This is a genomic window from Ensifer sp. (genome assembly GCF_035999135.1).
Classification (GTDB): Bacteria; Pseudomonadota; Alphaproteobacteria; order Rhizobiales; family Rhizobiaceae; genus Ensifer.
Genome location: NZ_DASYGZ010000175.1, coordinates 1 through 56,433 on the forward strand (window position 1 = coordinate 1; position 56,433 = coordinate 56,433).

Sequence of the window (56,433 nt, forward strand, 5' to 3'; positions counted from 1 at the left end):
GCGCCGCTTGCCTTATGAGACGAAGCACAGGGCGGAATGCCCGTACAGAAGTTTTGAACGGTTCTAAACTAGGTTTTAGAAAAGCTGACTGCTTTCGTCAAGACTGATCGCGATCTGAAGCCAAGATTCGAACCAGGAACACCCCCGGAGAGCCAATGCCCGAAATCATCTTCAACGGACCCGCCGGCCGCCTCGAAGGCCGTTATCAGCCTTCGAAGCAGAAGAGCGCGCCGATCGCCATCATCCTGCACCCGCATCCGCAGTTCGGTGGCACGATGAACAACCAGATCGTCTACCAGCTCTTCTACATGTTCCAGAAGCGCGGCTTTACGACGCTGCGGTTCAATTTCCGAGGCATCGGCCGCAGCCAGGGCGAGTTCGACCATGGTGCCGGCGAGCTCTCCGACGCAGCCTCCGCACTCGACTGGGTGCAGAGCCTGCATCCGGATTCGAAGAGCTGCTGGGTCGCCGGCTATTCCTTCGGCGCCTGGATCGGCATGCAGCTCTTGATGCGCCGCCCCGAGATCGAAGGCTTCATGGCCGTCGCGCCGCAGCCGAACATCTATGATTTCTCCTTCCTGGCGCCCTGCCCGTCCTCGGGCCTGATCATCAATGGCGATTCCGACAAGGTCGCGCCGGAAAAGGACGTCAACGGCCTCGTCGAAAAGTTGAAAGCCCAGAAGGGCATTCTGATCACCCACAAGACCGTGCCGGGCGCCAACCATTTCTTCAACGGCCAGGTCGAAGGCCTGATGGGCGAATGCGAGGACTATCTCGACCGTCGCCTCAATGGCGAACTGACGCCGGAGCCGGCTGCCAAGCGCATTCGCTGACAAGCCGCGCCGACAATCCCGACGCCGCGCATCCGAAAGGGTGCGCGGCGTTTTTTATGGCGCGCGCGGCGCGGTGCCCCCTTTTGCTCTCGCCCGATATGATGAGTTCCCGCACGGTGTGATCGGCGTATAGTGCAAGCCTAGGCTGTTTGGGGACAGGACAGTCCTGCTGACACTGACGGGCTGACACTGGCGGGAGGGAGCGATGATGGAGCGATCAAGCGTGTCGGCGGCCGAGCGGAAGTGGCTCACCCTTCCTGACACGCCCTGCCTTCCGGACGGCGGCAAAGAGGGTGCTTTCGATATTTCGGGTGCCAGGATCTGGTACAGGGATTACGGCTCGGGGCCGCCGGTCATCTTCCTGCATGGCGGGCTCGGCAATTCCGACTACTGGGGGCGTCAGGTGGCCGCACTCTTAGAGACCTGGCGGGTGATCGTGATGGACAGCCGTGGCCAAGGGCGCAGCAGCCGCGGCGACGACGCCATGAGCTATGCGCTGATGGCCGGAGACGTCCTGGGGCTGATTGACCATCTGAAATTGCCCAAGGCGGCCATCGTCGGCTGGAGCGATGGTGCGATTATCGGGCTCCTGCTCGCCATGTCGCACGCCGATCGCATCACCGGAGTCTTTGCCTTCGGCGCCAACAGTGGCCCCAATGGAACCTATGACCTGACCGACAATGTGATGTTCAACAAATACATCGAGCGAACCCGCAACGAGTATGCCCAGTTGTTGCCTGGACGAGGCAGCTTTGACGCCTTCCTTGGCGAGATGGGTGCGATGTGGGACACCCAGCCGGACATGACGGTCGCCGGCCTCAAGAAGATCGCGGTTCCCGTCTGGATCGCGGACGGCGACCACGAGGAGGTCATCCGGCGCGAGGATACGCTGTTTCTCGCTGACCACATCCCGGACGCCGGGTTGCTGATCCAGCCGGACGTCAGTCATTTCTCCGTGCTTCAGGACCCGGATCAGTTCACTACGGACGTGGCGCGTTTCCTCCGCTCGAAAGGCATTGTGTAGAGCATCCTGCCTTCAACTGGGATAGCCTCTCCGAGGGCGAAGCTCTGGAATTGAAGTGCTGGAGAATCAAAGCACTGGAGCGTCCCTGATGCGTTCATGCGAACGCACGGCGCGCTAGGCGTCCTGCGCCGACGTGCGGGCGATCCAATGCGGCACCGACGGATTGACGACGGTCTTCGGCGTCTCCGCACACTCCACCCGATTGCGGCCGTTGGCCTTGGCCATGTAGAGCGCTTCGTCGGCGCGCTGCATCACCGGGTCGAGGGCCTCGCCGCGGCCGACGACTGCGACGCCGAAACTGGACGTGACGCGCGCTGTCTCCGGCAGGCCTGAGATCTGTTGTGACATGATAGCGGCACGCATTCCGTGCGCCACCACGCGTGCTTCCTCCAGTTCCGTGCACGGCAGGTATACGGCAAATTCCTCACCACCGAGACGACCGGCAACGGCACGGTTCGGCATGACGTCCATCAGCACGCGGGCAAACCTCCGGATGACTTCATCGCCAGTGAGGTGACCGTAGGTGTCGTTGACCAGCTTGAAGCGGTCGAGATCGGCGAGAATCAGCGTGCCGGGCGTCTCGCTGGCGCGGGCGTGCAACAGCGGCATGACGCGCTCCATGAAGCCGCGACGGTTGTAGAGCCCCGAGAGCAGGTCGATTTCGGACTGGGCCTGTGCGTCGTCGACGATGTCCTTGACCATGACGCCGAGCATCGCGAGACCCGCACCGACGATCAGCATCGCCCCAAGCGCCTGCGAAACAAGGGCGAAATTGCTCGAAACGTAGTCCTGGGCGGTGGCGCCTGCTCCGACCGCGACAGCCGCGTAGATCTTCGCGAAATAGTAAGCTGATGATAGCGCCAGCAGTCCGAAGAGCAGCCAGTCGTAAAATGAGCGGCGCGTCGAGCGAATCACGACCGATGCGGTCCAGGCGAGGATCAGCACGAAAGGCATCTGATAGAAGAAGGAATGCTGCCAGGTTCCTCGCGGCAGATCGAAGATTGCGACGTCGAGCGCAACGCCGGCAACGAAACAGGCAACGAGCACCGGCGCACGTACGGGCACCTGGTAGAACAGGCCGAGGCCGAAGCGCAAAAGACAGAAGCCACCGAGAACGCAGGCAAAGGCCGCAATCGCAAACAGCCGTGGCGTTGCGGAAAACGGAACGATCGCTTCGCAGACCGCCGACAGCGAGGCGATGGAAAATCCCGCCGCGCACCACAGCGCCGAGCGGCGCTGACGGCTCTTTGCGGCAATGGTGAGGAATGCGGCCGTGAAAATCTGCGAGATGATAAAGTTCACAGCCAGCAGAGAAATCGCACCACCCATCGACGAACCTGAAACTTTCGGACTGCGGACACTTGCCTTGCGCCACCCCTGGTGGCAACCGGCGCCGATCCTAGTTGGCCGATGCGAAGATTTGATTAATCCCGCAAGCCCCTACAGGCCCCTACAGTGCCGCGCCTCCTTTCAGACGCGCAAAGGTCGCTGTAGATCTTCGATTTTCTGCATGGTTTTATCCTTTAAGCGGCTACGATTAAAGGAAACATGCAGTAAGCCGCCGGTGACCTCGCCTCGGGCCGTCCGTTTCAAACTTGAGGCTTGATGGCGTGCTTGCCGCCGCTCACCGGCTGGCGCACACCGGTTGTCCCCGGATAGGTCAGCGGCAGGCCGCGAAGCGAGCGGACTGCGAGATAGGCCCAGGCCTCGGCTTCCATGGAATCGCCGTTGAACCCCACATCCTCGGCCTTGAGCACGCCCGCCCCCTCTTCTGCGGCCAGCGTCGAAAGGTCACGCATGATCACCGGGTTGAGCCGCCCGCCACCGCAGATCACATAGGTCCGCGGCTGTTGCGGCAGATGCCCTGCCGACTTGAGGATCGCGGCCGCCGTGACATGGGCAAGCGTGCGCGCACCGTCGGCAAGGCTCGCCTGGCTGCCTTCCGGCGGGGCGAAATCGTTCCGATCAAGCGAACGGCGCTGCTTGTCGGTGAAGAACGCATGAGAAAGATAGCGCGCGGCAAGATCGGGCAGCACGCTTCCTTCGCTCGCGATCATGCCGCCCTGGTCATAGGGAATGCCCGCGTGGGCTTCGACCCACTGGTCGATCAGCGTATTGCCGGGGCCGCTGTCATAGGCGACCAGCGCTTCGCTGTCGCCGATGAAGGTCAGATTGGAAATGCCGCCGATGTTGACGAAAACGACGGGGGCGATGAGACGGCTGGTGTCGCTTGCCCCGCGCGCAAGGGCGGCGTGGTAGGCGGGGATCAGTGGCGCGCCCTGCCCGCCGTGTTTCATGTCGTTGGCGCGCATGTCGTAGACGACGTCTATCCCGATCTCGCGCGCCAGCAAGGCTCCGTCGCCGATCTGTACGGTCAGCGCCTCGTCGGGCCGATGCAGCACCGTCTGTCCGTGAAAGCCGACGACATCGATGTCGGCCGGCGACAGGGCGTTCTGCTGCAGGAAGATTTTCACCGCTTCGGCATGCCGAACGGTCAGGTCGTGCTCAAGCGCACCAAGTGCTCCCGGTCGTTGATCGCGCTGCGTCATCGTTTTCGCATCTGCAAGCCCCTGTTTCAGCCGGTCGCGGAAGCGCGCGTCATAGGCAAAGCCGGCTGCGGGGCCGCGTTCGACGACAGTATCGCCATCGGTCCGCACAAGCGCGACGTCGATGCCGTCCATGCTCGTGCCACTCATCAGGCCGATTGCCGTTCTTGTCTGTTCCATTGCGCCAACGTTTCCAGAATCACTTTTGAAGTGATTATGCGCAAAAACAGTGCTAAACGCCCGTTCGTTCAAAAACTCCCCCCGCAAGAGAGACAGATCATGTCCGGTTTCAAGTCCGATTTCCTTCACACCCTCAGCGAGCGTGGCTTCATCCACCAGATCTCCGACGAGACTGGCCTGGACGAACTGTTCCGCAAGGAGACCGTGACGGCCTATATCGGCTTCGACCCGACCGCGCCGAGCCTGCATGCCGGCGGTCTCATCCAGATCATGATGCTGCACTGGATGCAGGCGACCGGCCACCGGCCGATCTCGCTGATGGGCGGCGGCACCGGCATGGTCGGCGACCCGTCGTTCAAGGACGAGGCGCGCCAGCTGATGACGCCGGCAACGATCGACGCCAACATCGCCAGCATCAAGACGGTGTTCTCCAACTACCTGAACTATGGCGAAGGCTCGAAGGACGCGTTGATGATCAACAACGCCGACTGGCTGCTCGGCATCAACTACCTTGAATTCCTGCGCGATGTCGGCCGCCATTTCTCCGTCAACCGCATGCTCTCTTTCGACAGCGTCAAGACGCGGCTCGATCGCGAGCAGTCGCTGTCGTTCCTCGAGTTCAACTACATGATCCTGCAGGCCTACGACTTCGTCGAACTGCACAAGCGCACCGGTTGCCGCCTGCAGATGGGCGGCTCGGACCAGTGGGGCAACATCATCAACGGCATTGACCTCGGCCACCGCATGGGTACGCAGCAGCTCTACGCGCTCACCTCGCCGCTTCTGACGACCTCGTCCGGCGCCAAGATGGGCAAGTCGGTCAACGGCGCCATCTGGCTCAACCCGGACATGCTGTCGGCCTATGACTTCTGGCAGTACTGGCGCAACACCGAGGATGCCGACGTCACCCGCTTCCTGAAGCTCTACACGACCCTGCCGATGGCCGAGATCGAACGGCTTTCCAACCTTGGCGGCTCGGAGATCAACGAGGTCAAGAAGATCCTGGCGACCGAGATCACCGCCATGCTGCACGGCCGCCCGGCGGCCGAGCAGGCTGCGGAGACGGCGCGCAAGACCTTCGAGGAAGGTGCGCTTGCAGACAACCTTCCCTCGGTCGACATTCCGACGGCAGAACTGGAAGCCGGCCTCGGCCTGCTGAGCCTGATCGTGCGTGCCGGCCTTGCCGCATCCAACGGCGAAGCGCGTCGTCACGTTCAGGGCGGCGCCATCAAGATCAACGACGAGGCGGTCAGCGACGAGCGCCGCGTGATCGGCACCGGCGACGTGACCGGCGACAATGTCGTCAAGCTGTCCCTCGGCAAGAAGAAGCACATTCTGGTACGCCCGGCCTAAGCAGGCCTGTTGCGATCAAATACAGGGGCCGGCCATTGCGCCGGCCTTTTTCATTGGAACTCGAAGATGCTGCGGAAGACGCCGGGGGCGATGATCGACAGCGGATTGATCGTCAGCTTCGGTTGATTGAAGGGACCATTCATCTTGAAGGTGATGCCAAGCAGGCCGCGGTCGCGACCGTTGCCGAGCAGCACCCCGATGAGAGGGAGCTCGCCGAAGATGCGGTTGAGGCCGTAGGCCGGCATGAAGGTGCCGGTCATGTCCATGATGCCGTTCTTGTCGCGCACCGTACCCTGGAAGGTGGCCCCGACATCGGTTCCGCGCAACACGCCGCCGTCGACGCGGATTGCGCCGCTGTCGAGCGCAAGTTGGGCAAACCCGCGCTCGAAACGGGCAGAGCTCACGTCGATATCGCGGCGGACGGCCTGGTTGAGGCTGCGGCCGTCCGAACCCGTCGGTGTCGATACCATCGATTGCAGCCGCTGCTCGCCGACCAGTTGGAACTTGCGGATATCGACGCTGCCCCTCCAGGAGCGGCCACCGCGGTCACGCAGTTTCAGGTTGAGCAGGCCGCCGCGCATGTTCTGGTAGATGTCGGCAAATCGCGCCAGCGATCCGGCGTCGCCCGTGGTCAGCTCCAGGGTATTGTCGGCACCGGCCTTGGCAAGCTTGGCAACCAGCGCTTGGCCGCTGCTGGTGACGGCCGAGAGGTTCACGTCCTCGATCTGGCGGCCGCGCTCGCCATAGACGAGATTGACGTTTGACAGCGCTTCGCCGTTGAAGCCGGTCACGCGGGCAAGCTGGGCCTTGATGGTGACGTCGTCGCCGTCGCCCTGGTTCTGGTCGCCGCCAGCCTTCAATTGAGCGAGGATCGGCCTGATATCGACCGCCGCGCCGGTGAGCGTTGCCGCATAACCTCCCTTTTTGCGGTCGATGGCGACTTCGAAATCGTCGCCCTGCCCGAGGCGGACGTTGTCGAGATCGGCCGAGAGGAGCCCGTTTTCGTCCACCTGCAACGCGCCGCGTGCGCCGAAGCCGTCGCCGGCAACCGCAAAATCGGTGATTTTGGAGACGTCGCCGTCGACGCTCGACGTGAGCTGGACCTCGGCCGGGATGCCCACACCCTTGCTCCAGCCGATCCAGGGAAGCGACAATTGCGCCTTGGTCAGTCCGATCTTTGCCTTCTGCCGGCCCGCCTCGTCGATCGTCACGTCGATGGTGATCGGTCCGGAGACGATTTTCGACAGGCCCTTGACGAATTTCTGCCAGACACCGTCATCGAGCGTGCCGGAGATCTGTCGCGAACGTTTGACCGCCGAACCGCTGTCGACCGGCTCCGTCAGTGCCACCTTGACCTTGGCGCCTTCGATCCGGGCGTCGGCATCGAGAACCGCCTGCTGATTGTCGACGCGGAACGTGCCGACGAGATCTTCGACCGGCCGCCCGAACATGGCCTTGTTCACCGTCACCTTGTCGAGCTGCATTTCCACCTGATAGAGCGGTTTGGGCGGATGCTGGTCCGAGATCAGGCCAAAGCGCGCCCCCACGACAGCCGTCAGCGGACCACTGAAATCCTCCGCCTGGAGCGGCGTTTTCTGCAGGGCCTGGATCGGTTTGTAGCTGACGAGTTCGGCAATCGCGTCCGCATTGCCGCCGACCTCGATCTTCATCTCGGCCATCAGCGGCTTGGTGTAGACGTCGGGGAGAATGAAGTCGCCGCCGTTGAGCGCGACCGAGCGTCCGGACGGAAAGAACGCGGTGCCCTTCTCGATTTCGGCCGTCATGCGCTGGCCGCTCAGCTTGAAGCGCCCCGACGTGTCGCGCAGCGGCGGAATTTCACCGGTGATGTTGATGCGGGTGTCGTCGATGTCGAAGTTGATGTTGAGCTCCTCATCGCCGAGCTTCAGCTCACCCTCGTTGTTGGCGATGCGGCCTTCTGCGACCGACACCTCGATCCTTGCATTGGTGACGGTGCCGCCAAACAGGTTGGCGATGGCCCAGCGGCGCGCACCCTTGGCCAGCCACCACGGCCACAGCTGCTTGACCGCCGTTGCATCCAACCGGTCGCTGACCGAGGCAAAGCTGATTCGTGGTGACGTCTTGCCGAAGGCGACAGACAGCGAACCAAACATAGAACCGAGCGGGCTCGATACCGCGAGCTGGTCGAAGATCAGTTGCCGCGTGCCGGAAACAAAACGGCCATTGGCCTTGGCATCGAACATCAGCGGTGGTTCGGCAATGTCTTCGGGTGCCGAGCTTGCGTTCTTCAGCAACAGGTCGATTGCAAAGCCTTTTTCGGTCGCGCCGGCAATCTTGTCGAGGTCGATGACCGCGCCTGTGAACGGAAAGTTCGACCGGCCGATCTTGATGGCGGACGGCAGGATCTCGACTGAGGAGCGCTCGAAGTCATAGGCGATATCCATCTGCGACGGATTGAGGGTCGAGACCAGCCCACCGGCATGGAAGGCGCCCTTGGTCGTACGCACGGCGACGCGCAGGTCCGGCTTCGCGGCGCCGGCTGCGCGCGTGGCCTTCAGGGTCAGCCCGGCCATCGCATCGATGCCGAAGGCGGGCTCGGTGCCCAACTTGCCGTGATAGAGGAATGGGGCGAGCGGCAGGTTGGTGATAGCCGCCTCGAAGCCGGTCACATGCCCGCTTTGCCCGAGCGCATTGGCGCTGAGGTCAACGGCGGTTCCGTCAACCGTCGCACTGCCCGTAACGCTCATCGAGCCGCCGGCATCGCGCTTGAATTCAAGCGCCGTCGCAACGACCGGAACCACGCGGTCACGCGCGCCAACGACGGAGAAGTTGAAATCCGACAGCGTGACCGTCTGGCTTCCGCGCCCGGCCGCCATCTGCGACATACGATCGACGTGGGAAAAAATCGCCTCCAGCGCATCGCCGACATCCGCGATCCGGATCCTGGTCAGATCAAGCGGTTCGCCCCTGGGAAGCAGTCCGGTGTCGAAGTCGCCGCCTTCCGCTTCAAGGCTGGATACGGCGATACGACCGGTGATCAGCGCCAGCGGGTCGAGCGCAATCGAAATGGAACGCAGCTTTGCCACCGGCTGGCCGGATGCAGCCTCGTTCAGCGACACCTCGCGGGCCTTGAGCGCGAGCGCGCCGCCGCCGGTCATGCGCACCACCGTGCTGCCGACCTCGGCCTTGTAGTCGTCGCCGAGTGCTGCATTGAGCGCGGTTCGGGCGCGCGCGTTCAGCATGCTGTCCATCATCCCGCTCTCAATCGCGGTGACGAGGATCGCGCCGATGGAAAAGAACAAAAGAAAGGTCAGCAGCGCAATCTTGGCGCAAAATCGCGGAACCGTGCTCTTGCGTGGAGCGTGCACGATAAGGGGATCGTGAGCCTGCGCCGAGGGCAACGCATGCAACGCGACGATGTCTTTCTTGCGAAAGCCGACTTTTTCGCCGCGGATCTCACTCATCAGCGCGGACGTCCTCCGTTCAATACGTGTTTGTCGCCGTCCCTTCCCGGTCGCGCCGGACGGCCATTTCTCGCCCCATGTAGACCACATGTCGTCGTGCAAAGTCACCACAGGCGCGGGACCATGCTGTGGACAGCCACCACCTGCAGCGGGAATCGCGCGCGCAGGCGAAAGTAATGTTTCGTAGCGGCGGATGCCGTCGGAAACCTGTCGAATCTAGCACAAATGCGCTGGACGGCGGTCGACGATTTTCGCTATGCCCGAAGCGCCGTCCACCTTGCGAGACACGCAAAAGTCGCTGTTGCACGTTGAGCCGCCGCGTGTTTTGCCCTTTCACAGGTGACGAGCAAGGCAAACACGCAAGTAGCGCGCTATTGTCTGTAAAACTTGGCGGAAGGAAGGTTTCATCATGGCAAGACCCGTTCCAGGAGATGTCGCTCCCGACTTCACACTGCCGCGCGACGGTGGTGGCACGGTTTCGTTATCCGCGATGCGGGGCCAGCCGGTCGTGCTCTTCTTTTACCCGAAGGACGACACGCAGGCGTGCACGCTTGAGGCGATCTCGTTTTCAGCACTTGCGAACGACTTCGCCAGCGCCGGTATAGCGCTGATCGGGCTCTCGCCCGATTCGGTGAAGAAGCACGAGCGCTTTGCCAAGAAGCACAATCTCACGGTTCCGCTCGCCGCCGACGAGGAGAAGGCCGTCGTCGAAGCCTATGGCGTCTGGGTCGAAAAAATGATGTACGGCCGCAAGTACATGGGCGTCGAACGTTGCACCTTCCTGATCGGCGCCGATGGCGTCGTCAAGAGAGTGTGGGAGAAGGTGAAGGTCGACGGCCACGCTGAGGATGTCCTTGAAGCCGCAAAGGCTCTCTGAGGCCGATGACTGAATTGCCCGCGTTCCACAGCCTGCGCGGCGGTGCGGTCGAGGCGATCCGTGCCGCGGACCTCGACATCAAGACCGCGCTCGCCCAGGAAGCGGCCAGGCGCTGGCAGCGCCGCTCGCTGTCGCTGCGTTCGCCGCTCGACAGACCCGTGCCCGCCCGCCCTGGCCGTCCGGAAAAGCCCGAGCTGACACCGCCGACGCAGGTCAAGCGGCGGTCGCTCGGCTCGCTGAAGGGCCGCATCGCGCTCCTGCACTCGATTGCGCATATCGAATTGAATGCCGTTGACCTGGCGCTCGATATCGTCGCCCGTTTCGCGACCGAAGCGGTGCCCAATTCCTTCTTCGACGGCTGGATGCGGGTCGCCTTCGAAGAGGCCAAGCACTTCCGGATGGTCCGGCAGCGCCTCAACGATCTCGGCGCGGACTATGGTGACCTGCCCGCCCATGACGGGCTGTGGCAGGCGGCGCACGATACCCGCAACGACCTGACCGCGCGGCTTGCCGTGGTGCCTCTCATTCTGGAGGCGCGCGGCCTCGACGTCACCCCTGCCCTGCAGGCCAAGATGCGCGAAACCGGCGATTTCGAAAGCGCCGCCGTGCTCGACGTCATCTACGAGGACGAAAAGGGCCACGTCGCCGTCGGCGCCAAGTGGTTCCGCTTCCTCTGCGCCCGGGAGAAAAAGGACCCGGCCGCGACCTTCCAGGCGCTGGTGCGTGCAAACTTTCGTGGACCGCTGAAGGCGCCGTTCAACGACATTGCCCGCGCCGAGGCCGGGCTGACGCCGTCGTTCTACCGTTCGATGACCGCTTCGACCAATCGCTAGCGGCGTCACCTCCATGCAATCATGCTTACCGATTGTTAACCCTAACGAAGTGTAATGATCCGCAGGTGATGCGAGGCAACGCGCACATGCGGGAGAGAACGGGTGTCTGGACATCAGGCAAATCGTGCCTTTGGAAAACGCAGGCAGAATCACGTTCTGATCCTGGCGAGCGGCGACAAGGTCCGCCACATGACGGTGCGTCCCTGGATGGCGGCGCTGGCCGTCTCCTTGGCCGGTGTCTGCAGCATCGGCTACCTCGCGGCCACGTCCTATCTGGTTCTGCGTGACGACCTCATCGGCGGCACGATCGCGCGTCAGGCGCGCATGCAGCATGAATACGAAGACCGAATCACTGCGCTCAGGGCACAGGTCGACCGGGTCACCAGCCGGCAATTGCTCGATCAGCAGGTTGTCGAAGACAAGGTGGAGAAATTGCTGCGCCAGCAGATGGCGCTGACATCGCGCAACGGCAAGCTCGGGGCCCTGGTCGAAAGGGCCGAGAACTCCGGCCTGTCGACCGAGACCGAGCAGCCGCCGGCAGTCGAACCCCTCGCCTATGGCGAGCGAGCCGACGCGGGCGGCGGCGTCAAGGCGATCGAGAAGCTGATGGGGCTGAATACGGCTTCGGTGGGCAGCGGAACCGGCGTTGTGCCGCTTGCCTATGCAGCGCCCAACGCCGCCGAATCAACATCCGACCGGGCCGACCGCATTTTTTCGAAGGTCACGCTTTCCTTGAAGGACGTTGAACGTGACCAGATGCAGCGTGTCAGGCAACTGACCGATGGCGCGGCAAAGACTTCGGATGCAATCCGAAACATCGTGGTGCGGACGGGCGTGGCCCTTCCGGTTGGCGATGTCGCAGAGGCAAGCCCGGGCGAAACGCCGGCATCCTCCAACACGGCGATCGGCGGGCCGTTCGTCGAGCCGATCGAGGATGACAGTTTCGGCCGTTCGCTTGCCGCACTCGATACGGCACTCGTGGAGCTCGAGCGCACACGCGCGCAGGTTCGCCAATTGCCCTTCGGCAACCCCTCGCCGGCGAGCGACATCACCAGCGACTTCGGCAACCGGCTCGATCCGTTTCTCGGACGCCTAGCGCTCCATGCTGGTATTGATTTTCGCGCCACGGTCGGCACGCGGATTCGCGCGGCTGCTCCCGGTACAGTGACGAACGCCGGTCTGACCGGCGGTTACGGCAACATGGTCGAGATCGACCATGGAAATGGTGTTTCGACCCGCTATGCACATCTGTCGGCGGTGCTGGTAAGGGCCGGCGATCGCGTGAATGCGGATGACGTCATCGCGAAATCCGGCAATACGGGGCGTTCCACCGGGCCGCACCTGCATTATGAGGTCCGGTTGAACGGCGAGGCCGTGGATCCGATGCGGTTCCTCGATGCCAGCAGGAAGCTTGCCAGCTACATGAATTGAAGGCCTCCCGACGCCTCTTCCGTCGCGTCTCGACTTGACAAGAAATGCGACAGATTCGCCGCCTTTCACCTTTTGCTGCTTCAACGTGCTGGATTTCTTGACTTTCAGCCGCGTTCAGCTTAAGAGCGCGGCCACGTGCTCGTGCGTTTTCCATCGATCGATCAGTGTTCTATTGAACCGGAACGGAAACAGATTTCCCTTTGACCAATTTTGCTGACCTTGGCCTGAGCCAAAAAGTTCTCTCCGCTGTCACCGATGCGGGCTACACAATCCCGACCCCGATCCAGGCTGGCGCTATCCCGCCGGCGCTGCAGCGTCGTGATATTCTGGGGATCGCCCAGACGGGCACGGGCAAGACCGCTTCGTTCGTGCTGCCGATGCTGACGCTGCTCGAAAAGGGCCGTGCGCGCGCCCGCATGCCGCGCACGCTCATCCTTGAGCCGACGCGCGAGCTTGCTGCCCAGGTCGCAGAGAACTTCGACAAGTATGGCAAGAACCACAAGCTCAACATCGCGCTTCTGATCGGCGGCGTGTCCTTCGACGAGCAGGATCGCAAGCTAGAGCGCGGCGCCGACGTGCTGATCTGCACGCCCGGCCGTCTGCTTGACCATTTCGAGCGCGGCAAGCTGCTCATGAGCGGTGTTGAGATCCTCGTCATCGACGAAGCCGACCGCATGCTCGACATGGGCTTCATTCCGGACATCGAGCGCATCGCCAAGATGATTCCGTTCACGCGGCAGACGCTGTTCTTCTCGGCGACCATGCCGCCGGAAATCCAGAAGCTCGCCGATCGCTTCCTGCAGAACCCGGAACGTGTCGAAGTGGCGCGCCCGGCCTCGACGGCCCAGACCGTGACGCAGCGGTTCGTTGCAGCGCACGCCAAGGACTACGAAAAGCGCGCCGTTCTGCGCGATCTGATTCGCGCCCAGGACGAACTCAAGAACGCGATCATCTTCTGCAACCGCAAGAAGGACGTCGCCGACCTCTTCCGTTCGCTCGACCGTCACGGCTTCTCCGTCGGCGCCCTCCATGGCGACATGGACCAGCGTTCGCGCATGACGATGCTTGCCAACTTCAAGGACGGCAACATCAAGCTGCTCGTCGCCTCCGACGTCGCAGCCCGCGGTCTCGACATCCCCGATGTCAGCCACGTCTTCAATTTCGACGTTCCGATCCACGCGGAAGACTACGTTCACCGCATCGGCCGCACCGGACGTGCCGGCCGTTCGGGCGCGTCGTTCACGCTGGTGACGAAGCGTGACACGAAGTTCTCCGACGCGATCGAAAAGCTGATCGGCCAGAAGGTCGAATGGCTGAACGGCGATCTGAACAATCTGCCCGAGCCGATGGAAAGCCACGACACCGGTCGCCGCGAGCGCGGCCGTGACGGCCGCAAGGATCGGAAAAAAGATGGGGATCGCGGCCCGAAGGGTCGTTCCGATCATAAATCGGATACCGTGCGCGTCGATAGTGACGCCGAAATCGAAACAGTCGCGGAAAGGGCGGAATCGGTGAAACCGGCACGCAACGCAGAAAACAAGCAGGGACAGAACAACCGTGGCGATCGTCCGGTGCGTGCATCGAACCCGGCTAATGACGACAATCGCGACCGCCGTAACCGTCACCGCCGCGACTATGACGACGGCCCGACCCCTGTTGGATTCGGCGACGAGATCCCCGCCTTCATGCTGATCGCCGGCAAGGCCTGATCACCCCCATGGGCCTGCCGGGCATTGATTTCCCGGGCTTCGGCTGCGGGCTGGTGATCGTGCGCGATGGCAAGATCCTGCTCTACAGGCGCGTCAATGCGCCTGAAGCCGGGCACTGGAACATCGTCGGCGGCAAAGTCGACCACATGGAGCGTTCGCAGGCCGCAGCCTGCCGGGAGGCCGAAGAAGAATCCGGCCTCAAGATTGGCTCGACCGAATTCCTCTGCCTGAGCGAACAGGTGATCGAGGCTGATCGTCAGCACTGGATCTCGATGATCTATGTGACCCGGGATTTCTCAGGCGAACCTCGACTTACCGAGCCGGACAAGCTTTCCGCCTTCGGGTGGTTCGATCTCGACGCCCTGCCCCAGCCGTTGTCCCGCTTTACCGCCGACGCGGCCGAAGCCTTGCGCAAACGGGAGCGGAGCGTTGCGGCGTAACTTCGCCCCAAGCGCGCCTCGCTAGGCCTGTTGCAATCGCGTTACTTCGCTCGACCGACCGGATTGCCTTGGCAGGCGCGCCCTATTTTCTTGAACGCAGCGCCGCTTCATAGGCAAGCCGCACCCAGCGCGCCATCTCATCCGGATCATCGAAGGCGTCGTCGGGAATGCTCCAATAGGGCATTTTCACCGGCTTTCCCTTGCCGTCATAGGCCCACTGTCTTGACCCCGCTCGCTCAAGGGCGGACGCCGTCGCCTCGTCGCCCTTGAGCAGAATTTCGCCATCGACCTCCAGAGCGAAGATCACGCCCTCGAAATAGATCCCCTTGCCGCCAAACATCCGTTTGATGGTCACTGGCCCGAGCGTTTCGAACATCTCTTCGATGGCAGCATTGTCCACGTGTCATTCCTCCAGTGTGCCGCCGGCAGCAAGGATCTGTTCCGGTGTGTCGAGATCGAGCCTTGCGGCCGAGCCGAGCTCGACGTCGATGACCGGCAGGGCGCTCTTCTCGATGATATGCCTTGCGCCAACGTCACCGACGAGACGCCTGATGTCGGCAAAGGTCTGGCGCGGCAGGATCACCGGATTGCCGCGCTGGCCGTCCGACGTCGCGCGCACGATCGCGCGCCCGTCTTCGGACTGAAAACGTGCGGTTAGCCGCGCGAGGTCCTCGCAGCCGATGCCTGGCATGTCGGCAAGCATCACCAGCATCCCGGAGGCGCGCGAACCAATGGCCGCAAGCCCCGCGGTGAGCGACGACGCCATGCCGGACAGGTAGTCGGGGTTCGAGACGAAACGGACGGCCAGTCCTTCAAGGGCTGCGCGGATATCGGCTTCGCGGTGGCCGGTGACGACGGTCACCCGGCCGGGCGCTGCCGCAATTGCCGCTTCGACGCTGCGGCGGACCAGTGGCACGCCTCCAAAGGTCGCGAGCAGCTTGTGACCGCCCTCCGGCCCCATGCGGCTGGCGCGTCCCGCGGCCAGAACCACGATTTCGACAGGCGTAATCGGCAACGCCGTTGCATTGTCGCGCGGTTCGGGTCGTGACGGGATTTCGCTGAGCAACCCGCCGACGCCAAGGCCGGTAATGTCGGCAAAACTCGGCCATTCGTCGGCAAGGATGCGGTCGAGGATCCAGTCGAACCCGTTCTCGCGCGGGCTGCGGGCGCATCCGGGCGCGCCGATCACGGGTGTTTCGCCAACGCGCCCAAGAACGAGAAGGTTGCCCGGATCGACAGGCATGCCGACGTGATCGACACGCCCGCCAACCTGCCGGATCGCCGCGGGGATGACATCCTGCGGATCAGCGACGGCCGATGCTCCAAACACGATCAGCAGGTCATGGTGGGCGCGCAGCTCGTCGATCGCAGCGGCAACGGCAGCTTCTGTATGTGCGACCCGTCGCTCGGTAACGAGGGCGCTGCCCGATTGGCGAAGGCGCGCGGCCACAACGGCATGCGTCTTGTCCATCACCTGTTTTTTCAGATTTGGCAACTCGGTTGCTACAAGAGCAACCTGGTGCGGATTGAATGGTTTCACTTCGATGGCGGGATACTCTATCAACAATCGATGGGCCTCCTCGACAAGCTGCCCAGCGACCGCAAGCGGTATAATCTTGATCGTCGCGACCATATCGCCGGCGCGAACCGGTACGTGGTCGGCAAGGCAGGCGAGCGTGATCGCCGCATCGATGCGGTTGAGCCTGTCAATCGTCTCGCGCGTGGCGACGAACAGGCCGTCGACCTGCGAATAGATGTTCACGCGGCCGGTGGCAGCGGGGGAAAAGCGAAGGTGGTCCGGCGCTATTGCGGATGCTATGCGGCTCGCCGCATCGTTCTCCACGAAATCGCCGGGTTCGAGACTGGCGACGATGACCTCCGTGAGGCCCGAAGCGGTCAAGGCGGATAGCTCGGCGAGCGTGAGCCGGTGGCCCTTCGGCAACCTGACATCTCCGACCTTGACGGCATGCGCAAGTAGCGCGCCTTCGGCCTCGGCGACGTTCACTGGCCCGAACTTCATGGCGCACTGCCTTCCAGCGGACCGACGTCGCGACGCCGCAGCTCGCCGACGATCTCGGCAAGGATCGCAACGGCGATCTCTGCGGGATTGGAAGCGCCGATGTCGAGGCCGATCGGCGCTTGGATGCGGCCGGTCTGTGCGTCGGAAAGGCCGGCCTGCCGAAGCCGGTCGAGGCGCTTTGCATGGGTCTTGCGACTGCCGAGCGCGCCGACATAGAAGCACCCGGCCACAAGGGCTGCCTTCAGCGCGTCGTCGTCGATCTTCGGATCGTGGGTGACGGCGGCAAGTGCTGTGAACCGGTCGAGCGGCCTGAGCTTCAGCGCATCTTCAGGCCATTCGGCAATCAGGTCGACGCCGCTGAAACGCTCCCCTGTCGCAAAGGCCGTGCGCGGATCGATGATTGTGATGTCGAATCCGGCCACCGGCGACATCAGCGCCAGCGCCTGGGAAATGTGCACGGCACCGATGACGACGATGCGCGGCGGCGGCAGATAGGCATTGACGAACAGCGGCCCCGCCTCGGTTTCGACCAGGCCTGCCCTTCCGGACTGCAGCGCGCGAACGACAAGAGGACGCAAGGGCTCGGGGCAGTCGTCGCCCTCGACAAACACCTCGGTGCTTGCCTGAGCGAGATGGCTGACCGTGACAGCGGCGCGTCGGTTGGTGCGCGCCAGGTTGAGTGTCTCGAGGATTGAACGTTTCATGTCTCAGCCGTCGACCCGCTCCACAAACACCCGGATCCTGCCGCCGCAGGAAAGGCCGACGCGCCAGGCGGTTTCGTCGGCGACGCCGAATTCGAGGGTTCTCGGCTGACCCGAGGCGATGACCTCGGCGGCCTCGGTGATGACAGCGCCCTCGACGCAGCCGCCTGACACCGAACCCTCAAAGTTGCCCGCGCCGTCGATCACCAGATGGCTTCCAACCGGGCGAGGCGCCGATCCCCAGGTCTCGATGACCGTGGCGATGGCAACGCTGCGCCCGTCCTTGATCCAGGCCTCGGCGACGTCGAGAGGGTTGAAAATGTTCACGGCTCCGGGCATCGCGTCCCTTTCCATCGTTCCGATCATAGCGACCTCAAGAACCGTCTCGGGTCAGAATTTCGGGACTGGTGCCCGGACAGTGCCTTCACGAGATCGGCAATGGATTGAAGATTGTGCACCGCCCGGAATTCGTCAACATGCGGCAGCATTGCTCTGACGCCGCGCGCCCGGGCTTCAAAACCGTCGAAGCGCAAAAGCGGGTTCAGCCAGATTAAGCGCCGGCAGGACCGGTGCAGGCGGTCGATCTCGATCTCGAGCTCTGCCGTATCGTCGCGTTCGAGGCCGTCGGTTATCATCAGCACGATGGCGCCCTGCCCCAGGACCCGGCGCGACCAGCGGCGGTTGAATTCACGCAGGGTCTCGCCGATGCGCGTCCCGCCGGACCAGTCCTTGACCGTGCTGATACAATCGTCGATCGCGGCATCCGGGTCACGGTTGCGCAGCTGTCGCGTGACGTTCGTGAGCCGGGTCCCGAACAGGAACGTATGCACCCGCCGACGCTCTTCGCTGAGCGCATGCAGAAAGTGAAGGAAAATGCGGGTGTACTGGCTCATCGAGCCGGAAATATCGGCGAGCACCACAAGCGGCGGATGGGCGTAGCGGCGCTCGCGAAAGCGCGGCAGGATCAGCTCGCCGCCGAAGCGCATGGCATCGCGCATGGTGGCGCGCGGATCGATCCGGTTCTGGCGCCGGGACGGACGAAAGCGGCGTGTGACGACCCTGTCCATCGGCAGGGTCATCGCTGAGAGCGCGCGCTTGGCCTCGGCAAGCTCGGCGGCGCTCATCTGGGCAAAGTCGGCCCGGCGCAGCAATTCGCGACCGGAGACCGTGAAGCGGGCATCGACTTCGATCTCCGGCGCGTCACGCTCCGGCCGATCTGCCTCATGGCCTGCAAGCAGGGCGTCGCTGACGCGCGTTTCGCCGGCTCGTCGCTTGCTCCGCTCGCTCTCGCGCTCGGGCGCCAGCGGCGACATCATCGCGATCATCTTTTCGACCAGCCCCCGCGAGCGCCAGAATAATCGGAAGGCTTCGTCGAAGACCGGCTGGTCCTCGTGGCGCTTGACGAAGACACATTGCAGCGCCGCGTAGAAGACGTCCCTGTCACCGATGCCGATCAGCGCAACGGCGTCAATGGCGTCGGCGATCGTTCCCGGACCAACCTTGATACCGGCGCGCCTGAGAGCCCTTGCAAAGAAGACGATGTTGTCGGCAAGCCTTCCGCCTTCCGCAGCCGGCGGAAGGGGTGCATCGTCGATGCGCAGCTCCCGCTCGTCCATGTCAGCCTGCCGCCAACAGCTCCGCCTTGACTTCGGCGAGCAGCTTGCGCCCCTCCGCACCGTCGATCCTGGCGATGTCGTCCTGGTATTTGAGCAGGGTACCGAGCGTGTCGGCGATGGTTTCCGGGTCGAGCGCCAACCTGTCGAGTTCGGTCATTGCCGTTGCCCAGTCGATCGTCTCGGCAACGCCGGGGTTTTTGAAGAGATCGATCGTGCGGAGCCGTTGCACATAGGCGATGATCTCCCGTGACAGGGTCGCGTTGCAGCCCGGCACCTTGCGACGGATGATTTCCAGCTCCTGGGCGGCTCTCGGATAATCGACCCAGTGGTAGAGACAGCGACGCTTGAGCGCGTCATGGATTTCGCGCGTACGGTTCGTGGTGATGATGACAACAGGCGGTTCGTCCGCCCGGATCGTACCAAGTTCCGGAATTGTCACCTGGAAATCGGACAGAACTTCGAGCAGGAACGCCTCGAATGCTTCATCTGTCCGGTCGAGCTCGTCGATCAGGAAAACCGGCGCGCGTCCCCCATTTGAAGAGATCGCCTGCAGGACCGGGCGGCGGATCAGGAACCGTTCGGAGAAAATGCTGCTTTCGATCCGCTTGCGGTCTACCTTGCCGGATGCTTCCGAAAGCCGGATCTCAAGCATCTGCGCCGGATAGTTCCACTCATAGACGGCCGAGGCGACATCAAGGCCTTCATAGCATTGCAGCCGGATCAGTGGTCGATCGAGCGCTTTTGCAAGTACCTTGGCAATCTCCGTCTTGCCGACGCCAGCCTCGCCTTCGAGGAAGAGCGGACGCCTCATCCGGAGTGCAAGAAAGAGCACGGTCGCAAGCGCCGTGCCGGCAAGATAGTCGTGCGCCTCCAGAAGAGCCGTCGTCTCCTCGATGGACTGGGGTAGGCCTGTTGCCACCTGTGTCGTCGCCATGTCTCCTCCGCCAAGACACGAGTCGAAAGCCTGGCTCTATTCCATGGGTGAAATCATGAGACAGATCATAGGCTTAAACAGATTTTCTCATGTCAAGACGAACACTCGAAAATCGGTCTTTAAAACTTATAGCGAGTGATATCCGCGGTCTACATAAATGAGCGGCGGGCGTGCCGGACCGATCGCGACATCCACCACTTCTCCGAACAGCACCAGATGCGTGGCGATGGTTTTCACCTCGATGAGGCGGCAGTCGAAGGTGGCGACCGCGCCGACCAGGATCGGCGCGTCGGTTGTCAGCCGCGTCCATTGAGCAAGGGCGAATCGCCGCTCCATGTCCAGTTGGTCGCGCCCGGAGAAGGCATGCGCAAGCGCCCGGTGCTCGTCGCCGAGCAGATTGAGGGCGAAATTGTCGCTGCGGGTGAAGATCTCGTTGCGCGGATTGGCGCCGTTCAGGCAGACCAGAACCGTCGGAGGACTGTCGGACACCGAGCAGGACGCCGTCACGGTGACGCCGCGCCGCTCGCCGCCGTCAGCTGCGGTGATAACCTGCACGTGACCGGCCAGGCGGCTCATCGCGTCGCGATAACTGATGGGGTCCAGCCGGGTCTTCTCCAACACTTCATTCTCCGGGCAATGTCAGGCACATACATAGACGGTCGTTGAAAATATGAAACCCGTTTCAAGGAGAATCTTGCGGATCTGCGACATGGGCGCGACGCGGATAGACCCTTCCTCCGGATCGGCGACATCTTTTCCTTTGACGCCGCAGGGCACATCCTTAAAACATGCGACCACTACCGTGCCGCGCGGCGAATGCGAGCGGCAACAGAAGCGGTAGCAATATTGGGCTCGCCACGGGTTTTGGCTGCAGATCGAACGTGATCGACAGACAGGTGGCAGCGGAGAAAGTGAATGCTTCGATCGATCGTCACCACCCTCGTTCTTGCCGGATTGATGCAGGCAATGCCCGCAGCGGCAGCCGGCATCAAGGTCGCCGTGGTTGCGCCGGTCGAAGGTCCGTTCGCGCCGCTTGGCAAGCAGATCGTCGATGGCGCCTCGTTCAAGGCGGGTGATCATGGCAGTGAAATCGTCGTCATTCCCGAGACCTGCGATGCCGCCGGCAGCGAAGCGCTGACGAAGGCCCTGCTCGCGGCTGGCGCTGAGGCTGCGATCGGCTTTCTCTGCACCGAGAGCCTGGATGCAACACTGCCGGCGCTCGCGGAGGCAGGTGTGCCCGCGATCACTCTGAGCGTGCGGTCCGATATCCTGATGGAGGACGCGCTGAAGCATAAGTGGCCGCTGTTTCGTCTCGCCCCGAGCGGCAAGGCGGAGGCCGACGCGATCGTCGATACCATCGTCAGCCGCTGGAAGGACAAGCCGATAGCGCTTGTCGACGATGGCACCATCCATAGCCGCGAACTGGTCGAGGGCGTGCGCGCAGCGCTTGCCGAAATCGGGCTGACGCCGGTGTTCAGTGATACCTATCGGCCGGCGCAGGAACAGCAGATCAATCTGGTGCGGCGCCTGGTCAAGAGCGGCGCCACCCATGTCTTTACCGGCGGCGACCGCCAGGACACCGCGGTGATCGCCCGTGATGCTCAAGGGGAAGGTGCCGATCTCGTCCTGCTCGGGGGCGACGCCTTGAATGCCGCCGATCCCGTGGTTCCTCTTGTCGATGGCGTGCTCGCCGTGACCCTGCCGGACGCGTCCATATCGCCCGAAGGCACGCCCTTTGCGGATGGCATGCGCGCCGCCGGCATCGAACCCGAGGGCTATGTGATGCCGGCTTTCGCTGCCGTCGCCCTCCTGGAACAGGCCAAGGACCGGGCTGCGGAAGAGGACAAGCCGCTGGCCGAGGCGATCGCCAAGGGTCCCTACCCGACGGTTCTCGGGCTTCTTTCCTTCAACGCCGCGCATGAGCGCGCCGAAAATCCCTATCGTCTGATGCAATGGCAGGACGGCCGCTTCGTGCCCGCGGCCGCGGAAGGAAATAACCCATGATGCGCTCCGGGCCGTTGAACCTGATCACCGATGTTGCAGGTCTGACCGTTGGCAACGCCGAGGATCATCGCCTCAAATCGGGCGTCACCGCCATCGTTTGCGATCCCCAGGCAACCGCGGCCGTCCAGGTGCTTGGCGGCGCTCCGGGAACGCGCGAGACCGACCTTCTCGAGCCGCACAATACGGTGCAGGCGGTCGATGCCCTCGTCCTGTCGGGCGGGTCTGCCTTCGGTCTTGACGCGGCCTCCGGCGCTCAAGCCGCCCTCAGGGAAATGGGTCGCGGTTTCGCCGTCGGTCCGCACCGCATACCGATCGTTCCGACGGCCATCCTCTTCGATCTGATCAATGGCGGCGATAAGGATTGGGGGCGTTTTCCGCCCTATCGCGAAGTCGGCTTCGAGGCGGTCCGCCGGGCCGGCAGATCCTTTGCAACGGGCACGGCCGGCGCCGGAACCGGCGCGCTCACCGCCACCGTCAAGGGCGGTCTCGGCTCTGCTTCCACCGTGCTTCCAAGCGGCATTACCGTTGGCGCGCTCGTTGCGGTCAATGCGCTCGGCTCGGCGACTGTTGGGGGCGGCAGGCACTTCTGGGCGGCGCCGTTTGAGGTTGACGATGAGTTCGGAGGGCTTGGCTACCCCCACCCCCTGCCTACTGACGCATCCGACATCCGCATCAAGTTTCGCGATCGACAGGCGGCCGTCGCCAACACCACGATCGCGGTGATCGCAACCGATGCGGTGCTGACCAAGGCGGAGGCCAAGCGCCTGGCGATTGCCGCCCATGACGGCTTTGCGCGCGGGTTGTGGCCGGCACACACGCCGCTTGATGGCGACCTGATCTTTGCGCTTGCGACCGGAGCCAGCGGCAAGACGCCGACGCTTGAGGATTTCATCGATCTTGGCGCGGTGGCCGCATCGACGATGGCGCGCGCGATCGCCCGCGGCGTGCATGACGCGACCCCTGCCGAAAACGACCTCATGCCGTGCTGGTCCGGCCTCTAGCTGACGCAGCTTTGATCGGCGGCATGTTGTTTGCGCGGCCCGCCGGTGCTATTCCCGCGGAAAACACCCTGGAGTGCGCCATGACCCATCCTATCCGCATTGCTCCGTCGATCCTGGCGGCCGATTTCTCCAAGCTCGGACAGGAGGTTCGCGACGTCGTCGATGCCGGCGCCGACTGGATCCATCTCGATGTCATGGATGGCCACTTCGTGCCCAACATCACCTTCGGTCCCGATGTGATCAAGTCGCTGCGGCGCTACACGGACGCGACCTTCGACTGCCACCTGATGATCTCGCCCGCCGATCCGTTCCTCGAAGCCTTCGCCAAGGCGGGTTGCGATATTCTGACGGTTCATGCCGAAGCCGGCCCGCATCTGCATCGCTCGCTGCAGACGGTCCGGTCGCTTGGCAAGAAGGCCGGCGTTTCGCTCAATCCGGCAACGCCTGAAAGCGCCATCGAATACGTGCTCGACCAGGTCGACCTCATCCTCGTCATGACCGTGAACCCCGGCTTCGGTGGGCAGAAGTTCATCGACGCTACGGCGGAGAAGATCCGTCGCATCAAGGCGATGATCGGCGACCGGCCGATCGAGATCGAGGTGGACGGCGGCATTGCGCCCGAGACGGCCGCCATTGCCAGTGGCGCCGGCGCCAACGTGCTCGTCGCCGGTTCGGCGATCTTCAAGGGCGGTTCTGTCGACGCCTATCGCGCCGGCATCGAAGCGATCCGCGCCCCTGCGGAGAAGGCCTATCGATGAAGAGCCGCGCAGCAGTTCCAGGCCTGTTGCTGCTCGCCGTTGCGTCGTTCGCGGCTCCGGCCTTGGCGGGCGACTACGCCGCCTTCGAGCCGATCGGCTTTTCGGCCGACGGCAACGTCTTTGCCTTCGAGGAATACGGTATCCAGGACGGCTCCGGTTTTCCCTATTCGACTATCTATGTGGTCGACACGCGCAATGACGCATTTCTGCCGGGGGCGCCGATCCGCGCCGTCGGCGGTGAGGATGGCAGCCCGCTCTCCAAGGCGCGCCACGAATCCCGTCGTCGTGCGGCACCCTTGATCGAGGCCTATCGTCTGGCCGATGCACCCGGGCTTCTGGCCGCCTACAACCCGATCACCGAGGCCAACGCCAAGCCGCAGAGCCTGACCTACGATGCCTTTGCGGCCGCGGAAGCGTTTCGGGAGACCTATTCGGTTGCGCTTGAGGAGAAAAGCTTCGAGCCGGAAGGCATCTGCAAGGATTTCCTGAAGGAGGTCAAAGGCTTTCGTCTGTCGATGACGATGAAGGCCGGCAAGGCTGCGAGCGAAGTCCTGCAGGACGACAGCCGCGTTCCGGAAAGCCGCCGCTGCCCGACCGGCTATCAGGTCGGCGGCGCGGTCACCCACCGCAACGACGATGGTTCGGAAACCCACGTCATCATGGTTCTCGTCAAGTCGCTCGGTTTCGAAGGAACCACAGACGGGCGCTGGATCGCGATCCCGACCCGGATCGCCCAATGAACGAGGCGGCCGCCAGCGTCGAAGCGAAAGCAGAACGTGCGGCGGCCGCAGTCCCGAAACGGAGCCGCTTCGTCCGCGCGTTCCCGTCGGCTGTCGAACTGGTCGTCGGCGCCCCGTTCTGGGGGATCTCGATGATGGCCTCGGCGTGGTTTGGCCTGTGGTTGCGCGAAGGCGCCTCGACCTTTCACCTGGCCGAACTGCTCCAGATGTTCGCGTTCGGTGCGGCGCTCGCATGGCCGCCGGCGCTGTTTCTTGCCCGCCTTGCTGCACTTGGGCGTCGCGTTGAAACGCGGTTTGCCGCTTGTCTCTTCTTCCTCTCCCTCGGCACAATCGGCATGACCGCCTTGCTGTTTGCGCTCGACTACCGGGAATTCTATTCCCAATGGCACGCGCCGATCGGAACGAAGACATGGCTCTTCCAGTTTGCCTTCACCACGGCCATCGCCTTCTATCAGTTCCTCGTCATGGGCCTTCGCCTCTATTTGCCGCTCGGCGGTGCTATACTCCTTGGCGTCAGCCTGTGGCTGGCAAGCAATCGCCGCGGCCAATGGCGTTGAGCTTCACGGCTATCTTTGCTAGAGGCACGGCAATCCTCCACTGACGACGAAAGCGAAAGCCCATGATCCCGCGCTACTCCCGACCGGAAATGGTGGCCATCTGGTCGCCGGAAACGAAATTCCGCATCTGGTTCGAGATCGAGGCCCATGCCTGCGACGCGCTTGCCGAGATCGGCGTCATCCCGAAGGATGCAGCCCGCACGATCTGGGAAAAGGGTGGCGCCGCCACCTTCGACGTCGCCCGCATCGACGAGATCGAGGCCGTCACCAAGCACGACGTCATCGCCTTCCTGACGCATCTGGCCGAGTTCGTCGGTCCCGACAGCCGCTTCATCCACCAGGGCATGACGTCGTCCGACGTGCTCGACACCTGCTTCAACATACAGTTGGTGCGCGCTACCGACCTTCTGCTTGCCGATCTCGACAAGCTGCTGGAGGCGCTGAAGCGCCGCGCCTTCGAGCATAAGGATACGGTGACGATTGGCCGCTCGCATGGCATCCACGCCGAGCCGACGACCTTTGGCGTCAAGCTGGCGCTCGCCTATGCCGAGTTCGACCGTTGCAAGCAGCGCCTGCTGGCTGCCCGCGAGGAAGTGGCGACCTGCGCCATCTCCGGCGCCGTCGGCACCTTCGCCAACATCGATCCGCGCGTCGAAGAGCATGTTGCCAAGGCGCTCGGCCTGAAGCCGGAACCGGTTTCCACCCAGGTCATCCCGCGTGACCGTCACGCCATGTATTTCGCCACCCTCGGCGTCATTGCATCGTCGATCGAGCGCCTGGCGACGGAAATTCGCCACCTGCAGCGCACGGAAGTGCTGGAAGCTGAAGAATATTTCTCGCCGGGCCAGAAGGGCTCGTCCGCCATGCCGCACAAGCGCAATCCGGTTCTGACCGAGAACCTGACCGGTCTTGCCCGCATGGTCCGCGCTTTCGCCGTTCCCGCCATGGAAAATGTGGCGCTCTGGCACGAGCGCGACATCTCGCATTCCTCGGTCGAGCGCATGATCGGCCCGGATGCGACGGTGACGCTCGACTTTGCGCTCGCGCGCCTCACCGGCGTGATCGACAAGCTGCTCGTCTACCCCGAGAACATGACCAAGAACATGAACAAGTTCCGCGGTCTCGTTCACTCGCAGCGCGTTCTCCTGGCGTTGACCCAGGCCGGCGTGTCGCGCGAGGACGCCTACCGTCTCGTGCAGCGCAATGCGATGAAGGTCTGGGAACAGGGCAAGGACTTCCTCGAGGAACTGCTTGCCGACGCTGAAGTGCGGGCGGCGCTGTCCGAAGAGGACATCCGCGAAAAGTTTGACCTCGGCTACCACACCAAGCACGTCGACACGATCTTCAGCCGCGTCTTCGGCTGAGCCTTCGGGACGCGGTCCCGTTGCATCGCTTGAAAATGCCCGCATTTGGCGCACATCGCTCAAATGCGGGCATTTTTCTTAGCAGGATATTCAATTATTGCGTGCGACGATAAGACCATGTCAACCCAGGTTTCTGAGGATCACATGGCCTACAAGGACAGTGTCGAGCGGACGACCCAGCGCACGCAAACGAAAATCACGGGAATGGTGACCTGCAAGACAGGTTCGAGCAACGGTGTCGTCAAGGACCTTTCGGCCGAAGGCATCTGCTTCCAGCTCTATTTCGATATCGGCGCCAAGACCGGCCAGGAAGTGACCATCAGGAGCGAGGAGCTCGGTTTCCTGACCGGCATGGTGCGCTGGTATCGCGGTGACAAGATCGGCATCAAGCTCAATCTTTCCTCCAACACCGCCGCCCAGATTTCGTCCTATTACAAGCATTTCCGCCCATAGAGACACAGGCTCATTCACGCGCCAAAGCGCCGCGGGTCAAACGACCGGCGGCGCCTTTCGTCGTGCGTGGCGCTGAGTGGAACGGCTTCCGCCTACCGTGACCGGGCGCGCGGGCCCGGCTCGACCATCTTGCGATAGAGGTGCCAGGTGGCATGGCCGAAAATCGGCATGATGACAGCCAGTCCGACGAAGACCGGGATCGAGCCGATCACCAGGCCCGCGGCGATGATAAACCCCCAGATGGCGACCGGCACGGGATTGACCAAAGTCGCGCGAATGGACGTTTCGACGGCAGCGACAGCTCCGACGTCCCGATCGATCAGCAGCGGAAACGACACGACCGTCGTTGCAAGTACGACCACGGCGAACACGAAACCGACGGCATTGCCGACCAGGATCAGGTTCCAGCCCTGTTCGGTGCTGATGATGCCGTTCCAGAAGGCGGAGATCGAGTCCGGTGGCTCGGCTCCAAAGATCTGCACATAGAGAGCCTGTGCCACCAGGAGCCAGGCAACGAAGATCACAAAGAGCATGAGCGCCACGGCCATGATGGACGGCAAGGCCGGTGAGCGATGCAACCGAAGCGCATGCGGCCAGGAATAGTCCATGCCAAGTTCACGCCGTCGACTGATTTCATAAAGTCCGATCGCCGCCACCGGGCCGATCAGGGCAAAACCGGAAACAAGCGGATAAAGCAGCGGCAGCATGTTGGCGCCCGCGCTCCACGTCATCAGGACGGCGCCGGCTATCGGGTAAATCAGGCAGAGAAAGACGTAATGCGACGGCTTTTCACGAAAATCGTCGATCCCGAGGCGCAACGCGTCAAATACGTCCGAGACACCGATCTTCTTTATTCCGGGATGGGCGACACTCGCGTCCGCTCCCGACAGGACATGGAATGTTGTCATGGCTCACACTCCTCAACGAACCAGAGCGGCCGCGGAACAGCGATGCGACAAAACCAAGCCGCACCAACCCGCGACCGTCCGCCCGATTATACAGAAAATGAGACCGCTGTCGCCTTCTGCATGCTTGCTAAAATGCCTGCCGATACGAGGTCGCTGACATGCCGTGTCGAAATGGCGACAGCTGGTCCTGCGCGTCGAGACAGTTCGCAGCGCCCGCAGACTTGACTTCGGCGCCTTTCAGCGCCACATCGCGGCCATCATGAAACTATCTGACGCCCATATCCTTATCGTCCCCGGCTACACAAACTCCGGACCCGAGCACTGGCAGAGCCGCTGGGAGCGCAAGATGTCGACCGCGCGCCGTGTCGAGCAGGCGGAGTGGGCAAAGCCCGTACGCGACGATTGGGTGGCGCGAATGGTCGAGGAGGTCAATGCGGCGGAAAAGCCGGTTGTCATCGTCGCTCATTCGCTCGGCGTCGCAACCGCAGTCCATGCCCTGCCCCATTTCAACAAGCCGATCGCCGGCGCCTTCCTGGTGGCCCCGCCGGATGTGGCCAATCCCGCGATCCGGCCGAAGCATCTGATGACCTTCGGTCCCTATCCGCGCGATCCCTTGCCGTTTCCGTCGCTGATGGTGGCGAGCCGCAACGATCCGTTCGGCTCCTACGAGCACGCCGACGATATCGCCAATGCCTGGGGCTCGCTGCTTGTCGATGCCGGCGAGTCCGGCCACATCAACACGGAATCCGGCCACGGACCCTGGCCGGAGGGCACGATGGTGTTTGCTCAGTTCCTCAGCCGCCTGAAGCCCTGACGCGTCGCGGCGCAGGCCAGCCACAAGCCGCATTAATTCGACGTTCATTGTCCGTGGTCATCATCAGGGCATGACAATGCGCGTCGTCTCCGTGATGATGCGGGAGCGTTGTCGAACTCTGATTTGCCGCCTGATGCCCGGTCCCTTGTGGAGCGGTTCTCCGGCTGCAGGCACTGGACGTAGGATACGTGGCCGTAAACGAAGGTCTCACCAAAGGTGCACAGCGTGCACCGGCCCACCCGGACGCTTTGATGCAGGCCACCCTGGAGCGGTTGCCGGCGGGTGCAGTCGTCGTTGACGCGCAGGGCCGGGTTCGTGCAGCCAACGCCCGCGCCGCCGAATTGCTCGCCCGCCCACCCGGCCGTCTCCTGAATGTGCTTCTTTGCGACCTTGTGCCGGATGAGGCCCGACCCCTTCTTCCGCCGCGCGTCGCGTCGCCACCAGACCAGACCATCCATTTCATCGGCCCCGCCGGTTCCCTGCCGATGCTCGTCGCCTGTTCGCAGACGCACTTCGGCGAAGAAGGCGAGTGGCTGCTGTTGCTGCTGCCGGTCGATGATCTCGTGAGCGAAATCGCCGGATTGCGCAACGACGAGACCCGCTGGAAATATGCGCTCGACAGTGCGCTCGAAGGCGTGTGGGACCACGATTTCGAAACCGGAAACCTGTTTTACTCCAATACATGGAAGCGGCTGCGTGGCCTGTCCGACGATGCCGAGGTCGATGGCACGCTTGAAACCTGGATCAAGAACGTCCACCCGGACGACCAGGCGCATGTGCGCGCAGCCATCGAGCGGCAGGATTCCGGCGAGGCCGTTTTCAACACGTTCGAGTATCGCGAGCGGCATGCCGACGGTCACTGGATCTGGATCGAAAGCCGCGGTGCGGCCGTTGCCTACTGGCCGGACGGCAGGCCAAGCCGCATCATCGGAACGGACACCGATATCACCGCCCGCAAGGAGGCGGAGGCGCGGCTCGAGGAGGTCTCCCGTCGCCTGCGGCTCGCACTCGGCGTTTCGAAGATCGGTGTGTTCGACTTCAATCTCGATGCCATGCGCGACGATTGGGACGAGCGCATGTTCGAGATCTACGGTCTTGACCCGACGGACGGCGCCCCGAGTTCCGAGGTCTGGGAAAACTGCCTGCACCAGGGCGATCGCGATGCCGTCATCGCCCGTACCAACGAAGGCATTACGTCGGGGAAACCCTACTCCAACGCCTTTCGGATCGTGCGGCCGGACGGTGCCGTTCGCAACATCCGTTCCAATGCCGCCACGTATGTCGACCACCTGGGGACCCGCAAGCTGATCGGCGCGAACTGGGACGTCACGGAAGACATCGCGCTCCAGGAGGAGCTGCGCCAGGCCCAGGCCTCGGCGGAGGCACGCAATCGCGAACTCGAGCAGGCGCGCATCCGCATCGAATACAATGCGCTGCACGACTACCTGACCGACCTGCCCAATCGACGCTACCTCGACCAGATGCTGACGGAGAACGTCGCCGTCAACGCCATCCTCCACATCGATCTCGATCGCTTCAAGCAGATCAACGATACGCTTGGCCATCAGGCCGGTGACGCGATGCTGACGCATGCCGCCGCCATCCTGCGCGCGCATGCCCGCCACGACGATTTCATTGCGCGCATCGGCGGCGATGAATTCGTCGTCCTTTGCCGCAGGGACCGCGACCTGCCGCAGTTGACCGAGCTTGCCGAGCGGATCGTCCATGCCTTCCGCCGACCCATCCCTTATGAAGGGCAGCTGTGCCGTCTGGGCGCGAGCATCGGCATCGCCTGGCGAGGGCATGAGGACTTCGACGCCAAGCAGCTTTTGATGAATGCCGACATCGCACTCTATCGGGCAAAGAGCCTGGGGCGCGATCGCGTCGAAATCTTCTCCGAGCAGATCCAGACCCAGATCCTGACGGCCAAGCGTATCGGCGACGACATTCGCCAGGCGATCGAGGAAGGCCAGTTCACGGTCTACTACCAGCCGCAGTTCAACGCGCGCTCTCTGGAAATTTCGGGCGTCGAGGCGCTGGTCAGATGGAACCATCCCGAGCGCGGCATTCTCGCACCCATTCACTTCCTCAAGGTGGCCGAGGAGATCAACGTCCTGCCGACGATCGACCGCAAGGTCGTGGAGATCGCCTATGCCGACTTTCAGTCCTGGCGACAGGCGGGCTTTGCCATCCCCAAGCTCTCGGTCAACATGTCATCGCCGCGCCTGCGCGATCCTGGCCTGATCACCGACCTCGCGGCCATGCAGATCCCGCCCGGCGTGCTTTCCTTCGAACTGCTCGAATCCATTTTCCTTGACGATCCCGAAGACGAGATCGCCGAGACCATTTCCGCGCTCGGCAGCCTCGGCATCGAAGTGGAGATCGATGATTTCGGCACCGGACACGCGTCGATCATCGGGCTGCTCAACCTGAACCCGGCGCGCCTCAAGATCGACCGCGCGCTCGTCGGTCCGATCACCGAAAACGCAAAGCAGGCCAAGCTCGTGCGCGCGATCATCGACATCGGTCACTCGCTCAACATCCAGGTTGTCGGCGAAGGGGTCGAGACCTGGGAGCATGCGGCCATGCTGCGCGATCTCGGCTGCGACGTGCTGCAGGGCTATGCCCTTGCCCGGCCGATGGACCGCCTCGAGCTTGAGCAGCGAATGCGCCGCGGGTGGAAGCCCACCTTCGGCGGTCCGGACAAATAAAAACCGCCCGGACCAGTGGCCGGGCGGTTTGTCGAAGCAGCGCTGCTGCCTCAGAATTACTTGCTCTGGATCTGCTGGACGGCTTCGCCGAGCAATTCGAGCATGCGCACGCGGATCTGCTCTTCGCTCTGGGCAACGCCAGCAGCGTCGAAGTCCGCCTTGATCTTGCGCACCACGTCTTCGTGGCCGACTTCTTCGAAGTCGGCGGCGACCACCTCGATCGCATAGGCTTCCGCGTCGGCCTTGCCGAGCAGGCCAGCGGCCCACAGACCCAGGAGCTTGTTGCGGCGCGCTTCAGCCTTGAACCTCAGTTCCTCATCCAGCGCAAACTTCGCTTCAAAGGCCTTTTCGCGATCCTGCATCGTCGTCATCAATCAATCTCCCTGAAAATTCCATGCTGGAAACAGTTATCGCCATAAACCAAACCGGGGGTCAAACTGCAATGCGAAGTTTTCGGCTTTGATGACTTTCGTGTTACCCTAAGCAAATCAGGGGACTGCAAGATGCGCCGATTGTGAAATCCGTTCTTTTCAGCTAAGGACCCGCTAGCGATACTCCACGTGCGCGACCCAAGAGCGCCAAGAACACAGAGACAACATCCATGAATCGTCGCCGCCGTATCTACGAGGGCAAGGCAAAGATCCTTTATGAGGGTCCGGAGCCGGGCACGCTGATCCAGTTTTTCAAGGACGACGCGACCGCCTTCAACAAGAAGAAGCATGATGTCATCGACGGCAAGGGCGTTCTGAACAACCGGATCTCCGAGTACATCTTCACGCATCTCAACCGCATCGGCATTCCGACCCACTTCATCCGCCGCCTCAACATGCGCGAGCAGCTGATCAAGGAAGTCGAGATCATTCCGCTTGAGATCGTCGTGCGCAATGTTGCCGCCGGATCGCTGGCCAAGCGCCTCGGCATCGAGGAAGGCACCGTCCTTCCCCGTTCGATCATCGAGTTTTATTACAAGGCCGATGCGCTCGAAGACCCGATGGTCTCCGAAGAACACATCACCGCCTTCGGCTGGGCCAGCCCGCAGGAGCTTGATGACGTCATGGCGCTCGCCATCCGTATCAACGACTTCCTCACCGGCCTGTTCCTCGGCGTCGGCATCCAGCTCGTCGATTTCAAGATCGAGTGCGGCCGACTGTTCGAAGGCGACATGATGCGCATCATCCTCGCCGACGAGATTTCGCCGGACAGCTGCCGTCTTTGGGACATCGAGACCAAGGAAAAGCTCGACAAGGACCGCTTTCGCCGCGACCTCGGTGGCCTCGTGGAGGCTTACCAGGAAGTCGCCCGCCGTCTCGGCATCATGAACGAGAACGAGCCTGTGCGTGGCACCGGCCCGGTTCTGGTGAAATAACTTCGGGGAAAATCAAAGTGATCAAGGCACGTGTAACCGTGACGCTGAAGAACGGCGTTCTCGATCCGCAGGGCAAGGCAATCGAAGGCGCGCTCGGCGCGCTCGGCTTCGATGGCATCGGCCAGGTTCGTCAGGGCAAGGTCTTCGACCTGCAGATCGAATCGGCAGACAAGGCCAAGGCCGAGGAAGACCTCAAGGCGATGTGCGAAAAGCTGCTCGCCAACACCGTGATCGAGAACTACAGCATCTCGTTCGCCTGATCGGCTGGCCCTCGGGCCAGAACCGAACCACGGTCCGCGCCTTTGGGCGCGGAGCCGACGCTATAAACGCCAGAGCAGTCGATACCCTCGGGGTCGGTCTGCTCAAGGCGCAGGAGGTGCCAGGCTCGTTCGGGTGCGGCATCGAAACCACCTCGCCGCTTACGGAGACAGAGTTATGAAGTCAGCCGTCGTCCAGCTTCCGGGCCTCAATCGTGACCGCGACATGATCGCGGCCCTTACCAAGATTTCCGGCAAGGCGCCCGTCACCGTCTGGCAGACGGAAACGGATATTCCCGATGTCGACCTGATCGTCATTCCCGGCGGCTTCTCCTATGGCGACTATCTTCGCTGCGGCGCGATTGCCGCCCGCATGCCGGTCATGCAGGCGATCAAGGCGAAGGCCGAAAAGGGCGTCAAGGTTCTCGGCGTCTGCAACGGCTTCCAGATCCTTGTCGAAGCGGGGCTGCTTCCGGGCGCACTGATGCGCAACGCGTCGCTGAAGTTCGTCTGCCGCGAGGTCAAGCTCGAAGTCGTCAACGCCGACACCGATTTTACCCGCGCCTACTCGAAGGGTCAGGTCATCCGTTCTCCCGTCGCCCACCACGACGGCAACTATTTCGCCGACGCCGAGACGCTGAAGACGATCGAGGGCAATGGCCAGGTGGTGTTCCGCTATGCCGAGGGCACCAACCCGAACGGCTCGATGAACGACATTGCCGGCGTCATGAGCTCGCAGGGCAACGTTCTCGGCATGATGCCGCATCCGGAAAACCTGATCGAAGCGGCCCATGGCGGTTCCGACGGCCGCGGTCTCTTTGCGTCTGCGCTCGAAGTAATCGCCGCTTAACCACCGCACTGCTAGAAGGCGTCCCGATCACCCCCAACACGAGCGAGACCGTGATGCCTTCTTATCTCCCTGGACGCCTCAGCGGCCTCGCCTGCACAGTCTTCGGCCTGGCGCTTCTGAGCGCCTGCCAGTCGCCGAAGCCGCCGGCGCCGAGCCTGAACACGGCGGCGCTGCCGACGATGGAGCGCGTCGCGCTCGGCGCAAACAGCTGCTGGTTCAAGTCCGGTGATCCCGAGTTCAAGTCCTATCGCCTCGCGCCGGAACTCAACTCCTTCTCCGGTCGCCCGCGCATCCTGATCGTCCCGCGCAAGTCTCCGGAAGCCAGGCCGCTCGCGGTCGTTCAGGCGGAAGGCAATCCCGCCCGCCTTCAAGCTTTCGGGCCGCTGATGAACGAGCCGACGGGCACGCGCATGGCCGCCGACATCCGGCGCTGGGCCGCCGGCGGACAGGGCTGCAAGTAAGCCCAATCCAAAGAAACAACATTCGACAGGCCGGCGCCGATGAGGAGCCGGCCTTTTTCGTTACAGCCTGTCACGCGTTTTCAGGCGGGGCTACCTACCGCCAGAACGGTACGCTTGACTCCTGGCGCGCATCCTTCTGCGAGACACCGATATCGTTGAGCTGCCAGTCGCTCATTTCGCCGAGCGCCAACCGGCCGCGGCGCCTGGCCGCCAGCGCGCAGTAGAGCCCCCAGATCCGCTTCAAGAGGCTTTCGCGGTCTTGCGAATAGTCGCCGCCAAGCAACGTACCGGCAATTGCGGGCGTAGCTTCGGCGCGGGACAAGCAAATTGTATCGATTGTACTCATTGATAACCCCAATGCAGCGATTGACATCGTTGTATCGGTGATAATTGACATATTCGGCGCTGTAATCTAAAGAATTGTCACTATGACAAATTGGCTCCCGGACATTCAGCAGGGTCACGGTCCGCTTTACGCGCGGATCGCCGATCAGATCGAGCACGCAATCGGCAGCGGCGCCCTTCCCGTCGGGGCCAAATTGCCACCGCAACGAAACCTCGCCTACGATATCGGCGTGACAATCGGCACGATCGGCCGGGCGTACAATATTGTTCGAGAACGGGGATTGGTCAGTGGCGAAGTCGGGCGTGGCACGTACGTGCTCGATCATCCCGAAAGCCGGCCACCGGAACAATCCGATCCGCTGACGACCTCCCTTGCCGGCACGCGGCCGCTCGTGGCGCCCGCCGGCAAACTGCGCTTCGACAGCACGGCAGCGCCCGATATCGGCCAGGGCGAAGTTCTGAGCGAGTTGTTGGGTGAGATCAGTCGGGACCATCACGCCGATATCGCCAGCTACGCCCGCAACTTTCCTGACCATTGGTTCGAAGCCGGCTGCCAGTGGCTGGCGCGCGGCACATTCCGGCCGAAGCCAGAAAACATCGTGCCCACCCTCGGCGCCCATGCGGCAGTTGTCGCCGTCATTTCAGCGGTCACGGCGCCCGGCGACCGGATCGCCTTCGAAACCCTCACCTATTCGCAGGTGAGCCGCAGCGCCGGCCTGATCGGTCGCAGGACGACGCTGGTCGAATCGGACGGCTTCGGCATGATCCCGGAGGATTTCGAGCGCGTCTGCGCGCAGCAGCACCCGAAACTCGCCTTCCTGATGCCAAGCGCCCACAACCCGACCGTTGCGATCATGCCGCTTTCCCGTCGCCAGGCGATCGCCGACATTGCCCGCAAATACGGTGTCTGGCTGGTGGAGGACGATCTCTACGGCGCCATGACCGGCGACCAGACGCCGCCGATCGCCGAGCTTGCGCCGGAGCGGACATTCCTGGTCGGCGGCCTGTCGAAGTCGGTTGCCGCCGGAGTGCGCGGCGGCTGGGTCGCCTGCCCGCCTCATTTCAGCCAGCGCATCCGCATCGCCCACAAGATGGTAAGCGGTGGCCTTCCCTTCATACTTGCGGAGCTTTGCGCCCGCCTGGTGCTGTCCGGTTCCGCGGCGATCCTGCGTGCCAGGGGCATCGACGAGGTGCGCGCCCGCGAGGCGATGGCCCGCGAGGTCTTCGAGGGCATCGAGTTTACCTCGCATCCCTGCATCCCCTTCCTCTGGATGAAGTTGCCCGATCCCTGGCTGTCGGGCACCTTCAAGCAGGCGGCACTGCAGGACGGCGTGCTGGTCGACGACGAGGACGAGTTCAAGGCTGGGCGGACCGACCGCGTCTTCCACCGGATCCGCATCGGCTTTTCCTCGCCGCGCGAGCGTGCCGAGGTCAGAGGGGGATTCCAGGCGCTGAGACGGCTGCTCGACAGCGGGCGTGCCGGCTACGACAGTTTTGAGTGACTAACGAAATCCGCGGGGTGACTTTCGCGCAATCTTGCGCAACATACTGTTTTAGCAGTCTTGCGCATATGATTCGCCTTAAGGATTCCGCATGCCGCTCTCGTCGAGACCTGCCCGTCCCCGTCGCCTTTCCGCCTGTCTTCTTGCTGCCGTCACGTTCATCGCCGCGCCTGCCTTTGCCGCAGACGGCGTTTTCGACGAAATGCGCTTCGGCGTCACGACGTCGATCGCCAGCGGTGACAAACAGGAAGACGGCGTGTTTCCGTCGTTTACGCTCTACTTCGACCCGTTCGGTGCCAGTGGCGCCGCGGATCTCGGCGAAAAGCTGCTGCGGCCGCGCGTCTATACAGGTGCAGCCGTCGCCACTTCGTCGAATGGTGTCAACCAGGCCTATGCCGGCTTGAGCTGGACCTTCGACATGACGCAGCGCCTCTTCGTGGAGTTCGGCGCAGGCGGCACGGTTCACGATGGCGACCTCGACAATCCGAATGGCGATGGTCCGCAGCTTGGCTGCCGCGTCCTGTTCCGCGAGTATGCCGCGACCGGTGTGCGCCTCGACGAGCATTGGAACGTGTCGGCCACCGTCGAACATGCGTCCCACGCCAATCTCTGCGATGGTCCGAACAACGGCCTGACACGCGCCGGCCTCGCGCTCGGCTACAAGTTCTAGGGCGGCGTCCTGCCGTAGCCTCTGAAATGTTGCAGGCGGGCGTCAACCACAGTTGATCGCCCGCATCTTTCGTAGTGGCTGCGTGCAAGTCCTTCCGCACCTGCTCCGCGCCGCGACCGATATCCGCGCCGGGTGCTTTAGGCGGCCGATGGCCGGCCCGATTTGAACCCGAAAGCACCAGCCCACCTGTGGCCCCAGGCAGTAAGTTCCGCGCCCGCGGCAAGCGTCGCTAACAGGGTACTTCATTCGGGCTTCATGCGCGATAAGGTGGCTGCAATGTATATGCGCAACCTTAGGGAGTATGCCTTAACAATGCGCGAATCTCACCAGCAAACACAATCAAGGCGCGAATTTTCCTTGGCGGTGGTTTTGGGCCACAGGATCGGTGTACCGGTCCACATGGTGCGGCGTGCTTGAGGCGTTTGACGCAAAGAGCGATGCGGGCGCCAACCGCTGTTGATCGCCCATATTTTTCTGTCGCGCCGCGCCGCAGCATAGGTTAAAGAAGCCGCAAAGCGCCCCCTGTTTCTGTTGCGGTTCGCACGCGCCATATTCCTCTCAAGTGGATTGCGCGCCGCCCGAAGGATTTGACGGTCGACGATGACGATTTCCAACACCCGCCCCATCACCCCGGACCTCATCGCATCGCACGGGCTGAAGCCTGACGAATACGAGCGCATTCTCGGCCTGATCGGGCGCGAGCCGACCTTTACCGAGCTCGGCATCTTCTCGGCGATGTGGAACGAGCACTGCTCCTACAAGTCCTCGAAGAAGTGGCTGCGCACGCTGCCGACCAAGGGACCGCGCGTCATCCAGGGTCCGGGCGAGAACGCCGGCGTCGTCGATATCGACGATGGCGACTGCGTCGTCTTCAAGATGGAGAGCCACAACCACCCGTCCTATATCGAGCCCTACCAGGGGGCTGCGACCGGTGTCGGCGGCATCCTGCGCGACGTCTTCACCATGGGCGCCCGTCCCGTCGCCGCGATGAACGCGCTGCGCTTCGGTGCGCCGGATCATCCGAAGACCCGCCACCTCGTCTCCGGCGTCGTTGCTGGCGTCGGCGGCTACGGCAACTCCTTCGGCGTTCCGACCGTTGGCGGCGAAGTCGAGTTCGATGCCCGCTACAACGGCAACATCCTCGTCAACGCCTTTGCCGCAGGCCTCGCCAAGAGCGACGCGATCTTCTACTCCAAGGCCGAAGGCGTCGGGTTGCCCGTCGTCTATCTCGGCGCCAAGACCGGCCGTGACGGCGTCGGTGGCGCAACCATGGCGTCGGCGGAGTTCGACGAATCGATCGAAGAGAAGCGCCCGACCGTTCAGGTCGGCGACCCCTTCACCGAAAAGTGCCTGCTGGAAGCCTGCCTCGAGCTGATGCAGACCGGCGCTGTCATTGCCATCCAGGACATGGGCGCTGCCGGTCTCACCTGCTCGGCCGTCGAAATGGGTGCCAAGGGCGACCTCGGCATCGAGCTCAATCTCGACACCGTACCGGTGCGCGAAGAGCAGATGACCGCTTACGAGATGATGCTGTCGGAAAGCCAGGAGCGCATGCTCATGGTGCTCGAGCCCGCCAAGGAAGAGGTCGCCAAGGCGATCTTCGTCAAGTGGGGCCTCGATTTCGCGATCGTCGGCAAGACCACGGACGACCTGCGCTTCCGCATCCTGCATCAGGGCGAAGAAGTGGCCAACCTGCCGATCAAGGAACTCGGCGACGAGGCCCCGGAATACGATCGTCCCTGGACGCCCGCAAAGACCTCGGCCCCGCTTGCAAGCAACGACATCCCGCAGGCCGACGTCGCCGATGCGCTTCTCAAGCTCGTCGGCTCCGCCAACAATTCGTCGCGCCGCTGGGTCTACGAGCAGTACGACACCCTGATCCAGGGCAATTCGCTGCAGCTTCCAGGCGGCGATGCCGGCGTCGTGCGGGTCGATGGCCATGCCACGAAGGCGCTCGCCTTCTCGTCCGACGTCACGCCGCGCTACGTCGAGGCCGATCCGTTCGAAGGCGGCAAGCAGGCGGTCGCCGAATGCTGGCGCAACCTGACGGCAACCGGTGCACTGCCGCTGGCGGCCACCGACAACCTCAACTTCGGCAATCCGGAACGCCCTGAAATCATGAGCCAGCTGGTTCATGCCATCAAGGGCATCGGCGAAGCCTGCACCGCGCTCGAATTCCCGATCGTATCCGGCAACGTCTCGCTCTACAACGAGACCAACGGCCAGGGTATCCTGCCGACCCCCACCATCGGCGGCGTCGGGCTCATCAGGGACTGGTCGAAGATGGCGCGCATCCGGTTTGCGACCGAAGGCGAGACGATCCTCGTCGCCGGCGCTCCGGCCGGACTCGGATCGCACATCGCTCAGTCGGTCTACATGCGCGACGTGCATGGCCGCACTGACGGCCCGGCGCCGCATGTCGATCTCGCGCATGAGCGCAAGGTCGGCGACTTCGTCCGCGGCCTCATCGTCGATGGTCTCGTTACCGCTGTGCACGATTGCTCGTCGGGTGGTCTCGCGCTCGCCGTTGCGGAAATGGCGATGGCCTCGGGCATCGGTGCGACGATCGACGCGGTCGCCGGTCACGATCCGATCGGCACCTTCTACGGCGAAGACCAGGGCCGCTATGTCCTGACGGTTGCTGCCGGTGCGCTCGACGCAGTTGCCGCCCGCGCCAAGGCGGCAGGCGTCGCCCTGCCCGCCATCGGCAAGACCGGTGGCGATGCCGTCAAGCTCGGCGATGCCAAGGCCGTTTCGGTCGCCGACCTGCGCTCCGCGCATGAGGGCTGGTTCCCCGAGTTCATGCAGGGCGACCTCGCTCCCGAGAACTGAGAATTCGCGGACGGGGGCCACTTCGCGCGGCTCCCGTCTCGCATCGCGTCCGCCTCTGACGGCGCTGCTGCTGATCGCTATCCGCTGCCATCATCAGATGGTTTAACCTTGAAATGCTCCCTCCCTCACCCGATTCAGCAATTGCGTTCCGCCCCTGAATCGTGGTTCCCTCATCCGATGGACGGCGTCGGCAGGCTGCTGACGTTGCAGAATAAGAAAAGGGAGTTGGCGTATCATGCCCATGACACCAGGCGACATCGAAGACATGATCAAGGCGGGGATTCCCGGTGCCAAGGTCACGATCCGCGATCTGGCCGGTGACGGCGACCATTATGCCGCCGAAGTCGTGGCCGAGGCGTTTCGCGGCAAGACCCGCGTGCAGCAGCACCAGATGGTCTACAACGCTTTGAAGGGCAATATGGGCGGCGTCCTGCATGCCCTGGCCCTACAGACGAGTGCGCCGGAGTAAGCCCCGATGGCTGACCTGATCAAGGAACTCGTCAGCGGCGTCGTTGACAGCGCGCTGAAGGAGATCCTGAAGAAGACCGGCGTCAAGCGCACGACCACCAAGCGGACGAAGCGCCGGACACGCGCCACGTCCTCCGTTGGCGGCGGTATCCTCGGTGATATCCTGGAAGCCGCGATGCGCAAGCCGGCGAAGAAACAGACGAGCCGGCGCAAGACGGCCGCCTCGCGCAGCAAGGTTCGGCGCCGGCCCACCTGATCACTGCATGGTCCTGATCGTCGCCGGTTTGGGAAAAAACCTGCGGAAGATCAGGGTGATAGATCGAACATTCGCGCGTCGGACAGGACGCGTGAATGCTTGAGTGGTAATAAAACCACATCTTGAGGCCCATCAATATTTGTTGCGATTGGGTGGTGAAAATCACCGATATGCATGCTATCTATGACCCAATCGATTTCCGGCCCTTGAAGCCGGCGCAGGAAGGAAGACAGATGAGCGGAATTCACGAATTCATCGACAACGAAGTCAAGACGAACGATGTGGTGCTCTTCATGAAGGGTACGCCGCAGTTTCCTCAGTGTGGCTTCTCCGGTCAGGTGGTCCAGATTCTCGATTACATCGGTGTCGACTACAAGGGTCTGAACGTGCTCGCCGACGCTGACCTGCGCCAGGGCATCAAGGACTATTCCAACTGGCCGACAATCCCGCAGCTCTACGTCAAGGGCGAATTCGTCGGCGGTTGCGACATCGTGCGCGAAATGTTCCAGGCTGGCGAATTGCAGGCGCACCTGGAAGCGCAGGGCATTGCCGTGAAGGGCGCTGCCGCTTAATTCCAAGGACGCCTTGTCCCGCTCCATCGGAGAAGGCGGGTAACCGCCTTTTTTGATTCGGATGTCTGTCCGGATCCCGCCTTTCGTTGTCTTTCCAAAGGCTTTGCGCGTTCGCTTCGCGCAGGGACTTTCGGGATGTTTGTTCAAGTAGCAGGCTTCCTTCCTGAAACGTTACCGGCGTTTTGAAGTGAAGCTGAGGGCCGAATATCCGGCCTGTCATGAAGCAGTCGCGATCGTTCGGCATAAGCGGCCGGCGGAGGTTCCCGCCCCGGCCCTTCCGGCACGGAAATTATCCCTGTCGCGCCGATCGACGCTTCCTTTGTTCGCTCCATGTCAGCCGGGCGCCATGCGGTGCGGCTGCCCTGTCGCGCCCGCCCGAAATCCCCGTGCCGACCGGCATCTCGCCAGCCGACATCCTTCTTTTCCGGCGCCGCCCGGACCCAGATCTGTTTTGCCTGCGCTCGCAGCGCCGCTAGGACTTTTGAAAATGACAAGCATGACCAATGATAGCGCCCTGCCCGGCCTGACGAAATTTCAGTTCATCGCGATGATGGCCATGCTGATGGCGACCAATGCGATCTCGATCGACATCATGTTGCCCGGTCTGCAGCAGATCGGCGCCAGCCTCGGCGTCGCCTCGGAAAACGAGAGGCAGTACATCATCACGGCCTATCTGCTCGGTATGGGCGTGGCGCAGCTGTTCTTCGGGCCGCTTTCCGATCGGTTCGGCCGCCGGCCGCCGCTTCTGGCTGGTCTGGCACTCTATGCCGTCTGTGCGCTGGCGATTGCCGTCGTGCCGAGCTTCGGTCTCATGCTTGCGCTCCGCTTCGTCCAGGGCGCCGGCGCTGCGGCGACACGCGTCATCACCATCTCGATCGTTCGCGACGTGTATGGCGGCCGCCAGATGGCGGAAGTCATGTCGCTCGTCATGATGGTGTTCATGATCGTTCCGGTCGTGGCGCCCTCGATCGGCCAGCTCATCATCAGCCTTGCCGAATGGCACATGATCTTCGTCGTCGTCGCGCTCTATGCCGTCATGAACATCGCCGTCGTGCTGTCGAAGCTCGGCGAGACGCTGGATCCGGCCCACCGTCGCGCCTTCACGCCGTCGGTCATTCTCAACGGCTTCCGCATCGTGCTGACCAACCGCGTGTCGCTGCTCTATACGCTCGCGACCTCCGTCATCCTCGGTGCGCTGTTCGGCTTCATCAACTCGGCGCAGCAGGTTCTCGTCGGCGTCTACGACCTTGGCGTGTGGTTTCCGCTTGTGTTTGCGGCATTCGCCAGTATGATGGCGGTCGCCTCCTTCACCAACTCCCGCCTCGTCCGCCGCTTCGGCATGCGGCCGCTGTCGCATGCGGCGCTCATCGGCTTCACGCTGGCGAGCTTCGTCTGGATGTCGGCCTCGCTCTACGCGCCGCTGCCCTTCCCGGTCTTCGTGGTTCTCTATTGCGCCACGATGTTCCAGTTCGGCCTTATTGCCCCGAACTTCAACGCCATGGCCATGGAGCCTCTCGGCCATGTTGCCGGCACCGCCTCCTCGGTGCTCGGCTTCATGCAGACGATCGGCGGCAGCGTGATCGGAGCCTTCATCGGCCAGTCGTTCGACGGCACGGCCGTGCCGCTCGCCACGGGCTACTTCACGGTGGCCGCCATCGGCCTCGGTTTCGTGCTCATCGCCGAGCGCGGCAGGCTTTTCAAACCGCATCATCAGCCGGCCGGCTGATCTCTGCAGCGCCATGCGTCTCTGAACACGCATAAAGGTTGCTGTAGCGCTCAAAACTGCTGGCCAGTCGTTTACAAGATTGAATTTACGGATTTTCCCAATGTCCACCATCACCAATCAGTCCGAACATATCGACGGGGTTTCGGGCGCCGCGCGCCTGAACATGGGTCTGTTCGAGTTCATCATCACCATCGCCGTGATGACGGCGAGCGTTGCCGTCGCCATCGACAGCATGCTGCCGGCGCTTCCGGCGATCGGCCAGTCGCTGAACGTTGCCAACACCAACGATAGCCAACTGGTGATCGGCGTCTTTTTCCTCGGCTTCGGCCTGTCGCAGATCTTCTTTGGCAGCCTCTCCGATGCCTTTGGCCGGCGGCGCGTGCTGCTGGGCGGTCTCGCCTTCTTCACCGTGTCGATGTTTGCGGCTGCGCTGACCCAGAGCTTCGAGACGCTGCTGATCCTGCGCTTCATCCAGGGCATCGGTGCTGCGGCGATCCGCATCACCACCATGGCGATCGTGCGCGACTGCTTCGGCGGTCGCGAGATGGCGCGGGTCATGTCCTATGTCATGATCGTCTTCATGATCGTGCCGATCGTGGCGCCCTCGATCGGCCAGCTGGTGATCCTCTATGCCAACTGGCACTGGATCTTCATCCTGATCGGCGTGATCGGCGCGATCCTGTTCGTGTGGGCGTTTTCCCGCATGAAGGAATCCCTGCCGCGCGAAGAGCGCCTGCCGCTCTCCGTTGGCGCTGTCGCTTCCGGCTTCAAGACTGTTCTCACCAACCGCATCACCTGCGGCTACATGATCGGCATGACGCTGTTTACCGCCGTCATCTGCGCCTATATCGTCACCGTCCAGCAGATCTTCGGCGAGGTCTATGGCCTTGGCGACTGGCTGCCGATCGCCTTTGCCGGCACTGCCGGCGGCATCGCGGTGGCGAACTTCGCCAACGGCTTCTTCGTGCGCAGCTTCGGCATGCGCCGCATCTCGCACGTGTCGATGATCGTCTTCACGCTGATCTCGGTCGCAGGCTTCGTCATGTCGCTCTCGGGAACGCCGGCCTTCGTCGTCAGCTACCTGATGTTCTCGGTGCTCCTGATGTTCTTCGCCGTCATTGCGACGAACTTCACCGCCATCAGCCTCGAACCGATGGGCCACCTCGCTGGCACCGCGACGGCCATCACCGGTTTCGTCTCAACGACCGGCGGCGCCTTGATCGGCGGCGCCGTCGGCCAGCTGTTCAACGGCACGCTGCAGCCGCTCTTCGGTGGCTTCGCGCTCTTCGGTCTCCTGACGATCCTTGCGACGCTCTGGGCCGAAAATGGCAAGCTGTTCACCCACCCCGGCGACAAGGACGTCGCGATGGATCACGGCGGCGGCCACATGTAAGCGGCCTTGCTGACTAACATCAAAAAGCCCGCCCGGAGCGATCCGGGCGGGCTTTTTGTTTCGGCGCTGACCGTTGAAATCAGACCGTGAAGACCTCGCGGCGCAGCGTCTCCCAGCTGTCCTTGTCGGTGGCCAGCAGCAGGCCGCCATTGAGATGCTGCGGCAGATAGGGCGAGCCGTCGAAGCGCGCGGCATAGGCGCCCGCTTCCTGCGAAATCAGCGTTCCGGCCAGGTGATCCCAGGGCATCAGCTTCTGGTACATCAGGAAGTGGATGTGGCCGGCAGCGAAGATGCGGTATTCATGGGCGGCGCAACGGTAGCTGGTGGCAAGGCGCACCTTGGCCATGTTGGCCATCACCTCGCGGCGCGCCTCCTGCGCGTAGAAACCGGTCGAGGCGCCCCCGACCATGGCTTCGAGCGGCACGCCGGCCGTCACCGACAGGCGCTCCTGCGATCCGTCCGGGCGGCACATCCAGGCGCCGGAGCCCTTCTCCGCGATCACCCAGTCATTGCCCATCGGATCGTAGATGATCCCGGCGACCGTCTCGCCCTTGGCGACGACGCTCGCCATGACGCCGAAGAGCGGCATGCCGGCGGCAAAATTGAAGGTGCCGTCAATCGGGTCGACGACAACGGCGAGGTCGGCATCAGCGAGCTTGTCGAGCAGCGCAGGATCGGCTGCGACCGATTCCTCGCCGACGAACAGTGCGCCCGGCGCAACCGCCTCGATCTGCGCCTTGATCAGGCGTTCGGCCGCCTCGTCGCCCTCCGTCACCAGGTCGATCGCTTCCGATTTCATCCTGACGTCGCCGGCATCGAGGTTGCGGAACCGCGGCAGGATCTCTTTGACCGCCGCTTCCTGCAGCAGATTGGCAAGGCCGGCGATGTCGACGGAATGGCTCATTCTTTGGGCTCCGGTGTGAGGGATTTGAAATCGAACAGCTTGGGATCGAGCAGATGCGACGGGTTCACATGGCCAAGCGCCCGCAGCATCGTGTCCTTGCGGCCGGGCATGCGCCGCTCGAGATCGGACAGCATCGCCTTCATCGCGTTGCGCTCGAGCCCGTCCTGCGAGCCACAGAGGTCGCAGGGGATGATTGGAAACTCCATGGCAGCGGCAAACTTGGCGAGATCGTCCTCGGCCGCATAGGCAAGCGGCCTCAGCAGCATCAGGTCGCCTTCGTCGTTCAGGAGCTTCGCCGGCATCGAGGCAAGCCTGCCGCCGTGGAAGAAGTTCATGAAGAAGGTTTCGAGGATGTCCTCGCGGTGGTGTCCGAGCACCAGCGCGTCGCAGCCCTCCTCGCGAGCGATGCGATAGAGGTTGCCGCGCCGGAGCCGCGAACAGAGCGAACAGTAGGTCGCGCCCGTCGGCACCTTTTCCTTCACGATCGAATAGGTGTCGCGATACTCGATCCTGTGCTCGACTCCGATCGAGGCCAGGTATTCCGGCAGGATGTGCTTCGGGAAGTTCGGCTGGCCCTGGTCGAGATTGCAGGCCACCAGTTCCACCGGCAGCAGCCCGCGCCACTTGAGGTCCATCAACAGCGCCAGCAGGCTGTAGCTGTCCTTGCCGCCGGAAATTCCGATCAGCCAGCGCTTGGCCCCGTTCAGCATGCCGAAATCGTCGAGCGCCTGGCGCGTCTGGCGCAACAGGCGCTTGCGCAGTTTGTTGAAGGAGACCGACGACGGCATGCGGTCGAACAGCGGATGGACGCCGGCATCGATGCCGGCCTCATCGAATACGGTTTCGGCCGGATCTGGCGACGCGTTCAGCGAAAGGTCCATGGTGGGGATCCTGTGCGGTGGCCGGACGCATTGCGTCCCGGCAAATCTTGGGCCAGCACTTGCCCGCTCCAGCTGTCAAGATCAAGGAAAATCGGCCTGTCGACGGCCTTTAGGGCATGTCGCGCCAAAGTGTGTAGCGGTCTTGCGAATTCGACATGCGAAAAATCAAGAGCTTGAAGCGCATACGAAAGATCGCGATGCCCTTCAGGGCCCGAACACCGACCAGCCGGTGCGCGCGGCCAGCATCTCGAGCGCCAGCGAGCCGAGCAGCGAGTTGCCGTTTTCGTTGAGGCCCGGCGACCAGACGGCGACCGAGGCCTTGCCGGGAGCGACCGCCATGATGCCGCCGCCGACACCGCTCTTTCCCGGAAGGCCGACGCGGTAGGCGAAGTCGCCCGAGCCGTCATAGTGGCCGCAGGTCAGCATCAGTGCGTTGATGCGGCGTGCGCGCTGGCGCGAGACGACATTGTGGCGGGTGAGCGGATTTGTGCCGCCGGCAGCCAGAAAAAGGCCGGCCTTCGCCAACTGGCTGCACGTCATCGACAGCGCGCAATGGTGGAAGTAGACGCCGAGCACGTGCTCCACCGGATGGTCGAGCCGGCCATAGGAGCGCATGAAATTGGCAAGCGCGAAATTGCGGAAGCCGGTCGCGGTTTCCGATTTCGCCACTTCGTGATCGATGACGATCTGGTCGTCGTCGGCGAGATAGCGTACGAACTGCACGATTTCGCCGATCAGCTCGCGCGGCGTGTGGCCCGCAAGGATCAGGTCGCTGATGGTGATGGCGCCGGCATTGATGAAGGGGTTGCGCGGCTTGCCGCCCTCGTGTTCCAGCTGGACGATCGAATTGAACGCGGAGCCCGATGGTTCGCGCCCGACCCGATGCCAGATGTTCTCGCCGTGTTTGCCGAGTGCGAGCGTCAAAGTGAAGACCTTCGACACGCTCTGGATGGAAAATGGCACCTCGGCGTCACCGACCCGGTAGATATTGCCATCGGTGGTGACGATCGCCATGCCGAAATGCTTGGCATCGACGCGGGCAAGCTGCGGGATGTAGTCGGCAACCTTGCCCTGGCCGAAGCGTGGGCTCAGTTCGCGATGGATGTCCTCGATGATCGCCTGCAGGTCCTGCGGCATAGTCTGCTCGGGCATCGGCTTCCCTCTTCATCACCGCCTTCGGGTCGAAGGGATGAATAGCCATGTTCGGAGTGCGGCTGCTTGTCGTCGGCAAGCGGACGCCACCGACAAAAAAACCGCCCGTTTCCGGGCGGTTTTCGATACGTCACAAGGCGTGAGCCCCGGATTAACGCGAATAGAATTCGACGACCAGGTGCGGTTCCATGACGACCGCGTACGGAACGTCGGAGAGAACCGGAACGCGAACGTAGGTCGCAACCATCTTGTTGTGGTCGACTTCGATGTAGTCCGGAACGTCGCGCTCAGCGAGCGAAACCGATTCGAGAACGGTTACGAGCTGCTTGGACTTTTCCTTGACTTCGATGACGTCGCCCGGCTTGCAACGGTAGGAACCGATGTTGACGCGGACGCCGTTGACCTTGACGTGGCCGTGGTTGACGAACTGACGGGCAGCAAAGACCGTCGGAACGAACTTGGCGCGGTAGACGATCGCGTCCAGACGCGACTCGAGCAGGCCGATCAGGTTTTCCGGGGTGTCGCCCTTGCGGCGGTCGGCTTCAGCGAAGATCGCGCGGAACTGCTTCTCGCGGATGTCGCCGTAGTAGCCCTTGAGCTTCTGCTTGGCGCGCAGCTGTACACCGAAGTCCGAGAGCTTGGACTTGCGGCGCTGGCCGTGCTGGCCCGGGCCGTATTCGCGGCGGTTAACCGGCGACTTCGGACGGCCCCAGATGTTTTCGCCCATACGGCGGTCAATTTTGTACTTGGACGATTCGCGCTTGCTCATCGCATTTCCTTTCAATCGGTTACACCGGCCTGTTACCAAGCCGGATCAAGGAAACACGCCCTCCTCTGAACCCATTTTCGGGGTTCTGACAGGTTTCTCACGATCAAGCTGACGGAGAAGCCACGGGACATGTCAAATAAAACACCGGACATTTCTGCCCGGCGTTGGGGCGGCTTTAGTGCTTCCGGCAGGCATTGTCAAACGAAATCGCCGCTTTAGGCACCCTTTCAGGCGGGATCACCACCCTGCGCGCTCTCCAGCGAAACGAGCAGCTTCTTCAACAGCGTCGCCAGTGCGGCGCGTTCCTCCGGGTCGAGCCCATCCAGATAGCGCGCTTCGCTCGCCATGTCAGCCCGAAACGCGGCTTCGGCAAGGGCCACGCCCTGCTCGGTCAGCCCGACCACGCTGCTGCGGCCATCCGATGTCGAGCGCTCGCGCCGGATCAGTCCCGCCTTTTGCAAACGATCGAGCCTGTGGGTCAGCCCGCCCGACGAAATCATCAGCAGGGTATAGAGGTCTGTCGGGGTCAGCCGATAGGGAGGCCCGGAGCGCCGGAGCGTCGATATGACGTCGAACTCGCCGCGATCGAGCCCGAAGGAGGAGAAGGTCTCCTCAATCGACGGGCGCACCAGGTTCGACAGCCGATAGGCGCGCCCGAGGATCGTCATCGGCTCGGTATCGAGATCCGGCAACTCGCGATCCCATTGCGCCCGCAGCCGGTCGACGTGATCACTCTTTGCATTTTCGTTCCGCATTGCCTGGCTCCAAAGTCACAAAAGTATCTTGACGAGAAGATAGTTTTGGATAATATCTTCTCATGAAGATAATTCATTCCAACCGCCAAGCCAACCCGATGGAGGCCAGCATGTTTCATGTCATTCCGCGCTCGCAGCAGAACCCGAGCCCGAAGCGGACGATCCTGTTTGAGGGCGGTCAGTATGGCACGCCGATTTCGCTCTTCCTGATGGATGCCGAGCCTGGCCAGGGGCCGGCGCTGCATGTGCATCCCTATCCGGAGACGTGGCTCATTCATTCTGGCGAGGCGGAGTTCACGGTCGGCGAGCAAACGCTCATCGGCAAGGCCGGCGATATCATCGTCGTCGATCCGGGCACGCCGCACCGGTTCGTCAACAGCGGCAGCGCTCGACTGGAGATGACCTGCATCCACGCGTCCGAGCGTGTCATACAGGAATTTATCTAGGGCATACCGAGGCGGTCGACAGCGCACGCGTGGGGCATTCTGTCCTGCGAGATACGAAAGTCCTGCACTATAACGCGGCTCACTCCGCCGCGGCGGCAGCCCCATCAACCGCATCCGGCCCGTTGGCGTCACCAGGCGCCGTCTCGCAGCCAAGGTCCGGGAACGCGACGATGCGCTTGCCGGCGAAGTCGGCATGGATCACGATGAGCCCGTTTTCCTCGAAATAGCCGAGCAGACGACGGGCGCGGCGGGCGGAATGCGTGCCATAGGCGCGCGCAATCATCGCATCAGAGGGACATGGCAGCCGCCGCACGGCCGACTGTGCCATCATCAGGAACACCGCCTGCAGGTCTTCGGTGACGCGATCGGCAAGCTGCAGGGCCAGAGCCCAGGTCTCGCCTGCCGCCGTCTCCGGGTCGACACCGGAGCGCGCGACCGCCATCTTGCGGCGGAATGCACCAAGAGACAAAGCCGTTCCGGATGGCAGCCGGCGAATGCGGCAGCGGACCAGGAAATCCTGGAAGAGCTCGGCATCCGGCCGGAAGGCCGCTTCCGGATTGGCGAGGATTTCCAGGAACACGCTGTCGAGCAGCCCTTCCTTCTCTTCCGGTGTCATTTCCGGTTGCGCCGGCCGCGCTTCGGCAGGCGCAATCGGCTCGGGCCGTGGCCGCGACAGTTCGGCGAGAATATCGGTCGTCGGGCGTGGCGGCGCGACGGCGCGGCGCATGATCGGCCGCGTCAGTTCGTCCGGATCCGGGGTGAAAATCAGGTCCTCGACATCCTGCGGCGCCTCCGGCAGCGGCATCAGCTTCGGGCTGGTCGAGCGGGCCGACGTCTCGACCGCGCCGATCGTCACCCGCAGCGGCCGCCGCGACAAGGCAGGCCCGAGCGCCACGAACGAACCGCGCTTCAGGTCGCGGAACATTTCCGCGGTCCGCCGGTCCATGCCGAGAAGATCGGCGGCGCGCAGCATGTCGATATCGAGAAAGGTGCGGCCCATCAGGAAGTTGGAGGCTTCGGCCGCCACGTTCTTGGCAAGTTTGGCGAGCCGCTGGGTGGCGATCACCCCGGCAAGCCCGCGCTTACGGCCGCGGCACATCAGGTTGGTCATGGCGCCGAGCGAAATCTTGCGCACCTCTTCGGTAACGTCGCCGGCAACCGAGGGCGCAAACATCTGCGCCTCGTCGACCACCACCAGCACCGGATACCAGTATTCGCGGTCCGCATCGAACATGGCGTTCAGGAACACGCCGGCATTGCGCATCTGCTGCTCGATATCGAGCCCTTCGAGCGAAAGCACGCAGGAAACGCGATGCTGGCGGATGCGGTTGGCAATGCCGATCAGCTCGGCGTCGGTGCGCTCGCCCTCGACGACGACATGGCCGAACTTGTCGGCGAGTGTGACGAAATCACCCTCGGGGTCGATGATGCACTGCTGCACCCAGGGTGCCGATTGCTCCAGCAGCCGGCGAAGCAAGTGCGACTTGCCCGAACCGGAATTGCCCTGCACCAGAAGACGGGTGGCCAGAAGCTCCTCGATATCGAGCGAGGCCGAGGTCCCTTCGGACGTCGCTCCCATGTCGATGCCGACCTTCATTTCCACCTCTTCGTGCAAAAGCGGTTCCAGTTAGGGCAACCGCTCATTCTTGAGTTCTCACGCCGATCCGGCCGCAAGGCCGCGACGCATCCTACCGGTACAGCTTTAGATGATTCGCGATCGCGCGCGGACCGCCGATCGGGCGACACCTAGCACGGTTTTCCCGGAAATCCTGTCACCCGCGTGGAAACCCACAGGGAATACACGCAGGAAAATCGCGGAACGCTGAGGCCGTACACCGTTGACAGCAATATAAAGTTGACGTTTCTCGGCGTCTAGACTTTTGCGAGCAGCCATGGGTTCCCATATCGAACGGAACGAAGCAGGTTTCCCGCGGGGAGCAGCGATGATGCAGAACGAGACGGAACGTCACTTCGAGATGAACGATCTCGATCAGCGCATGCGTGACGCGTACAGGGACGGCCAACCCGTCCTATCAAAGGCGCGGGCCGCCGCCGCCCGCCACAAGAGCTTCCTGATTGCATGCGCGCTGGTCTCTTTGATCGCAGTACTGCTGGCAATCCTCACGAGCTGAGCGCATCGGCCTTTTCGACCCGCCCTTCGACGGTCGCATTCGGCATGACCGTCAGCCCAAACCCCTGCATCAGTCGCCGCGTCGCGAAATCCGGCTTGCCGGACGTGAAGATCGCCGGATCGTGGCCGTTGAGCGGTTCGAAGCCGTTTGGTTGCGGCACCAGCGAGCGTGCGCGCCGTGCAATGGCTTCGGCAGGGTCCAGCCAGTCGACTGGCCAGGGTGCCAGCCTGCGAAAGACATTGGCCATGAAGGGGTAGTGTGTGCAGGCGAGAACGACGATGTCGGTCTTCCGGCCGTCCATTTCGACGAAGCACGGCGCGATCTCGGCCAGAACCTCCGCATCCTCGAGCTTTTCACCGCGAATATAGGCCTCGGCCATCTTGGCGAGGTTTTCCGAGCCGACGAGGCGCACGTGACACTGTGTGGCGAAGGACTGGATGAGGTCGCGGGTATAGGCGCGCTTGACGGTGCCCGGCGTTGCCAGGACCGAAACCAGCCCGGAGCGCGTGCGTTCCGCCGCCGGCTTGATTGCCGGTACCGTGCCGACGAAGGTCATCTGAGGATAGGCTGCGCGCAGGTCGGCGCCAACGAGCGTAAAGGCGGTGTTGCAGGCGATCACGCAGATTTCCGGATCGTGCTCGGCGAGCAATCGGCCGAAGAGCGCGATCACCCGCTCCTTCAGCGCCTGTTCTTCCCAGCCGCCATAGGGAAAGCCGGCGTCGTCAGCGACATAGATGAAATGCCGCTCGGGCATCAGAACCCTCGCCTCGCGCAGCACGGTCAGGCCGCCGATGCCGCTGTCGAAGACGAGGATGGGTTTCAGTTCACTCGCTGTCACCGCCATCAGATGCTTTCTTGTTGGGCTCGGCCCTGCTGCTGTCGGCAGGAGCGCCGGAACCCCGGGGATGTTCGCGCGAAAACCGATCGAGTGACGAGATCACGCCGCGCAACACCCGGATTTCCGTTTCGGTAAAGGATGGTCTGGTCAGAACTGTCCGCAGATTTTCGACCAATTTCGGCTTTTTGTCGGCGGATCGGAAATAGTTGCGCGCTTCCAGCGCATCTTCCAGGTGATCGAACAGGCCCTGCAGGTCGTCCTTCTTCGCCGGACGTTGCTCCAGTGCCTGGAAGGACGTCTGGTCTTCGCTTTCCATGCCGGTCTTCAGCCACTCGTAGGACATGAGCAGCACCGCCTGTGCGAGATTGAGCGAGGCAAAGGCCGGATTGACCGGGAAGGTTACGATCTCGTCGGCTAGGGCTATTTCCTCGTTGGTGAGCCCGGTGCGTTCACGGCCGAAGATGATGCCGGTCGCCTCGCCTGCGACGAAGCGCTGCCTCAGCGTGCGCGCGGCAATGATCGGCGAGCGCACCGGCTTATAGCCGTAGCGGTCGCGCGCCGTTGTCGCATAGACGAAGTTGAGGTCGGCGATCGCCTCCTCCAGTGTGTCATAGAGCTTGGCGCCCTCGATGACGTGGTCGGCGCGGCTGGCGGCAGATTTCGCTTTTTCGTTCGGCCATCCGTCGCGCGGGTTGACGAGGCGCAGTTCCGACAGGCCGAAGTTGGCCATGGCACGGGCGACCATGCCGATGTTCTCGCCGAGCTGCGGATAGGCGAGAATGATCGCCGGTCCTTCGGTCAGGAGTACGCGTTCGCTGTTGGTGCCTGCCATTTCCGTCGCCTTCGCCTTTGGTTCGGCGCTTCCCTTGCACAAATGCCGGCGAAATTAAAGTCCGGTATCCCGTTCTACAGATGAAGACGGCGGAGCGATACGCCGATCATCTCCAGGCCGAGCTCCGCATCGTCTCTCGAAATCGGCAGGTGCCGGTCAACCGGCGCGCCGATCCGCCCGACCTCGTAGAAATAGGCCGACGCCTTGTCGCGCACCGTTCGGGTGCGCGCGATGCTCGCGTCGAGTTCCATGGTGAAATCGGAACCTTCCTCGACCGCCTCAGCGCCCACGCGCCGGGCAAACACCCGCGCCCAGTAGGTACAGGCTAGAAAGATCGCCAGCGTCTGGCGGACATGGCCGGGGCGCGTGACCAACTGCCAGGGCAGTCCGAGTGGCTTTGCGGCGGCCGCCAGATCGCGATAGGCGCGGTCGAGCGCCTGCGAACGGGCAAGCAGCACCAGGCCGGAAGCCCCGTCCCTCGCCGCCTGCATGAGCCCGATCAATTCGTTGCACCAGGTCGCCACAGTCGCGTCGAGCGTCGTGCGGGTGCGCGTCGGGAACACGAAGAAGGCGACTGCCGCCCCGGCAATCGACCCGATCAGGGTCTCTTCGAGCCTCAGCTGCAACAGCTGCGGCGTCAGCACGCCCATCAGGCTGTAAAGCAGCGACAGCACGACCGAGATGAAGAAGGTCATCGTCGCATAGGAAACGGCAAGGAAGTAGAAGGCGAGAAAGACGCAGAGAGCGCTGAGCGGCAGCACGAGGTAGATGTTTCCGCCGACGAGCGTGCCGGCGACAATGCCGACGACGATGCCAAACAGCGTGCCGGCCGAACGCTGCAGGGCCTTCAATGCCGTGTCGCCGCGCGAACGGGTATTGGTAAAGACGAGAAAGGCGGCAAGGACCGCCCAGAACCATCGCTCGCGCGACAGCATCAGCCCGAAAACCATGGCGATGCCGGCCGCAAGGGTGATCTGGATGGCACTCTTCAATGCCGGATCGTTGAGCGACGGCTTCCAGCGCGCAGCGACACTGCCTGACGTGACCGGTTCCTCAAGGTCGGCCGGCGTCAGCTTCACAAGGCTGCGCTGCAGCCGCTGGCGGACGTTGCGAAGCCAGAGCAGCGCCTTGACCGTTTCCTCGCGACGCGGGGCCTGATCCCCGATCCGGGCGATCTGCGCGTCGATCTCGCCGCCGTCCCGCGCGATCATCGCCTCCACCAGTGCCGGCGGCGGCATCGCCTGGAAGCTGAGCACGATCACGCTTTCGGCGGCCAGATGCAGGTCGAACAGGTTGACGACGAGATCGGCGGAGGCCTGTCCCGGTTCCGGTTCCGGCCGCCGGTTGTCCGTCGGAACGAAACTCTCGGCCATCAGCACGGCTTCCTTCAGCCGCTCCTCCGCGGTCCGCAATCGATGCCGATCGGCCTCGGACAGCACCGGCTTGCGCGCAATCTCGGCAAGCTCGGCCAGCATCTGGTCGACGCGCCGCTGCACGCTCGCCGCTGCCCGCAACAGGTCGCGGTAGCGGTCATCCGGAAGCAGCCGGGTGCGCACCAGATGCGCAACCGTCGCCGATACCGCAGCGCCGAAGAACAGCGCCGGCAGCTGGTCGGCTGTCGGTCTGAGATAGGCGCCGGTGAAATAGGACATGAAGGCGAACATGCCGACGGCAAAGCCGCGTGGACCAAAGGTCCGGCCATAGACCGCAAGGAAGATGATCAGCAGGAACACGACGTCCGAGACGTAGCGATGATTTTCCAGAAGCGATGCCAGCCCGACCATCGAGACGCCGACGATGACAGCGATAATACGGGTCAGCCTTTGGGCCGCAACCGTTCGGTCGCGCACGGCAAGTCCGCCCTCGACCGAGAGCGACGCGGCCAGACCGAAAGCGGCCGGCGGCATCGGCACGATGAGATAGTGGACCGCCATGAGGATGAGGACGGAAACGACAACCGTCGCGGTAATCCGGGATGCCTGGCGCAGCCGGGAAAAGGCGGGGTCATTGGCAAGAAGCCAGTCGCGCATACGGGAACGAAGTGCCATCGGATGCCTTTGCCTGTCTGCGATCGCGGCGCGCTTGGGCGCAGCCTTGCTGCCTCCTTCCTGCATAGCGGCAGACGCGATCTTTGCAAGGCCGGCGGCGTTGATAAACCGGACGGCAAAGTCCCGCCAAACCCTTGGCCGCCACCGGTTTTGTCCTTCGTCCAAAGTTTCAACCAAGCATGCTTTGCGTCGCCGGTTCTGAGTGCTATAGGGCACAGGATTTTTCTAAAGAGGAAGGGACATCGCTCCCGCTGTCCCGCTAAACTACGAGGCATATTCATGGCAAAGATCAAGGTCGCCAATCCGGTCGTCGAGCTCGACGGCGACGAGATGACCCGCATCATCTGGCAGTTCATCAAGGACAAGCTGATCCATCCCTACCTCGACATCGACCTCGAGTATTATGACCTCGGCATGGAAAACCGCGACGCCACCGACGACCAGGTGACGATCGACGCCGCCAACGCCATCAAGAAGCACGGCGTCGGCGTCAAGTGCGCCACGATCACCCCGGACGAAGCCCGCGTCGAAGAATTCAAGCTGAAGAAGATGTGGAAGTCGCCGAACGGCACGATCCGCAACATCCTCGGCGGCGTCATCTTCCGCGAGCCGATCATCTGCAAGAACGTACCGCGCCTGGTCCCGGGCTGGACGAAGCCGATCATCGTCGGCCGTCACGCCTTCGGCGACCAGTACCGCGCCACCGACTTCAAGTTCCCGGGCAAGGGCAAGCTGACGATGAAGTTCGTCGGCGAAGACGGCAAGGAAATCGAATACGACGTGTTCGACGCGCCGTCGGCCGGCGTTGCCATGGGCATGTACAACCTCGACGATTCGATCACCGAATTCGCCCGCGCGTCGTTCAACTACGGCATCCAGCGCAAGGTTCCGGTCTACCTGTCGACCAAGAACACCATCCTGAAGGTCTATGACGGCCGCTTCAAGGACATCTTCCAGCAGGTCTTCGACGCGGAGTTCGCCGACAAGTTCAAGGAACTGAAGATCTGGTACGAACACCGCCTGATCGACGACATGGTCGCTTCGGCCCTGAAGTGGTCCGGCGGTTACGTCTGGGCGTGCAAGAACTACGACGGCGACGTCCAGTCCGACATCGTTGCCCAGGGCTTCGGCTCGCTCGGCCTGATGACCTCGGTTCTGATGACGCCGGATGGCAAGACCGTCGAAGCCGAAGCCGCGCACGGCACCGTGACCCGTCACTACCGCCAGCACCAGAAGGGCGAGGAAACTTCGACCAACTCGATCGCCTCGATCTTCGCCTGGACCCGTGGCCTTGCCCACCGCGCCAAGCTCGACGGCAACGCCGAGCTCGCCCGCTTCTCCGAAACGCTTGAAAAGGTCTGCGTCGACACGGTCGAATCGGGCTTCATGACCAAGGACTTGGCGCTGCTGATCGGCCCCGACCAGCCGTGGCTGTCGACCACCGGCTTCCTCGACAAGATCGACGAGAACCTGCGGAAGGCAATGGCTGCCTGATTGGCACCAAATCGTAAAGACGATGAAACCCGGCCTTGAGCCGGGTTTCTTTTTGGACTGTCTCGCATGCCGCCAACGACGCTGCGAAATGCAAGGCGGTTACCTCAATGGCAGATAGATCTCGCTCAGAAGTTCGGTCGGCGCCACTTCGCGCGGATTGTTGAGGTATTTCTCGAACATCAGGCTGTCGCGGATCTCGCGACCCGACTGCGGCAGCCAGGTGCCGTAGAGCCA

General features: G+C 62.9%; 56 protein-coding genes (1 of these 56 only partly in view). 32 read left to right on the plus strand and 24 right to left on the minus strand.

Translation table 11 applies throughout. The annotated features are described in order from the left end of the window. The first annotated feature begins 155 nt into the window (after positions 1 to 155). Together VGO12_RS22985 and VGO12_RS22990 are read left to right on the plus strand one after the other, a co-directional pair. The gene (locus VGO12_RS22985) at positions 156 to 833 is read left to right on the plus strand and encodes an alpha/beta hydrolase (protein WP_043614433.1); all 678 of its coding nucleotides are present in this window, start codon (positions 156 to 158) and stop codon (positions 831 to 833) included. Positions 834 to 1,056: 223 nt separating this feature from the next. Then, the gene (locus VGO12_RS22990; RefSeq protein ID WP_327515053.1) at positions 1,057 to 1,857 is read left to right on the plus strand and encodes an alpha/beta hydrolase; all 801 of its coding nucleotides are present in this window, start codon (positions 1,057 to 1,059) and stop codon (positions 1,855 to 1,857) included. 114 nt (positions 1,858 to 1,971) lie between these two features. Here VGO12_RS22990 and VGO12_RS22995 read toward each other — a convergent pair whose 3' ends face one another. Together VGO12_RS22995 and VGO12_RS23000 are read right to left on the minus strand one after the other, a co-directional pair. Continuing rightward, complete coding sequence (locus VGO12_RS22995) at positions 1,972 to 3,186, minus strand: GGDEF domain-containing protein (RefSeq protein WP_327515054.1); 1,215 nt, start codon at positions 3,184 to 3,186, stop codon at positions 1,972 to 1,974. Between the two features lie 260 nt (positions 3,187 to 3,446). Beyond that, the gene (locus tag VGO12_RS23000; protein WP_327515055.1) at positions 3,447 to 4,583 is read right to left on the minus strand and encodes an anhydro-N-acetylmuramic acid kinase; all 1,137 of its coding nucleotides are present in this window, start codon (positions 4,581 to 4,583) and stop codon (positions 3,447 to 3,449) included. A gap of 99 nt (positions 4,584 to 4,682) precedes the next feature. Between VGO12_RS23000 and tyrS the strand changes: the two genes are divergently transcribed. Beyond that, positions 4,683 to 5,936 carry a tyrosine--tRNA ligase gene (tyrS, locus tag VGO12_RS23005; RefSeq protein WP_327515056.1) on the plus strand — a complete coding sequence of 418 codons (1,254 nt, stop codon included), beginning with the start codon at positions 4,683 to 4,685 and terminating at the stop codon, positions 5,934 to 5,936. Positions 5,937 to 5,986: 50 nt separating this feature from the next. Here tyrS and VGO12_RS23010 read toward each other — a convergent pair whose 3' ends face one another. Beyond that, positions 5,987 to 9,379, minus strand: coding sequence for a DUF3971 domain-containing protein (locus tag VGO12_RS23010; protein WP_327515057.1), 3,393 nt, complete (start codon positions 9,377 to 9,379; stop codon positions 5,987 to 5,989). Between the two features lie 409 nt (positions 9,380 to 9,788). Here VGO12_RS23010 and VGO12_RS23015 point away from each other — a divergent pair, with 409 nt between their 5' ends. The 5 genes from VGO12_RS23015 (at position 9,789) to VGO12_RS23035 (ending at position 14,669) form a co-directional block, all read left to right on the plus strand. Further along, positions 9,789 to 10,256 (plus strand): peroxiredoxin, encoded by a 468-nt coding sequence (locus VGO12_RS23015; RefSeq protein ID WP_327515058.1) that lies wholly within the window; start codon positions 9,789 to 9,791, stop codon positions 10,254 to 10,256. 5 nt (positions 10,257 to 10,261) lie between these two features. After that, positions 10,262 to 11,089, plus strand: a complete 828-nt coding sequence (locus VGO12_RS23020) for a ferritin-like domain-containing protein (protein WP_327515059.1) — start codon at positions 10,262 to 10,264, stop codon at positions 11,087 to 11,089. Between the two features lie 102 nt (positions 11,090 to 11,191). Then, positions 11,192 to 12,520, plus strand: a complete 1,329-nt coding sequence (locus VGO12_RS23025; protein ID WP_327515060.1) for a M23 family metallopeptidase — start codon at positions 11,192 to 11,194, stop codon at positions 12,518 to 12,520. Between the two features lie 200 nt (positions 12,521 to 12,720). After that, on the plus strand, positions 12,721 to 14,229 hold the full coding sequence (locus VGO12_RS23030; RefSeq protein WP_327515061.1) for a DEAD/DEAH box helicase: 1,509 nt from the start codon (positions 12,721 to 12,723) through the stop codon (positions 14,227 to 14,229). 8 nt (positions 14,230 to 14,237) lie between these two features. Further along, entirely contained in the window at positions 14,238 to 14,669 is a 432-nt protein-coding gene (locus tag VGO12_RS23035; RefSeq protein ID WP_327515062.1) for an NUDIX domain-containing protein, read from the plus strand. Between the two features lie 82 nt (positions 14,670 to 14,751). On the opposite strand, the gene VGO12_RS23040 is transcribed toward VGO12_RS23035, so the two are convergent. The 7 genes from VGO12_RS23040 to VGO12_RS23070 all read right to left on the minus strand — a co-directional run bounded on the left by VGO12_RS23040 (position 14,752) and on the right by VGO12_RS23070 (position 20,561). Further along, a complete protein-coding gene (locus tag VGO12_RS23040; RefSeq protein ID WP_327515063.1) occupies positions 14,752 to 15,069 on the minus strand; it encodes a TfoX/Sxy family protein in 318 nt (105 codons plus the stop codon). Between the two features lie 3 nt (positions 15,070 to 15,072). Beyond that, positions 15,073 to 16,689, minus strand: a complete 1,617-nt coding sequence (locus VGO12_RS23045; RefSeq protein WP_327515064.1) for a molybdopterin-binding/glycosyltransferase family 2 protein — start codon at positions 16,687 to 16,689, stop codon at positions 15,073 to 15,075. After that, entirely contained in the window at positions 16,686 to 17,393 is a 708-nt protein-coding gene (locus VGO12_RS23050) for an XdhC family protein (RefSeq protein ID WP_327515065.1), read from the minus strand. Before VGO12_RS23050 ends, VGO12_RS23045 begins: the two co-directional genes overlap by 4 nt. Positions 17,394 to 17,396: 3 nt before the next feature. Beyond that, on the minus strand, positions 17,397 to 17,729 hold the full coding sequence (locus VGO12_RS23055; protein WP_327515066.1) for an XdhC family protein: 333 nt from the start codon (positions 17,727 to 17,729) through the stop codon (positions 17,397 to 17,399). A gap of 23 nt (positions 17,730 to 17,752) precedes the next feature. Then, positions 17,753 to 19,006, minus strand: a complete 1,254-nt coding sequence (locus VGO12_RS23060; RefSeq protein WP_327515067.1) for a VWA domain-containing protein — start codon at positions 19,004 to 19,006, stop codon at positions 17,753 to 17,755. Position 19,007: 1 nt separating this feature from the next. Beyond that, positions 19,008 to 19,940, minus strand: a complete 933-nt coding sequence (locus VGO12_RS23065; protein ID WP_327515068.1) for a MoxR family ATPase — start codon at positions 19,938 to 19,940, stop codon at positions 19,008 to 19,010. Positions 19,941 to 20,066: 126 nt separating this feature from the next. Next, on the minus strand, positions 20,067 to 20,561 hold the full coding sequence (locus VGO12_RS23070; RefSeq protein WP_414650769.1) for a flavin reductase family protein: 495 nt from the start codon (positions 20,559 to 20,561) through the stop codon (positions 20,067 to 20,069). Positions 20,562 to 20,855: 294 nt separating this feature from the next. Here VGO12_RS23070 and VGO12_RS23075 point away from each other — a divergent pair, with 294 nt between their 5' ends. The 7 genes from VGO12_RS23075 to VGO12_RS23105 all read left to right on the plus strand — a co-directional run bounded on the left by VGO12_RS23075 (position 20,856) and on the right by VGO12_RS23105 (position 26,817). Then, the gene (locus VGO12_RS23075) at positions 20,856 to 21,944 is read left to right on the plus strand and encodes a branched-chain amino acid ABC transporter substrate-binding protein (protein WP_327515069.1); all 1,089 of its coding nucleotides are present in this window, start codon (positions 20,856 to 20,858) and stop codon (positions 21,942 to 21,944) included. Further along, entirely contained in the window at positions 21,941 to 22,945 is a 1,005-nt protein-coding gene (locus VGO12_RS23080) for a P1 family peptidase (protein WP_327515070.1), read from the plus strand. The genes VGO12_RS23075 and VGO12_RS23080 overlap by 4 nt, the downstream gene beginning before the upstream one ends. A gap of 80 nt (positions 22,946 to 23,025) precedes the next feature. After that, on the plus strand, positions 23,026 to 23,703 hold the full coding sequence (gene rpe / locus VGO12_RS23085) for a ribulose-phosphate 3-epimerase (RefSeq protein WP_327515071.1): 678 nt from the start codon (positions 23,026 to 23,028) through the stop codon (positions 23,701 to 23,703). Then, on the plus strand, positions 23,700 to 24,443 hold the full coding sequence (locus tag VGO12_RS23090; protein ID WP_327515072.1) for a DUF2259 domain-containing protein: 744 nt from the start codon (positions 23,700 to 23,702) through the stop codon (positions 24,441 to 24,443). The genes rpe and VGO12_RS23090 overlap by 4 nt, the downstream gene beginning before the upstream one ends. Further along, entirely contained in the window at positions 24,440 to 25,000 is a 561-nt protein-coding gene (locus VGO12_RS23095; protein WP_327515073.1) for a hypothetical protein, read from the plus strand. Before VGO12_RS23090 ends, VGO12_RS23095 begins: the two co-directional genes overlap by 4 nt. Before the next feature lie 62 nt (positions 25,001 to 25,062). Continuing rightward, a complete protein-coding gene (gene purB, locus VGO12_RS23100) occupies positions 25,063 to 26,364 on the plus strand; it encodes an adenylosuccinate lyase (RefSeq protein WP_327515074.1) in 1,302 nt (433 codons plus the stop codon). A gap of 144 nt (positions 26,365 to 26,508) precedes the next feature. Next, positions 26,509 to 26,817 (plus strand): PilZ domain-containing protein, encoded by a 309-nt coding sequence (locus VGO12_RS23105; protein ID WP_327515104.1) that lies wholly within the window; start codon positions 26,509 to 26,511, stop codon positions 26,815 to 26,817. Between the two features lie 92 nt (positions 26,818 to 26,909). On the opposite strand, the gene VGO12_RS23110 is transcribed toward VGO12_RS23105, so the two are convergent. Next, positions 26,910 to 27,725 (minus strand): DUF2189 domain-containing protein, encoded by an 816-nt coding sequence (locus VGO12_RS23110; protein WP_327515075.1) that lies wholly within the window; start codon positions 27,723 to 27,725, stop codon positions 26,910 to 26,912. A 259-nt stretch (positions 27,726 to 27,984) separates the two neighbouring features. On the opposite strand from VGO12_RS23110, the gene VGO12_RS23115 reads away from it, so the two are divergent. Next, positions 27,985 to 28,539, plus strand: a complete 555-nt coding sequence (locus VGO12_RS23115; protein WP_327515076.1) for an alpha/beta hydrolase — start codon at positions 27,985 to 27,987, stop codon at positions 28,537 to 28,539. Positions 28,540 to 28,790: 251 nt separating this feature from the next. After that, positions 28,791 to 31,250: a putative bifunctional diguanylate cyclase/phosphodiesterase gene (locus tag VGO12_RS23120; protein ID WP_327515077.1), complete on the plus strand. Its 2,460-nt coding sequence runs from the start codon at positions 28,791 to 28,793 to the stop codon at positions 31,248 to 31,250. Positions 31,251 to 31,306: 56 nt separating this feature from the next. Here the strand turns inward: VGO12_RS23120 and VGO12_RS23125 are convergent, their stop codons facing one another. Next, on the minus strand, positions 31,307 to 31,621 hold the full coding sequence (locus VGO12_RS23125; RefSeq protein ID WP_327515078.1) for a DUF1476 domain-containing protein: 315 nt from the start codon (positions 31,619 to 31,621) through the stop codon (positions 31,307 to 31,309). 230 nt (positions 31,622 to 31,851) lie between these two features. Here VGO12_RS23125 and purC point away from each other — a divergent pair, with 230 nt between their 5' ends. The 4 genes from purC to VGO12_RS23145 all read left to right on the plus strand — a co-directional run bounded on the left by purC (position 31,852) and on the right by VGO12_RS23145 (position 34,184). Beyond that, positions 31,852 to 32,616, plus strand: coding sequence for a phosphoribosylaminoimidazolesuccinocarboxamide synthase (purC, locus tag VGO12_RS23130; RefSeq protein WP_065373601.1), 765 nt, complete (start codon positions 31,852 to 31,854; stop codon positions 32,614 to 32,616). Between the two features lie 17 nt (positions 32,617 to 32,633). Then, positions 32,634 to 32,876 carry a phosphoribosylformylglycinamidine synthase subunit PurS gene (gene purS / locus VGO12_RS23135; protein ID WP_034794427.1) on the plus strand — a complete coding sequence of 81 codons (243 nt, stop codon included), beginning with the start codon at positions 32,634 to 32,636 and terminating at the stop codon, positions 32,874 to 32,876. Between the two features lie 175 nt (positions 32,877 to 33,051). Continuing rightward, entirely contained in the window at positions 33,052 to 33,723 is a 672-nt protein-coding gene (gene purQ / locus VGO12_RS23140) for a phosphoribosylformylglycinamidine synthase subunit PurQ (RefSeq protein ID WP_327515079.1), read from the plus strand. A 53-nt stretch (positions 33,724 to 33,776) separates the two neighbouring features. Beyond that, a complete protein-coding gene (locus VGO12_RS23145) occupies positions 33,777 to 34,184 on the plus strand; it encodes a hypothetical protein (protein WP_327515080.1) in 408 nt (135 codons plus the stop codon). Between the two features lie 94 nt (positions 34,185 to 34,278). Here the strand turns inward: VGO12_RS23145 and VGO12_RS23150 are convergent, their stop codons facing one another. Continuing rightward, positions 34,279 to 34,506 carry a DUF1127 domain-containing protein gene (locus VGO12_RS23150; RefSeq protein WP_327515081.1) on the minus strand — a complete coding sequence of 76 codons (228 nt, stop codon included), beginning with the start codon at positions 34,504 to 34,506 and terminating at the stop codon, positions 34,279 to 34,281. A gap of 106 nt (positions 34,507 to 34,612) precedes the next feature. On the opposite strand from VGO12_RS23150, the gene VGO12_RS23155 reads away from it, so the two are divergent. Next, positions 34,613 to 36,031, plus strand: coding sequence for a PLP-dependent aminotransferase family protein (locus tag VGO12_RS23155; RefSeq protein ID WP_327515082.1), 1,419 nt, complete (start codon positions 34,613 to 34,615; stop codon positions 36,029 to 36,031). 91 nt (positions 36,032 to 36,122) lie between these two features. Beyond that, positions 36,123 to 36,701: an acyloxyacyl hydrolase gene (locus tag VGO12_RS23160; protein ID WP_327515083.1), complete on the plus strand. Its 579-nt coding sequence runs from the start codon at positions 36,123 to 36,125 to the stop codon at positions 36,699 to 36,701. A gap of 323 nt (positions 36,702 to 37,024) precedes the next feature. Here the strand turns inward: VGO12_RS23160 and VGO12_RS23165 are convergent, their stop codons facing one another. Continuing rightward, positions 37,025 to 37,315, minus strand: coding sequence for a hypothetical protein (locus VGO12_RS23165; protein WP_327515084.1), 291 nt, complete (start codon positions 37,313 to 37,315; stop codon positions 37,025 to 37,027). Here VGO12_RS23165 and purL point away from each other — a divergent pair. From purL to VGO12_RS23195, 6 genes are all read left to right on the plus strand, one after another. Further along, positions 37,302 to 39,533: a phosphoribosylformylglycinamidine synthase subunit PurL gene (gene purL / locus VGO12_RS23170; protein ID WP_327515085.1), complete on the plus strand. Its 2,232-nt coding sequence runs from the start codon at positions 37,302 to 37,304 to the stop codon at positions 39,531 to 39,533. The two genes, VGO12_RS23165 and purL, sit on opposite strands and share 14 nt — an antisense overlap. A 235-nt stretch (positions 39,534 to 39,768) precedes the next feature. Next, positions 39,769 to 40,002, plus strand: coding sequence for a BolA family protein (locus VGO12_RS23175; RefSeq protein WP_057248940.1), 234 nt, complete (start codon positions 39,769 to 39,771; stop codon positions 40,000 to 40,002). A 6-nt stretch (positions 40,003 to 40,008) separates the two neighbouring features. Then, positions 40,009 to 40,257: a hypothetical protein gene (locus VGO12_RS23180; protein WP_327515086.1), complete on the plus strand. Its 249-nt coding sequence runs from the start codon at positions 40,009 to 40,011 to the stop codon at positions 40,255 to 40,257. A gap of 233 nt (positions 40,258 to 40,490) precedes the next feature. Further along, a complete protein-coding gene (gene grxD / locus VGO12_RS23185; protein WP_327515087.1) occupies positions 40,491 to 40,829 on the plus strand; it encodes a Grx4 family monothiol glutaredoxin in 339 nt (112 codons plus the stop codon). 487 nt (positions 40,830 to 41,316) lie between these two features. After that, positions 41,317 to 42,555, plus strand: coding sequence for a multidrug effflux MFS transporter (locus VGO12_RS23190; RefSeq protein ID WP_327515088.1), 1,239 nt, complete (start codon positions 41,317 to 41,319; stop codon positions 42,553 to 42,555). A 100-nt stretch (positions 42,556 to 42,655) separates the two neighbouring features. Continuing rightward, positions 42,656 to 43,948, plus strand: a complete 1,293-nt coding sequence (locus tag VGO12_RS23195) for a multidrug effflux MFS transporter (RefSeq protein WP_327515089.1) — start codon at positions 42,656 to 42,658, stop codon at positions 43,946 to 43,948. Between the two features lie 79 nt (positions 43,949 to 44,027). Here the strand turns inward: VGO12_RS23195 and VGO12_RS23200 are convergent, their stop codons facing one another. The 5 genes from VGO12_RS23200 to VGO12_RS23220 all read right to left on the minus strand — a co-directional run bounded on the left by VGO12_RS23200 (position 44,028) and on the right by VGO12_RS23220 (position 48,409). Then, entirely contained in the window at positions 44,028 to 44,852 is an 825-nt protein-coding gene (locus VGO12_RS23200) for an inositol monophosphatase (protein WP_327515090.1), read from the minus strand. Continuing rightward, on the minus strand, positions 44,849 to 45,733 hold the full coding sequence (gene ttcA / locus VGO12_RS23205) for a tRNA 2-thiocytidine(32) synthetase TtcA (RefSeq protein ID WP_327515091.1): 885 nt from the start codon (positions 45,731 to 45,733) through the stop codon (positions 44,849 to 44,851). Before ttcA ends, VGO12_RS23200 begins: the two co-directional genes overlap by 4 nt. Positions 45,734 to 45,937: 204 nt before the next feature. Further along, entirely contained in the window at positions 45,938 to 46,885 is a 948-nt protein-coding gene (locus VGO12_RS23210; protein WP_327515092.1) for a glutaminase, read from the minus strand. A gap of 151 nt (positions 46,886 to 47,036) precedes the next feature. Then, complete coding sequence (gene rpsD / locus VGO12_RS23215) at positions 47,037 to 47,654, minus strand: 30S ribosomal protein S4 (RefSeq protein ID WP_327515093.1); 618 nt, start codon at positions 47,652 to 47,654, stop codon at positions 47,037 to 47,039. Between the two features lie 227 nt (positions 47,655 to 47,881). Beyond that, positions 47,882 to 48,409: a MarR family transcriptional regulator gene (locus VGO12_RS23220; protein ID WP_327515094.1), complete on the minus strand. Its 528-nt coding sequence runs from the start codon at positions 48,407 to 48,409 to the stop codon at positions 47,882 to 47,884. Between the two features lie 110 nt (positions 48,410 to 48,519). Here VGO12_RS23220 and VGO12_RS23225 point away from each other — a divergent pair, with 110 nt between their 5' ends. Then, positions 48,520 to 48,855 carry a cupin domain-containing protein gene (locus VGO12_RS23225; RefSeq protein WP_327515095.1) on the plus strand — a complete coding sequence of 112 codons (336 nt, stop codon included), beginning with the start codon at positions 48,520 to 48,522 and terminating at the stop codon, positions 48,853 to 48,855. Between the two features lie 79 nt (positions 48,856 to 48,934). Here VGO12_RS23225 and VGO12_RS23230 read toward each other — a convergent pair whose 3' ends face one another. Beyond that, a complete protein-coding gene (locus VGO12_RS23230) occupies positions 48,935 to 50,452 on the minus strand; it encodes an ATP-binding protein (RefSeq protein ID WP_327515096.1) in 1,518 nt (505 codons plus the stop codon). 346 nt (positions 50,453 to 50,798) lie between these two features. On the opposite strand from VGO12_RS23230, the gene VGO12_RS23235 reads away from it, so the two are divergent. Then, positions 50,799 to 50,987, plus strand: coding sequence for a hypothetical protein (locus tag VGO12_RS23235; protein WP_327515097.1), 189 nt, complete (start codon positions 50,799 to 50,801; stop codon positions 50,985 to 50,987). On the opposite strand, the gene murI is transcribed toward VGO12_RS23235, so the two are convergent. From murI to VGO12_RS23250, 3 genes are all read right to left on the minus strand, one after another. Then, on the minus strand, positions 50,977 to 51,825 hold the full coding sequence (gene murI, locus VGO12_RS23240; protein ID WP_327515105.1) for a glutamate racemase: 849 nt from the start codon (positions 51,823 to 51,825) through the stop codon (positions 50,977 to 50,979). The two genes, VGO12_RS23235 and murI, sit on opposite strands and share 11 nt — an antisense overlap. After that, complete coding sequence (locus VGO12_RS23245) at positions 51,812 to 52,657, minus strand: RNA methyltransferase (RefSeq protein ID WP_327515098.1); 846 nt, start codon at positions 52,655 to 52,657, stop codon at positions 51,812 to 51,814. The genes murI and VGO12_RS23245 overlap by 14 nt, the downstream gene beginning before the upstream one ends. A gap of 74 nt (positions 52,658 to 52,731) precedes the next feature. After that, entirely contained in the window at positions 52,732 to 54,705 is a 1,974-nt protein-coding gene (locus VGO12_RS23250) for an FUSC family protein (RefSeq protein ID WP_327515099.1), read from the minus strand. 279 nt (positions 54,706 to 54,984) lie between these two features. Here VGO12_RS23250 and VGO12_RS23255 point away from each other — a divergent pair, with 279 nt between their 5' ends. Further along, entirely contained in the window at positions 54,985 to 56,199 is a 1,215-nt protein-coding gene (locus VGO12_RS23255) for an NADP-dependent isocitrate dehydrogenase (RefSeq protein WP_327515100.1), read from the plus strand. Between the two features lie 99 nt (positions 56,200 to 56,298). On the opposite strand, the gene VGO12_RS23260 is transcribed toward VGO12_RS23255, so the two are convergent. Beyond that, on the minus strand, positions 56,299 to 56,433 hold the 3' portion of the coding sequence (locus tag VGO12_RS23260; RefSeq protein WP_327515101.1) for an AraC family transcriptional regulator. It continues 717 nt past the right edge of the window; 135 of the gene's 852 nt are visible here — the last part of the coding sequence; its start codon lies beyond the right edge, outside the window; the stop codon is at positions 56,299 to 56,301.

Coding starts and splice junctions, on each gene's coding strand:
- VGO12_RS22985 (WP_043614433.1), top strand. CDS start 156: ATGCCCGAAATCATCTTCAACGGACCCGCCGGCCGCCTCGAAGGCCGT.
- VGO12_RS22995 (WP_327515054.1), bottom strand. CDS start 3,186: ATGGGTGGTGCGATTTCTCTGCTGGCTGTGAACTTTATCATCTCGCAG.
- VGO12_RS23000 (WP_327515055.1), bottom strand. CDS start 4,583: ATGGAACAGACAAGAACGGCAATCGGCCTGATGAGTGGCACGAGCATG.
- tyrS (WP_327515056.1), top strand. CDS start 4,683: ATGTCCGGTTTCAAGTCCGATTTCCTTCACACCCTCAGCGAGCGTGGC.
- VGO12_RS23010 (WP_327515057.1), bottom strand. CDS start 9,379: ATGAGTGAGATCCGCGGCGAAAAAGTCGGCTTTCGCAAGAAAGACATC.
- VGO12_RS23015 (WP_327515058.1), top strand. CDS start 9,789: ATGGCAAGACCCGTTCCAGGAGATGTCGCTCCCGACTTCACACTGCCG.
- VGO12_RS23020 (WP_327515059.1), top strand. CDS start 10,262: ATGACTGAATTGCCCGCGTTCCACAGCCTGCGCGGCGGTGCGGTCGAG.
- VGO12_RS23035 (WP_327515062.1), top strand. CDS start 14,238: ATGGGCCTGCCGGGCATTGATTTCCCGGGCTTCGGCTGCGGGCTGGTG.
- VGO12_RS23045 (WP_327515064.1), bottom strand. CDS start 16,689: ATGAAGTTCGGGCCAGTGAACGTCGCCGAGGCCGAAGGCGCGCTACTT.
- VGO12_RS23050 (WP_327515065.1), bottom strand. CDS start 17,393: ATGAAACGTTCAATCCTCGAGACACTCAACCTGGCGCGCACCAACCGA.
- VGO12_RS23055 (WP_327515066.1), bottom strand. CDS start 17,729: ATGCCCGGAGCCGTGAACATTTTCAACCCTCTCGACGTCGCCGAGGCC.
- VGO12_RS23060 (WP_327515067.1), bottom strand. CDS start 19,006: ATGGACGAGCGGGAGCTGCGCATCGACGATGCACCCCTTCCGCCGGCT.
- VGO12_RS23065 (WP_327515068.1), bottom strand. CDS start 19,940: ATGGCGACGACACAGGTGGCAACAGGCCTACCCCAGTCCATCGAGGAG.
- VGO12_RS23075 (WP_327515069.1), top strand. CDS start 20,856: ATGCTTCGATCGATCGTCACCACCCTCGTTCTTGCCGGATTGATGCAG.
- VGO12_RS23080 (WP_327515070.1), top strand. CDS start 21,941: ATGATGCGCTCCGGGCCGTTGAACCTGATCACCGATGTTGCAGGTCTG.
- rpe (WP_327515071.1), top strand. CDS start 23,026: ATGACCCATCCTATCCGCATTGCTCCGTCGATCCTGGCGGCCGATTTC.
- VGO12_RS23090 (WP_327515072.1), top strand. CDS start 23,700: ATGAAGAGCCGCGCAGCAGTTCCAGGCCTGTTGCTGCTCGCCGTTGCG.
- VGO12_RS23095 (WP_327515073.1), top strand. CDS start 24,440: ATGAACGAGGCGGCCGCCAGCGTCGAAGCGAAAGCAGAACGTGCGGCG.
- purB (WP_327515074.1), top strand. CDS start 25,063: ATGATCCCGCGCTACTCCCGACCGGAAATGGTGGCCATCTGGTCGCCG.
- VGO12_RS23105 (WP_327515104.1), top strand. CDS start 26,509: ATGGCCTACAAGGACAGTGTCGAGCGGACGACCCAGCGCACGCAAACG.
- VGO12_RS23110 (WP_327515075.1), bottom strand. CDS start 27,725: ATGACAACATTCCATGTCCTGTCGGGAGCGGACGCGAGTGTCGCCCAT.
- VGO12_RS23115 (WP_327515076.1), top strand. CDS start 27,985: ATGAAACTATCTGACGCCCATATCCTTATCGTCCCCGGCTACACAAAC.
- VGO12_RS23120 (WP_327515077.1), top strand. CDS start 28,791: ATGCAGGCCACCCTGGAGCGGTTGCCGGCGGGTGCAGTCGTCGTTGAC.
- VGO12_RS23125 (WP_327515078.1), bottom strand. CDS start 31,621: ATGACGACGATGCAGGATCGCGAAAAGGCCTTTGAAGCGAAGTTTGCG.
- purC (WP_065373601.1), top strand. CDS start 31,852: ATGAATCGTCGCCGCCGTATCTACGAGGGCAAGGCAAAGATCCTTTAT.
- purQ (WP_327515079.1), top strand. CDS start 33,052: ATGAAGTCAGCCGTCGTCCAGCTTCCGGGCCTCAATCGTGACCGCGAC.
- VGO12_RS23145 (WP_327515080.1), top strand. CDS start 33,777: ATGCCTTCTTATCTCCCTGGACGCCTCAGCGGCCTCGCCTGCACAGTC.
- VGO12_RS23155 (WP_327515082.1), top strand. CDS start 34,613: ATGACAAATTGGCTCCCGGACATTCAGCAGGGTCACGGTCCGCTTTAC.
- VGO12_RS23160 (WP_327515083.1), top strand. CDS start 36,123: ATGCCGCTCTCGTCGAGACCTGCCCGTCCCCGTCGCCTTTCCGCCTGT.
- purL (WP_327515085.1), top strand. CDS start 37,302: ATGACGATTTCCAACACCCGCCCCATCACCCCGGACCTCATCGCATCG.
- VGO12_RS23175 (WP_057248940.1), top strand. CDS start 39,769: ATGCCCATGACACCAGGCGACATCGAAGACATGATCAAGGCGGGGATT.
- VGO12_RS23180 (WP_327515086.1), top strand. CDS start 40,009: ATGGCTGACCTGATCAAGGAACTCGTCAGCGGCGTCGTTGACAGCGCG.
- grxD (WP_327515087.1), top strand. CDS start 40,491: ATGAGCGGAATTCACGAATTCATCGACAACGAAGTCAAGACGAACGAT.
- VGO12_RS23190 (WP_327515088.1), top strand. CDS start 41,317: ATGACAAGCATGACCAATGATAGCGCCCTGCCCGGCCTGACGAAATTT.
- VGO12_RS23195 (WP_327515089.1), top strand. CDS start 42,656: ATGTCCACCATCACCAATCAGTCCGAACATATCGACGGGGTTTCGGGC.
- VGO12_RS23200 (WP_327515090.1), bottom strand. CDS start 44,852: ATGAGCCATTCCGTCGACATCGCCGGCCTTGCCAATCTGCTGCAGGAA.
- ttcA (WP_327515091.1), bottom strand. CDS start 45,733: ATGGACCTTTCGCTGAACGCGTCGCCAGATCCGGCCGAAACCGTATTC.
- VGO12_RS23210 (WP_327515092.1), bottom strand. CDS start 46,885: ATGCCCGAGCAGACTATGCCGCAGGACCTGCAGGCGATCATCGAGGAC.
- rpsD (WP_327515093.1), bottom strand. CDS start 47,654: ATGAGCAAGCGCGAATCGTCCAAGTACAAAATTGACCGCCGTATGGGC.
- VGO12_RS23220 (WP_327515094.1), bottom strand. CDS start 48,409: ATGCGGAACGAAAATGCAAAGAGTGATCACGTCGACCGGCTGCGGGCG.
- VGO12_RS23225 (WP_327515095.1), top strand. CDS start 48,520: ATGTTTCATGTCATTCCGCGCTCGCAGCAGAACCCGAGCCCGAAGCGG.
- VGO12_RS23230 (WP_327515096.1), bottom strand. CDS start 50,452: ATGAAGGTCGGCATCGACATGGGAGCGACGTCCGAAGGGACCTCGGCC.
- VGO12_RS23235 (WP_327515097.1), top strand. CDS start 50,799: ATGATGCAGAACGAGACGGAACGTCACTTCGAGATGAACGATCTCGAT.
- VGO12_RS23245 (WP_327515098.1), bottom strand. CDS start 52,657: ATGGCAGGCACCAACAGCGAACGCGTACTCCTGACCGAAGGACCGGCG.
- VGO12_RS23250 (WP_327515099.1), bottom strand. CDS start 54,705: ATGGCACTTCGTTCCCGTATGCGCGACTGGCTTCTTGCCAATGACCCC.
- VGO12_RS23255 (WP_327515100.1), top strand. CDS start 54,985: ATGGCAAAGATCAAGGTCGCCAATCCGGTCGTCGAGCTCGACGGCGAC.